The 57671-nt window shown below is 42.0% G+C and carries 53 protein-coding genes, 1 other RNA gene, 2 pseudogenes and 1 other annotated feature (1 of these 57 running past the window's edge); of the genes and pseudogenes, 43 read left to right on the forward strand and 13 right to left on the reverse strand.

Features of this window, described 5'->3' with window-relative positions; genetic code table 11:
- From ACFVS1_RS03765 to yajC, 10 genes and pseudogenes are all read left to right on the forward strand, one after another.
- Positions 1-643 (forward strand): annotated as a pseudogene (locus tag ACFVS1_RS03765) (hypothetical protein); the annotation flags it as partial.
- On the forward strand, positions 633-1580 hold the full coding sequence (locus ACFVS1_RS03770; RefSeq protein WP_352919513.1) for a phosphotransferase: 948 nt from the start codon (positions 633-635) through the stop codon (positions 1578-1580). The pseudogene ACFVS1_RS03765 and the gene ACFVS1_RS03770, both read left to right, overlap by 11 nt.
- Positions 1581-1682: 102 nt before the next feature.
- A complete protein-coding gene (locus tag ACFVS1_RS03775) occupies positions 1683-2282 on the forward strand; it encodes a YhcN/YlaJ family sporulation lipoprotein (protein ID WP_387545173.1) in 600 nt (199 codons plus the stop codon).
- A 100-nt stretch (positions 2283-2382) separates the two neighbouring features.
- Complete coding sequence (locus tag ACFVS1_RS03780) at positions 2383-2892, forward strand: BofC C-terminal domain-containing protein (RefSeq protein WP_387545174.1); 510 nt, start codon at positions 2383-2385, stop codon at positions 2890-2892.
- 323 nt (positions 2893-3215) lie between these two features.
- Positions 3216-3830, forward strand: coding sequence for a Holliday junction branch migration protein RuvA (gene ruvA, locus ACFVS1_RS03785; protein WP_352919520.1), 615 nt, complete (start codon positions 3216-3218; stop codon positions 3828-3830).
- Positions 3831-3841: 11 nt separating this feature from the next.
- Entirely contained in the window at positions 3842-4840 is a 999-nt protein-coding gene (gene ruvB, locus ACFVS1_RS03790) for a Holliday junction branch migration DNA helicase RuvB (RefSeq protein WP_241593365.1), read from the forward strand.
- Entirely contained in the window at positions 4837-5043 is a 207-nt protein-coding gene (locus tag ACFVS1_RS03795; RefSeq protein WP_241593364.1) for a DUF2905 domain-containing protein, read from the forward strand. The genes ruvB and ACFVS1_RS03795 overlap by 4 nt, the downstream gene beginning before the upstream one ends.
- A gap of 38 nt (positions 5044-5081) precedes the next feature.
- Positions 5082-6110 (forward strand): tRNA preQ1(34) S-adenosylmethionine ribosyltransferase-isomerase QueA, encoded by a 1029-nt coding sequence (queA, locus tag ACFVS1_RS03800; RefSeq protein ID WP_352919524.1) that lies wholly within the window; start codon positions 5082-5084, stop codon positions 6108-6110.
- A 36-nt stretch (positions 6111-6146) separates the two neighbouring features.
- Positions 6147-7286: a tRNA guanosine(34) transglycosylase Tgt gene (tgt, locus tag ACFVS1_RS03805; protein ID WP_241593360.1), complete on the forward strand. Its 1140-nt coding sequence runs from the start codon at positions 6147-6149 to the stop codon at positions 7284-7286.
- A gap of 42 nt (positions 7287-7328) precedes the next feature.
- Positions 7329-7613 carry a preprotein translocase subunit YajC gene (gene yajC / locus ACFVS1_RS03810; protein ID WP_133349436.1) on the forward strand — a complete coding sequence of 95 codons (285 nt, stop codon included), beginning with the start codon at positions 7329-7331 and terminating at the stop codon, positions 7611-7613.
- A 46-nt stretch (positions 7614-7659) separates the two neighbouring features.
- On the opposite strand, the gene ACFVS1_RS03815 is transcribed toward yajC, so the two are convergent.
- Positions 7660-8031 carry a TIGR04086 family membrane protein gene (locus ACFVS1_RS03815; RefSeq protein WP_174524159.1) on the reverse strand — a complete coding sequence of 124 codons (372 nt, stop codon included), beginning with the start codon at positions 8029-8031 and terminating at the stop codon, positions 7660-7662.
- A 169-nt stretch (positions 8032-8200) separates the two neighbouring features.
- On the opposite strand from ACFVS1_RS03815, the gene ACFVS1_RS03820 reads away from it, so the two are divergent.
- Positions 8201-8881 carry a DUF421 domain-containing protein gene (locus tag ACFVS1_RS03820; RefSeq protein WP_387545177.1) on the forward strand — a complete coding sequence of 227 codons (681 nt, stop codon included), beginning with the start codon at positions 8201-8203 and terminating at the stop codon, positions 8879-8881.
- A gap of 28 nt (positions 8882-8909) precedes the next feature.
- On the opposite strand, the gene spoVB is transcribed toward ACFVS1_RS03820, so the two are convergent.
- Positions 8910-10472, reverse strand: coding sequence for a stage V sporulation protein B (gene spoVB / locus ACFVS1_RS03825; protein WP_352919531.1), 1563 nt, complete (start codon positions 10470-10472; stop codon positions 8910-8912).
- A 169-nt stretch (positions 10473-10641) separates the two neighbouring features.
- Here spoVB and ACFVS1_RS03830 point away from each other — a divergent pair, with 169 nt between their 5' ends.
- From ACFVS1_RS03830 to dtd, 6 genes are all read left to right on the forward strand, one after another.
- Positions 10642-10947, forward strand: coding sequence for a post-transcriptional regulator (locus ACFVS1_RS03830; RefSeq protein WP_137020410.1), 306 nt, complete (start codon positions 10642-10644; stop codon positions 10945-10947).
- 195 nt (positions 10948-11142) lie between these two features.
- A complete protein-coding gene (gene secDF, locus ACFVS1_RS03835) occupies positions 11143-13404 on the forward strand; it encodes a protein translocase subunit SecDF (protein WP_387545179.1) in 2262 nt (753 codons plus the stop codon).
- A gap of 143 nt (positions 13405-13547) precedes the next feature.
- On the forward strand, positions 13548-15923 hold the full coding sequence (gene recJ, locus ACFVS1_RS03840) for a single-stranded-DNA-specific exonuclease RecJ (RefSeq protein WP_387545181.1): 2376 nt from the start codon (positions 13548-13550) through the stop codon (positions 15921-15923).
- Positions 15914-16426, forward strand: coding sequence for an adenine phosphoribosyltransferase (locus ACFVS1_RS03845; protein ID WP_352919539.1), 513 nt, complete (start codon positions 15914-15916; stop codon positions 16424-16426). The genes recJ and ACFVS1_RS03845 overlap by 10 nt, the downstream gene beginning before the upstream one ends.
- Positions 16427-16744: 318 nt before the next feature.
- The gene (locus ACFVS1_RS03850) at positions 16745-18943 is read left to right on the forward strand and encodes a RelA/SpoT family protein (protein ID WP_387545183.1); all 2199 of its coding nucleotides are present in this window, start codon (positions 16745-16747) and stop codon (positions 18941-18943) included.
- Between the two features lie 15 nt (positions 18944-18958).
- Complete coding sequence (gene dtd / locus ACFVS1_RS03855; RefSeq protein ID WP_241593340.1) at positions 18959-19402, forward strand: D-aminoacyl-tRNA deacylase; 444 nt, start codon at positions 18959-18961, stop codon at positions 19400-19402.
- 65 nt (positions 19403-19467) lie between these two features.
- On the opposite strand, the gene ACFVS1_RS03860 is transcribed toward dtd, so the two are convergent.
- Positions 19468-21237 carry an N-acetylmuramoyl-L-alanine amidase family protein gene (locus tag ACFVS1_RS03860; RefSeq protein WP_387545185.1) on the reverse strand — a complete coding sequence of 590 codons (1770 nt, stop codon included), beginning with the start codon at positions 21235-21237 and terminating at the stop codon, positions 19468-19470.
- Positions 21238-21366: 129 nt separating this feature from the next.
- Here ACFVS1_RS03860 and ACFVS1_RS03865 point away from each other — a divergent pair, with 129 nt between their 5' ends.
- The 4 genes from ACFVS1_RS03865 (at position 21367) to ssrS (ending at position 25281) form a co-directional block, all read left to right on the forward strand.
- Positions 21367-21540 carry a hypothetical protein gene (locus tag ACFVS1_RS03865; RefSeq protein ID WP_034308777.1) on the forward strand — a complete coding sequence of 58 codons (174 nt, stop codon included), beginning with the start codon at positions 21367-21369 and terminating at the stop codon, positions 21538-21540.
- A gap of 78 nt (positions 21541-21618) precedes the next feature.
- Positions 21619-21856: a binding site (T-box leader), on the forward strand.
- A gap of 99 nt (positions 21857-21955) precedes the next feature.
- Positions 21956-23227 carry a histidine--tRNA ligase gene (hisS, locus tag ACFVS1_RS03870; protein ID WP_352919547.1) on the forward strand — a complete coding sequence of 424 codons (1272 nt, stop codon included), beginning with the start codon at positions 21956-21958 and terminating at the stop codon, positions 23225-23227.
- A 12-nt stretch (positions 23228-23239) separates the two neighbouring features.
- The gene (aspS, locus tag ACFVS1_RS03875) at positions 23240-25009 is read left to right on the forward strand and encodes an aspartate--tRNA ligase (RefSeq protein ID WP_387545186.1); all 1770 of its coding nucleotides are present in this window, start codon (positions 23240-23242) and stop codon (positions 25007-25009) included.
- An 86-nt stretch (positions 25010-25095) separates the two neighbouring features.
- Positions 25096-25281, forward strand: a non-coding RNA gene (gene ssrS, locus ACFVS1_RS03880) — 6S RNA.
- Between the two features lie 48 nt (positions 25282-25329).
- Here ssrS and ACFVS1_RS03885 read toward each other — a convergent pair.
- Complete coding sequence (locus ACFVS1_RS03885) at positions 25330-25773, reverse strand: hypothetical protein (protein WP_387545187.1); 444 nt, start codon at positions 25771-25773, stop codon at positions 25330-25332.
- A 225-nt stretch (positions 25774-25998) separates the two neighbouring features.
- On the opposite strand from ACFVS1_RS03885, the gene ACFVS1_RS03890 reads away from it, so the two are divergent.
- Positions 25999-26970: an NERD domain-containing protein gene (locus tag ACFVS1_RS03890; protein WP_387545188.1), complete on the forward strand. Its 972-nt coding sequence runs from the start codon at positions 25999-26001 to the stop codon at positions 26968-26970.
- Positions 26971-27086: 116 nt separating this feature from the next.
- Here the strand turns inward: ACFVS1_RS03890 and ACFVS1_RS03895 are convergent, their stop codons facing one another.
- On the reverse strand, positions 27087-27401 hold the full coding sequence (locus tag ACFVS1_RS03895) for a hypothetical protein (protein WP_387545189.1): 315 nt from the start codon (positions 27399-27401) through the stop codon (positions 27087-27089).
- 181 nt (positions 27402-27582) lie between these two features.
- Here ACFVS1_RS03895 and ACFVS1_RS03900 point away from each other — a divergent pair, with 181 nt between their 5' ends.
- The 13 genes from ACFVS1_RS03900 (at position 27583) to ACFVS1_RS03960 (ending at position 39670) form a co-directional block, all read left to right on the forward strand.
- A complete protein-coding gene (locus tag ACFVS1_RS03900) occupies positions 27583-28689 on the forward strand; it encodes a M20 family metallopeptidase (protein ID WP_387545190.1) in 1107 nt (368 codons plus the stop codon).
- Between the two features lie 111 nt (positions 28690-28800).
- Positions 28801-29562 (forward strand): tRNA threonylcarbamoyladenosine dehydratase, encoded by a 762-nt coding sequence (locus ACFVS1_RS03905; RefSeq protein WP_241593321.1) that lies wholly within the window; start codon positions 28801-28803, stop codon positions 29560-29562.
- Between the two features lie 188 nt (positions 29563-29750).
- On the forward strand, positions 29751-30941 hold the full coding sequence (locus tag ACFVS1_RS03910) for an ABC transporter substrate-binding protein (protein ID WP_137020398.1): 1191 nt from the start codon (positions 29751-29753) through the stop codon (positions 30939-30941).
- Positions 30942-31017: 76 nt separating this feature from the next.
- A complete protein-coding gene (locus ACFVS1_RS03915) occupies positions 31018-31896 on the forward strand; it encodes a branched-chain amino acid ABC transporter permease (protein WP_101222754.1) in 879 nt (292 codons plus the stop codon).
- A gap of 13 nt (positions 31897-31909) precedes the next feature.
- Positions 31910-32881 carry a branched-chain amino acid ABC transporter permease gene (locus tag ACFVS1_RS03920; protein ID WP_352919566.1) on the forward strand — a complete coding sequence of 324 codons (972 nt, stop codon included), beginning with the start codon at positions 31910-31912 and terminating at the stop codon, positions 32879-32881.
- Positions 32856-33635, forward strand: a complete 780-nt coding sequence (locus ACFVS1_RS03925) for an ABC transporter ATP-binding protein (protein WP_260358218.1) — start codon at positions 32856-32858, stop codon at positions 33633-33635. The genes ACFVS1_RS03920 and ACFVS1_RS03925 overlap by 26 nt, the downstream gene beginning before the upstream one ends.
- On the forward strand, positions 33635-34342 hold the full coding sequence (locus ACFVS1_RS03930) for an ABC transporter ATP-binding protein (RefSeq protein WP_387545191.1): 708 nt from the start codon (positions 33635-33637) through the stop codon (positions 34340-34342). The genes ACFVS1_RS03925 and ACFVS1_RS03930 overlap by 1 nt, the downstream gene beginning before the upstream one ends.
- Before the next feature lie 36 nt (positions 34343-34378).
- Entirely contained in the window at positions 34379-34546 is a 168-nt protein-coding gene (locus tag ACFVS1_RS03935; protein ID WP_387545192.1) for a hypothetical protein, read from the forward strand.
- 463 nt (positions 34547-35009) lie between these two features.
- The gene (locus ACFVS1_RS03940) at positions 35010-36188 is read left to right on the forward strand and encodes an ABC transporter substrate-binding protein (RefSeq protein WP_350299583.1); all 1179 of its coding nucleotides are present in this window, start codon (positions 35010-35012) and stop codon (positions 36186-36188) included.
- Between the two features lie 163 nt (positions 36189-36351).
- Entirely contained in the window at positions 36352-37230 is an 879-nt protein-coding gene (locus ACFVS1_RS03945; RefSeq protein WP_101222749.1) for a branched-chain amino acid ABC transporter permease, read from the forward strand.
- A 13-nt stretch (positions 37231-37243) separates the two neighbouring features.
- Complete coding sequence (locus ACFVS1_RS03950) at positions 37244-38209, forward strand: branched-chain amino acid ABC transporter permease (protein WP_101222748.1); 966 nt, start codon at positions 37244-37246, stop codon at positions 38207-38209.
- On the forward strand, positions 38181-38963 hold the full coding sequence (locus ACFVS1_RS03955; RefSeq protein ID WP_101222747.1) for an ABC transporter ATP-binding protein: 783 nt from the start codon (positions 38181-38183) through the stop codon (positions 38961-38963). The genes ACFVS1_RS03950 and ACFVS1_RS03955 overlap by 29 nt, the downstream gene beginning before the upstream one ends.
- Complete coding sequence (locus ACFVS1_RS03960; RefSeq protein ID WP_072273306.1) at positions 38963-39670, forward strand: ABC transporter ATP-binding protein; 708 nt, start codon at positions 38963-38965, stop codon at positions 39668-39670. Before ACFVS1_RS03955 ends, ACFVS1_RS03960 begins: the two co-directional genes overlap by 1 nt.
- A gap of 65 nt (positions 39671-39735) precedes the next feature.
- On the opposite strand, the gene ACFVS1_RS03965 is transcribed toward ACFVS1_RS03960, so the two are convergent.
- A complete protein-coding gene (locus ACFVS1_RS03965) occupies positions 39736-39870 on the reverse strand; it encodes a hypothetical protein (protein ID WP_387545193.1) in 135 nt (44 codons plus the stop codon).
- Positions 39871-40622: 752 nt separating this feature from the next.
- On the opposite strand from ACFVS1_RS03965, the gene ACFVS1_RS03970 reads away from it, so the two are divergent.
- The gene (locus ACFVS1_RS03970; RefSeq protein ID WP_387545194.1) at positions 40623-42506 is read left to right on the forward strand and encodes a S8 family serine peptidase; all 1884 of its coding nucleotides are present in this window, start codon (positions 40623-40625) and stop codon (positions 42504-42506) included.
- A gap of 48 nt (positions 42507-42554) precedes the next feature.
- Here ACFVS1_RS03970 and ACFVS1_RS03975 read toward each other — a convergent pair whose 3' ends face one another.
- Entirely contained in the window at positions 42555-43028 is a 474-nt protein-coding gene (locus ACFVS1_RS03975; protein ID WP_387545195.1) for a VOC family protein, read from the reverse strand.
- A gap of 1052 nt (positions 43029-44080) precedes the next feature.
- Here ACFVS1_RS03975 and ACFVS1_RS03980 point away from each other — a divergent pair.
- Complete coding sequence (locus ACFVS1_RS03980) at positions 44081-46099, forward strand: CDP-glycerol glycerophosphotransferase family protein (protein WP_387545197.1); 2019 nt, start codon at positions 44081-44083, stop codon at positions 46097-46099.
- A 205-nt stretch (positions 46100-46304) separates the two neighbouring features.
- On the opposite strand, the gene ACFVS1_RS03985 is transcribed toward ACFVS1_RS03980, so the two are convergent.
- Together ACFVS1_RS03985 and ACFVS1_RS03990 are read right to left on the reverse strand one after the other, a co-directional pair.
- On the reverse strand, positions 46305-46496 hold the full coding sequence (locus ACFVS1_RS03985) for a hypothetical protein (protein WP_352919586.1): 192 nt from the start codon (positions 46494-46496) through the stop codon (positions 46305-46307).
- Positions 46497-46929: 433 nt separating this feature from the next.
- Positions 46930-48108, reverse strand: a complete 1179-nt coding sequence (locus tag ACFVS1_RS03990; RefSeq protein ID WP_387545198.1) for an MFS transporter — start codon at positions 48106-48108, stop codon at positions 46930-46932.
- A gap of 442 nt (positions 48109-48550) precedes the next feature.
- Here ACFVS1_RS03990 and ACFVS1_RS03995 point away from each other — a divergent pair, with 442 nt between their 5' ends.
- Positions 48551-48781 carry a hypothetical protein gene (locus ACFVS1_RS03995; RefSeq protein ID WP_352919592.1) on the forward strand — a complete coding sequence of 77 codons (231 nt, stop codon included), beginning with the start codon at positions 48551-48553 and terminating at the stop codon, positions 48779-48781.
- A 462-nt stretch (positions 48782-49243) separates the two neighbouring features.
- Here ACFVS1_RS03995 and ACFVS1_RS04000 read toward each other — a convergent pair whose 3' ends face one another.
- The 3 genes and pseudogenes from ACFVS1_RS04000 to ACFVS1_RS04010 all read right to left on the reverse strand — a co-directional run.
- Positions 49244-49435, reverse strand: a complete 192-nt coding sequence (locus tag ACFVS1_RS04000) for a hypothetical protein (RefSeq protein WP_048681418.1) — start codon at positions 49433-49435, stop codon at positions 49244-49246.
- A gap of 158 nt (positions 49436-49593) precedes the next feature.
- On the reverse strand, positions 49594-50019 hold the full coding sequence (locus tag ACFVS1_RS04005) for an MFS transporter (protein WP_387545199.1): 426 nt from the start codon (positions 50017-50019) through the stop codon (positions 49594-49596).
- A 25-nt stretch (positions 50020-50044) separates the two neighbouring features.
- A pseudogene (locus ACFVS1_RS04010) lies at positions 50045-50140 on the reverse strand (transcriptional regulator); the annotation flags it as partial.
- A gap of 1188 nt (positions 50141-51328) precedes the next feature.
- Here ACFVS1_RS04010 and ACFVS1_RS04015 point away from each other — a divergent pair.
- Together ACFVS1_RS04015 and ACFVS1_RS04020 are read left to right on the forward strand one after the other, a co-directional pair.
- Positions 51329-52918, forward strand: a complete 1590-nt coding sequence (locus ACFVS1_RS04015) for a hypothetical protein (protein WP_387545200.1) — start codon at positions 51329-51331, stop codon at positions 52916-52918.
- Positions 52919-53045: 127 nt separating this feature from the next.
- The gene (locus ACFVS1_RS04020) at positions 53046-54218 is read left to right on the forward strand and encodes an acyltransferase family protein (protein WP_387545202.1); all 1173 of its coding nucleotides are present in this window, start codon (positions 53046-53048) and stop codon (positions 54216-54218) included.
- Between the two features lie 728 nt (positions 54219-54946).
- Here the strand turns inward: ACFVS1_RS04020 and ACFVS1_RS04025 are convergent.
- Positions 54947-55273, reverse strand: a complete 327-nt coding sequence (locus tag ACFVS1_RS04025) for a helix-turn-helix domain-containing protein (protein WP_387545204.1) — start codon at positions 55271-55273, stop codon at positions 54947-54949.
- Between the two features lie 478 nt (positions 55274-55751).
- Here ACFVS1_RS04025 and ACFVS1_RS04030 point away from each other — a divergent pair, with 478 nt between their 5' ends.
- From ACFVS1_RS04030 to ACFVS1_RS04040, 3 genes are all read left to right on the forward strand, one after another.
- Positions 55752-56441 (forward strand): YveK family protein, encoded by a 690-nt coding sequence (locus ACFVS1_RS04030; RefSeq protein WP_387545205.1) that lies wholly within the window; start codon positions 55752-55754, stop codon positions 56439-56441.
- Positions 56442-56476: 35 nt separating this feature from the next.
- Positions 56477-57154, forward strand: coding sequence for a CpsD/CapB family tyrosine-protein kinase (locus ACFVS1_RS04035; RefSeq protein WP_387545206.1), 678 nt, complete (start codon positions 56477-56479; stop codon positions 57152-57154).
- A gap of 138 nt (positions 57155-57292) precedes the next feature.
- Positions 57293-57671 carry the 5' end (the start) of a tyrosine-protein phosphatase gene (locus ACFVS1_RS04040; protein WP_387545207.1) on the forward strand. It continues 386 nt past the right edge of the window, so only the first 379 of its 765 coding nucleotides appear in the window; its start codon is at positions 57293-57295; its stop codon lies off the right edge, out of view.

A 57671-nucleotide genomic window follows, 5' to 3' on the forward strand; every position in this document is an offset into this window, starting at 1 on the left:
CGGCCATAGCGGAAGCCAGCCAGGCATGATGGGCGGCCATAGCGGAAGCCAGCCAGGCATGATGGGCGGCCATAGCGGAAGCCAGCCAGGCATGATGATGGGCAGCCATAGCGGAAGCCAGCCAGGGATGATGATGGGCGGCCATAGCGGAAGCCAGCCAGGGATGATGATGGGCGGCCATAGCGGAAGCCAGCCAGGCATGATGATGGGCGGCCATAGCGGAAGCCAGCCAGGTATGATGATGGGCGACCATAGCGGAAGCCAGCCAGGCATGATGGGCGGCCATAGCGGAAGCCAGCCAGGCATGATGGGCGGCCAAAACGGAGGCCAGCCAGGTATGATGATGGGCGGCCAAAACGGAGGCCAACCAGGTATGATGGGCGGTCAAACCGGAGGTCCGCCGTGGATGGGCCGTCAAAATGGAAGTCAGCCGTGGATGATGGGCGATCAAAATGGAGGCCAGCCGGGAATGATGCCAAGACAATTTGGGGGTCAACCGGACATGATGCGCGGTCAGCTAGGGGGGCAACCTGAAGCTATGTTACCTGGACAAATGGGTGGCCAGCCAGGCCAATTCGGGGGAGTTCGTGCGCCTGAAACATTTGGGATTCCGACATATGTAGATGAAAGCGATGACTACTAATTATCAAGGAGACAGTGTTTTTAACACTCGTCTCCTCTCTTATTTAAATCGTAAGCCAAGGAATGTCCACCATATTCAAAGCAGTGTCTATTTAATAACTTTTGAAAAGGGTCATTCAATGATCCTTAAAGGATTCGACAGCTTTGAAAAGTGGGATCGGCAAAGGGAATTGACTTCTTTGTTAAAACAAAAGGGTTTTCATCAAACGTATTATATTCATCAGAATTTAATGCCCTTTGAATTTAAAGGGAAATGGTATGGGAGTATGGACTATTTTCCGCCGAGTAAGAAAAAATTCAAATATTCCAATCATAAGGACCGTTTAGAGGGAATTAAGTTACTGGAAAGCTTCCATGATGTGACGGAACATCTCTCCATTAATGCGCCTGTGTTCAATCAATCAAAAAAGTGGAAAGAACGTTTATCACTTTTTAAAACGAACTTTTCTTATGTTCGCCAATACGTTTCCGAAGATATTATCAAGGAATGGATTAGATGGGGTGAGTGGGCGTTAGAGGGGTTTGATAAAAATCAGTCTTTATGGAATAAGGAAAAGAAAGTAATCATTCATGGTGATTGTGCCCACCATAATTTCTTGCGCAGAGCGGATGGCACTTTGACTTTAATCGATTTTGACCTAATGGCAAATGCCCCGAGGTGCATTGATTATTTACAGTATGCAAACCGAATATCGCATCATTTGGAAGATGCGGCCACCGAGCTGTGGGAAGTGCCGCAATTGCAAAGGTATCAGTCAGACCCGGCCTTTTTATATGCTTTAACTTATCCTACCGATATTTTCCGTGAATGGAATCGTCTTAATAAAAGTTCTTCCCAGCTTCATTCGGTCTGGAAAATGTCCGTGGAAGGTTTTTCGGAGCGGATGGCGATGAATGAAAAGTTGGCAAAAAGGATTTCTTCCCTTAATAGGAAATAATATGGGTTTTTGGCCGTATCTTACAGAGTACATTTCCCGTTCGACACCCATGCTAATTATGAGCGGAATTTAGCTCATTCAATTGCAATGGGAGGGTTATTTGTGCAGAAAATAAAATGGGCACAGCCGCTTTGTACGGTATTGGCCGCCGTCAGTTTGGTTGGATGTGCTAATAATGATACAGCGGAAAATGAAAATATCACGAATGATACAGGATACCATGAAAAAGATACATTGGTACGCAACATCAATTATGAGAATATGGTGCAAGGTTTATACAATAAAGATGATGCGTACAGTAAAAGTGACCGTAACTACCATGGGCATGAGAGTAAACCGCTTAAGGCGCGATCATCTTATTATAATTCCTATGAAGGCGCTTTAGCCGACAAAGTCAATGGTGCCGCCAATAAAGTGGAGCCGGTCATAGATGCCAGGACAATCATCATGAAAGACGAAATGCTGGTGGCCTTGCAGCTTGATGACTACAGCCAGGCAAAAGATGTTAAAGAAAGAATCAAGAAGGAAATCGAACCGCTTACCAATGGCCGTACCCTATATGTCACCACCGATGAAGGTGTCTATTTCAGGACGATGACACTTGATAACAATCTTCGTGATGGCGATACGAGGGAAATGGTCATTTTGGATGCCAATGACATGTTCGATAACCTTAACATTCACGAAAATCACTTGAAATAATTAGTGGGCTGACCCGACATGGAGTCAGCTCTTTTTGATATTTTTCTGGTTAATAATCCTTTTTTGGGTCAAACTACATAAAAAGTAAACGCCTTAAGAGGTGAGTAAATTGATTAATCAACTCAGAATCCAATTTTTCATGACACTTTTCATATTGCCATTTTGCTTAACCGTTTTTGCCGAAGAAACTGTTCAAAAGGAAAATGAACCAATTGAGAGGAAGGTCATTCTTCAGCGTATGTATCTGGATGGCGAGTTAAGTGAAGAGAAATTGACAGAGACCATTTGGTCGATGGAGGACTTTTGGTCAAAATACGAAGGATGGAAAGTAGTCGATCAAAATGAACAGCAGATTGTCATGAAGAAAATTGAAAATGACATATCGCCGCTTTTAAAAGCGAATGGTTACCTTGGGATGAGAGAAGATGGTACGCTATCCATTTTTATCGGAAGGCCTGAGCACGCCAAGATCATTCATACTTTCTACCAAATAGACATTGGTAAACTAGAAGCATACAAGCAGGAGGAACTGCAAAAAGGGATTCCGATCATGAATAAAGACCAATATAAACAGCTCATAAAAGAATACGAGCCATATTCGGTAAACTAGGGTGGGTTGACAACCCATCCTTCAGACTGTAGACAAACTCGATAAAAATGGAGTTTGTCTACAGTTTTTTTGTATTTATAATTTGATCGTTGCATTCCATTGCAGGCACTCGCTTTCTGCGGGCGGTCCGCCCTTGGCGCCTTTACGCATGTTGGGTCTCGCTTGGATGCGTATTTGCCGCAGGAGTCTCGCACACCCGTACCAATCAACTTTGTGATAGGGACAACGGAAGTCAATGTGCCGCAATGAAATAACTTTTAATGAACAACACCCCCTTTTTATGATAAAATGAGAGGTACAGCAAAATCAGGGAGAGAATTAATTTGTATGATTATATAAAAGGCAAGGTCGATTATATTGGGCCTGAATACATAGTTGTGGAAAATGGGGGAATCGGATATCAAGTGATGACGCCGAATCCTTTTATTTTTTCCGCTCAATACCATAAAGAAATTCAAGTTTTCTTGTATCATTATGTTCGTGAGGATATGGCCGCATTATACGGATTCCAGACTCGTCAAGAAAAGGCGTTATTCACAAAATTATTGAATGTAACCGGAATCGGACCGAAGGGTGCTCTAGCCATTTTGGCTTCTGGTCAGGTTGATCAGGTGGTGCAGGCGATCGAAAATGAAGATGAATCGTTTTTGGTGAAATTCCCGGGAGTCGGTAAGAAAACGGCACGGCAAATGATCCTCGATTTAAAAGGGAAACTTGAGAACATTATTCCGGATGCGTTTCCAAGCTTGTTTAACGAAGGCATCACGGCTGCACTCAGTCCAAATGGTTATACGGAGGAATTGGATGAGGCCGTTCTTGCATTGAAGGCTCTTGGTTATTCTGAAAAGGAAGTCCAAAAGGTTGCCAAGAAATTGCAGGCAGAAGATATGACGACCGAGCAATATATTAAGAAAGCATTGCAAATGATGTTAAGATAAGGAGTGGCGCAATGGAGGAGAGAATATTCAATCAGGAAGCCGATTTGAACGAACTGTCCTTTGAACAAAGCTTGCGGCCGCAAAACTTAAAGCAATATATCGGACAGGATAAAGTGAAAGCGAATTTAAGTGTATACATCGAAGCGGCAAGGATGCGTGAAGAAACGCTCGATCATGTACTTTTATATGGACCGCCTGGCCTTGGAAAGACGACGCTTGCCGTCATCATCGCCAATGAAATGGGTGTGAATATCCGCACGACTTCCGGTCCCGCCATTGAGCGGCCGGGAGATCTGGCGGCCATTTTGAGTGCACTTGAACCGGGTGATGTATTGTTCATTGATGAGATTCACCGTCTTCCCCGTGTCGTCGAAGAAGTGCTATACCCTGCCATGGAGGACTTCTGTCTGGATATTGTGGTCGGTAAGGGACCGGAAGCCCGTTCGATCAGGATCGACTTGCCGCCGTTTACCCTCGTAGGGGCCACGACACGTGCAGGCTCACTGTCTGCACCGCTCAGGGACCGTTTTGGCGTTTTGAGCCGTCTTGAATATTATACGGAAAACCATTTGACTGATATCATCATCCGTACGGCAAGAATCATGGATACGGAAATGGTTGATCAAGCAGCGGCAGAGCTTGCAAGAAGATCAAGGGGCACACCGAGAATTGCGAATCGGCTTTTACGGAGGGTCAGGGATTTCGCCCAGGTACGCGGTGATGGTACGATAACGGCCGAGCTTGCCGATTATGCGCTTGAATTAATGCAGGTCGACCGTTTAGGACTCGATCATATTGACCATAAATTACTTAAAGGGATCATTGAAAAATTCCGTGGCGGCCCCGTGGGTCTGGAAACGATAGCTGCAACGATCGGAGAAGAGGCACATACGATCGAAGATGTGTATGAACCATATCTGTTACAAGTCGGTTTTCTTCAGCGTACCCCAAGAGGCCGGGTGGCAACACAGCTTGTTTATGAGCATTTCGGAATGGAGATGCCTGAATGATGAATATACCAAAGATGGTTATGATTCTGGGTGTGATTATATTCGTGATTGGTTTTGCGATGAAATATATCAGTCTCGGCAGGCTGCCGGGAGATATTTTTCTGAAAAAGGGGAATACGACGTTTTATTTTCCCATCGTTACATCAATAATCGTCAGCGTTATATTGTCCGCGATTTTTTATTTGATAGGCCGTTTTAAATAAGGATTACAGCTTGATAGACATGTAAGGAAGTGGAACAGATGAAATTGGATATGTTTGATTTTCATTTACCGGAGGAACTAATTGCCCAAGTTCCTTTGGAGGATAGGGAAGCAAGTAGATTGATGGTGCTGGACAAAGAAACCGGCAAGCTTCAGCATGATGTATTCAGCCATATCACGGAATATATCAAACCGGGAGATTGCCTGGTGTTGAATGATACGAAGGTGCTTCCGGCCCGGCTATACGGCAGTAAAGAAGGAACGGGTGCAAAAGTCGAAGTCTTGCTGCTTAAGCAAGAGCATGATGATGTATGGGAAACACTTGTGAAGCCGGCCAAACGGATTAAAGAAGGCACGACAATCGTTTTTGGCGATGGTAAGCTGAGTGCCGTGTGTACAGGTGTACTTGAGCATGGCGGCCGAATCCTTGAATTTAAATATGAAGGCATATTTTATGAAATACTGGAGAAGCTTGGCGAAATGCCGTTACCTCCATACATCAAGGAACAACTCGACGACCAGGACCGCTATCAAACGGTTTATGCGCGTGAACGGGGATCTGCAGCCGCACCTACCGCCGGCCTCCATTTTACGGAGGGTTTGCTTGGGAAACTTAAAGAGATGGGTGTACACATCGCATTCATCACTCTGCATGTCGGGCTTGGTACATTCCGTCCAGTAAGTGTCGACGACATTGATAGCCACGAAATGCATTCCGAATTTTATCAAATGACGGAAGGAACTGCCAGATTACTGAATGATGTGAAAGAGAAGGGCGGGAAAATCATTACGGTCGGCACTACGTCGACAAGGACACTGGAAACGATTGCGTCCCGCAATGATGGGGTTTTCAAGGAAGAGAATGGCTGGACGAGCATCTTCATTTATCCTGGTTATGAGTTCAAAGGGATCGATGCGATGATAACGAACTTCCATTTGCCCAAATCGACTTTAATCATGCTAATTTCTGCACTTGCGGGCAGGGAGCATGTCCTTCATGCCTATGAAACGGCTGTGGAAGAAAAATACAGGTTCTTTAGTTTTGGAGATGCAATGTTAATTAAGTAATATAAGAGTGCGAAGCTCTTGAAGGGAGTTATTGCGTTGACTGCAATACGATATGAGTTAATCAAAACATGTAAACAGACAGGGGCACGGTTAGGCCGGGTCCATACGCCTCATGGTTCTTTTGAAACGCCTGCATTTATGCCGGTTGGAACGATGGCTACTGTCAAAACGATGTCCCCAGAGGATTTGAAACAAATGGGGGCAGGCATCATCCTGAGCAATACGTACCACCTATGGCTGCGTCCGGGGCATGAAATCATCAAGGAAGCTGGCGGATTGCATAAGTTCATGAACTGGGATCGGGCAATTTTGACCGACTCAGGCGGCTTTCAAGTCTTCAGTTTGAGCGAGTTCCGCAAAATTGAAGAAGAGGGCGTGCATTTCAGGAACCATCTGAATGGCGATAAATTATTCTTATCCCCGGAAAAAGCGATGGAAATACAAAATGCGCTTGGCTCCGATATTATGATGGCATTTGATGAATGTCCGCCATTTCCGGCGACTGAAGAGTATATGAAGAAGTCGGTTGAACGGACATCGCGCTGGGCGGAACGCTGTTTGAATGCACATGAGCGTCCGAATGACCAAGGGCTGTTCGGGATCGTTCAAGGCGGGGAGTTTGAAAACCTTCGCAAACAAAGTGCAAAAGACCTTGTCTCCCTTGACTTCCCGGGTTATGCTATTGGAGGGTTATCCGTAGGGGAACCGAAGGATATCATGAACCGCGTCCTTGAGTTTACAAGTCCGCTGCTGCCAAGTGACAAACCTCGTTACCTGATGGGAGTCGGTTCGCCGGACTCATTGATCGATGGTGCACTGCGCGGTATCGATATGTTTGACTGTGTACTTCCGACGCGAATTGCGCGTAATGGTACGCTCATGACGAGCAATGGGCGGCTGGTTGTGAAAAATGCGAAGTATGCACGCGATTTCGGTCCAATCGATGAAAATTGCGATTGCCATGTTTGCAAGAATTATAGCCGGGCATATATCCGCCATTTGATTAAGTGTGAAGAAACCTTTGGGATTCGTCTTACGACTTACCATAATCTTCATTTTCTGTTAAACTTGATGGAACAGGTCAGACAAGCTATTCGAGAAGATCGCCTTGGAGACTTTAGGGAAGAGTTTTTTGAGCAGTATGGTTTCAATGAACCAAATGCGAGAAACTTCTAATTCCATACATATTTTAATGAACGAAAGGAGTGAATATATAAAATGGGTAATTTAACACAAATACTTCCGTTGATTTTAATGTTCGTATTGTTCTATTTCTTATTGATCCGCCCGCAGCAAAAACGCCAAAAGACTACGCAAAACATGCAAAGTAGTTTGAAAAAAGGTGATAAAGTTGCTACTATCGGCGGCATGCACGGAACAATCGATGCAATCGATGACCTGAAAATCGTCATTAAATCACCAGACGGCACAAAACTAACTTTTGACCGTGCAGCAATCCGTGAAATTACAGAAAGCGCACCGAATAAAGAAGTATCCGTATAAGACAAACAAAAACCGGGCCATGTGCCCGGTTTTTTTGCTGTGTTTTTTAATCGGTGCGGGAGTCGGAACTCATGTTGACCCCAAGCACGCCTCCCATCATGGCCGTAATCACAAAACAGCCATAGTATATCCATTGCTTGATGGTGAAAAGTGCATCGTGACCTAAATATTGAAAAAGGAACACGACCAACAGATAAAGCAGCCCAGTGCTCCCGCCCAAGAATAGTCCTTGCTTTTTCCCTTTGCCTCCTGAAATGAATCCACCAATGAACAGCGATAAAAAGGACACGATCATGATCACGTATGTCAGGGATGATTCCGTCAGAGAAGTAAAACGAAGAAGGATGGAAACGATTAAACTAGCAATCATCGCTATGGCAAAGATGGAGCCTACGCCATAAATTACGGCGACACTCATTTTTTTAGTTTCGATGGGTATTCCTCCTTTTTAAAAGGCTGATACGTATAGCCTGTTTATGTGTTTGTACAAGCATATTCCCCATATCGACCCTTTAGACCAGGTTTAAGAAGCTTCCCGTAAAATTAGAAAAGATTATAGAGTAATTTTTCAATCCCCAAGCCATGCTATGGATGAAGGATGTGGTATTGAAGTGGATATCCTGGCTATTATTTTTAGGACAACAGTGATCTATCTAGTCATCTTAATCCTTTTTCGAATGATGGGTAAGCGGGAAGTTGGGGAATTGAGCATTCTTGATTTAGTGGTATCCATCATGATCGGGGACATTGCCGTTCTATCCTTTGAAGATTTGGATAAACCATTTTTCAGGCAAATCATTCCGATGTTCGTTCTTGCTTTCATCCAAATAATATTGGCTTTCATTTCATTGAAAAGCATTAGATTTCGAAACATCGTGGATGGTACGCCGCAGATCATCATCAATCAAGGGAAAATAGATGAAAAAGCGATGCGTAAGCAACGATATACTTTTGATGATTTATTGACCCAACTGCGTGAACAGGGGATTAGTGATTTAAATGAAGTACAATTCGCAATCCTCGAATCTACCGGGAAGCTTTCGATCATCAAGAATACCAAAGGCAAAAGGTCTAAAACCAAGGAAACACCTTATCCCCTTATAATCGATGGGGAGATACAGGAGAGAAATCTCGATAGAATTGGCAAAAATCATTTTTGGCTCCGGCACCAGTTGAAAAAACTGGGAGAAACGAAGATAAAAGAGATTTCGATTTGCGGGTACATAGATGGCCAATTTTACATCGATAAAAATGAAACGAAGAAATGACCGAAGCCTTTTAATGCTTCGGTTCATTTTATTTCCAAGCGAATTTTGATAAAAAGCCGCCCACTACAGGAATCCTGATCAGATCTGCCTTTTTTATGCTGCCGGTCATGAGCAGGAAAAATGTAAACAGCAGGATGACGACCGTCACGGAAAGCAAAAGCCGTAAGCCAAGCGGCTGTGAGGAGAGCGGGAATTGATAAAGGTAATAACCGCCCCATCCGGAAATTAAAGCAAGGACCAAAGCTGATATATAGCTGCGGAAATGAAGCGTGAAAGGGACGACCTTCAGCACGGTTGAAAAATGCAGGAAGGTAACAAGCATCGTACCGACCGCTATCCCGATTGCGGCACCCATGATTCCGAAACTTTCCTTTGATGCCAGCAGCCAGATCACACCGATTTTAAGGATGTTGCCAGCCAGGCTGTTGAACATCGCGGCCTTTGCAAGGTCCAATGCTTGCAGCATGGATTGCAGCGGATATTGAAAGTAATAAAGGATGAAAAAGGGTGCCAGGAATTTAATGAAAACGGCAGCATGTGAAGAGCCGTACATGACTTGTAAAATCGGTTCGGCAAAGATGAATAGAATGACTATAGCTAAACAGCCGGTGATAAAGGTGATTTTCAGTGCCTGCTGAAGCCTGTGTTCAACGAGTAAAAAGTTTCCGGTCGTACGGGCTTCGCTCACTGCCGGGACAAGTGCCGTCGCCAATGATGATGTAACGAAGGAAGGAAGCATGAGTAAAGGCAGTGCGTACCCTGTCAGCTCCCCGTATTGACTTGTGGCTGCGGCCGCGGTGACTCCGGCAAGTGCCAAACTCTGGGCGACCACTATCGGTTCGAAAAACCACGAAACCGATCCGATCATCCTGCTCCCGGTGGAAGGAAGGGCAATCCCCATCAATTCGGTGAATGTTCCTTTTCCGGATTTGACATTCTTGAAAAAGCCCTTTCTGAACTTGAAATGTTTCTTTAATTTAAAGCTGGTCAATAAGTAGATGAGAGATACAAGTTCACCGATAATCGATGCGAACATCGCCCCGGCTGCAGCATATTCGATTCCATATGGCAAAAAAGCCTTCGTCAGGACGGCTATGAAAGTGATTCGGGCCACCTGTTCGATAACTTGAGAAAAAGCGAATGGCTTCATATTTTGCTTGCCTTGGAAATAACCGCGCAATACGGAAGATATGGCGATGATCGGTACGATAGGGGCAATCGCCATAAGCGGCCATAACGTCCGTTCGTCAGTGAATAGGTATTCTGAGAGAGCCGGCGCGAAAAGCAGCATTGCAGGAGTGAAAATCATCGATAGAGTAAAGGTGCAGGCCAAAGAGACGACAAGGATTTTCTTGATTTTCCGTTCATCACCTCTGGCATTGGCCTCAGCCACGTATTTCGAAATGGCGATAGGCAGGCCTAACTGGGTTATGTTCACGACGAGAAAGAGGGTCGGTAAAGCCATCATATATAAACCAACGCCTTCTTCGCCGATGAAGCGGGCGATGACAATGCGGTTAATGAAACCAAGAACCCTTGTAATCAGGCTTGCGATTAATAAAATCAGCGTCCCTTTTAAAAATTTGGACATTGAACTCCCTCCCTGCCTTCTCAAAAAAGCGGTTATGCTATACAATTATCTATATGCTTGTACTTGGACAAAGCATGACAAAAGTGTTTGTTTGCGTTCTAACAAATGATAAGAAACCCTTCTAAGAAATGCGCAATCATTTGAGAATCATTTTACTGGAGGCAAAGTGATGGCAAAAAAGAATCATCCCTATCAAAGGTATTATCTAAAGGTGCGTCCATTCTTGAAGAGCAAGCGTGAGGAATTCCAAATGGTCGGATTGAATGCCGTAACAGAGGAAGACATATGGGGAACCTTAACCAAAAATAAATGGAAGCGTCCGCAGGAAAACATTCACATACATGAACTTGTCGCAGATATCGTGACATTTTCGAGCAACCAGTTCATGACTTTCCAAATGGTCGAAGCTTATAAATCACCAAACCTATTTGAGCCGCTTTCTGAAGAGGAACTGAAGGAACTTTTGAAAGAATGACACAAAGATATACTTAAATTGACAGCTGTTTGTATTTGACTCATAATAGATATGGTTATGCTTTTTTTGGAAAAGCATGGAAAGCTGTGTCTTTTTTCTCAAGAAGAAAAGGGAATGCAGTTATCAGTTAAACAAAAAATGACAGTTTTTTTAACTTCAGGAACAGGCGTATTATAGAAAGGGGCCTACTACATAATGGTAAAAAGAAGCAGGATCGTTGCGTTTTTTCTAATCGCACTTTTGATTTTCGCAGCGATGGGGACGACTTCAAAAGGAATCCTAAAGGATATCAAGCTGGGTCTTGATCTTCAAGGCGGTTTTGAAGTGTTATATGAAGTAAAACCGCTGTCTGGGGAGAAGATCACCCCGGATGTTTTACGGGCTACAGTAAGCTCGCTTGAGCGGCGTGTCAATGTTTTGGGGGTTAGCGAGCCTAACATTCAAATCGAAGGGAAAGACCGGATCCGCGTTCAATTGGCTGGGGTAAAAGACCAAAACAACGCTCGGGAAATCCTCTCGACACAAGCTAAATTATCCTTCCGTGACTACAACGATAAGGAAATGATGACCGGGGCCGACCTGAAAGAAGGCGGCGCGAAACAAACGTTCCAAGATAATCAACCGGTTGTTGAAGTCACATTGAAAGATGTGGATAAATTTAAGGACATCACTCAAAAAATATCCACGATGGAAAGACCTACTAATGTACTTGCAATCTGGCTGGATTTCGAGGAAGGAAAAGATTCCATTAAAGATACCTCTTCACAAGACAATATGATTTCAGCTCCAGCTGTCAGTGAAGTTTTTAATACGAAGAAGGTGTTTATTACCGGTCAATTCACGGTGGAAGAAGCGAAAGAGCTTGCAGCCCTTCTTAATGCCGGTGCTTTGCCTGTAGATTTAAAAGAAAAGTATTCGACTTCTGTAGGTGCCCAGTTCGGTGCAGGTGCACTGCATGATACTATTTTTGCAGGAATCATCGGAATTGCACTTGTTTTTATCTTCATGCTTGTGTATTACCGCTTCCCGGGATTCATTGCAGTCGTCACTTTAAGCATATACCTTTTCTTGACGCTTTTAGTGTTTGATTGGATGAATGCGGTCCTTACGCTGCCTGGTATTGCAGCATTGGTACTCGGGGTCGGGATGGCCGTCGACGCCAATATCATAACGTATGAGCGAATCAGGGATGAATTGAAACTTGGCAGATCGGTTAAAGCGGCTTATAAAGAAGGTACCAAGAATTCACTTGCTACAATCACGGATGCCAACTTAACGACCCTGCTGGCTGCGGCTGTACTGTTCTATTATGGAACAAGCTCGGTTAAAGGGTTTGCCACCACTTTGATCATTTCGATTTTAATGAGTTTCATTACAGCCGTCTATGGTACACGTCTCTTCATGAGCCTTTGGGTGAATAGCGGGTTCCTGGATAAACGTGCATCATGGTTTGGCGTGAAGAAGAAATACATTCACGATTTATCCGAGAAAATGAATTTAATGTCATTGCCAACACGCTTTGATAAAATCGATTTTGTCAAACATCGGAAAGTTTTTTATGGCATTTCAATCGGTGTCACCATTATCGGGATCATATTCCTTCTCGTCTTTAGATTGAATCTCGGGATTGACTTCACGAGCGGCACCCGAATCGAGATTGCTTCCAAAGACGTCTTGACGACACAGCAAGTCAAAACCGAAATGGATAAGGTCGGTATTGACGAAGAGGATATCAAGGATGTCAGGCTCGCTGGACAAGACAATAAAAATGCTGTCGTTCGGACAGTCGGTGTCCTCGATAAACAAGAGATTGCTGAATTGAAGGACCATTTCAAGAAGGATTACGGAGCAGAACCGAATGTCAGCACTGTATCGCCGACTGTAGGGAAAGAGCTTGCGAAAAATGCCATGTTTGCGTTAGCGATTGCATCAATCGGAATCATATTGTATGTATCGATACGATTTGAATGGCGAATGGCTGTACCTGCAGTTGTCGCCCTTATCCATGATGCATTCTTCATCATCACGATTTTTAGCTTACTCCGGCTCGAAGTGGATATCACCTTCATTGCTGCGGTTCTGACGATTGTCGGTTATTCGATCAATGATACGATCGTTACCTTTGACCGTATTCGTGAAAACCTACGCTTCAGCCGTAAAATCAAAACCGCCGAAGAGCTTGAGAACATTGTTAACATCAGTATCAGGCAAACTTTGACGAGATCCATTAACACGGTTCTGACCGTTCTCATTACGGTCATCGCATTGATGATCTTTGGCAGTGAAGCTATCCGTAACTTCTCCATTGCCCTGTTTATCGGTTTGATATGCGGCGTTTATTCATCACTATTGATCGCTTCCCAATTCTGGCTTGATTTGAAAATCAGGGAATTGAAGAAGAAAGGTCCGCTGAATACCGCAAAAGAAAAGAAACAAAGCCTTGAAGGTCAAGTTTAATAGGTGGGGGGCTGGCATGATGCCAGCCTTCTTTTTGTTGAACTAAGTTTATTGGATAGGGAATTACAGCCATTTATGAGTTTAAAATAAAATTGAAACTGGTATATTCGTTTTGTATAATGAGTAGGTTGAGGGGTGAATAAATGTTAAAGCCAAAAACACGGTGGAACTTGCAATCTGCCGATGAAAACAAAGTTGCTGTACTAGCTGAAGAGCTTCATATCACACCTTTGGTTGCAGCCCTGCTTGTGAATCGAGGCCTGGATACAATTGAAAGTGCCCGATCGTTTTTATTTGTAAAAAATCAAACTTTTCATGATCCATTTTTATTGAAGGATATGGATAAGGCAGTATATAGAATAAGAGAAGCCATTCAAAATGGGGAAAAAATACGTATATTCGGTGATTATGATGCGGATGGCGTGACATCGACCACAGTGATGATGACGGCGCTGTTGAAATTGGGGGCCAATGTTGATTTTTATATCCCGAATCGATTTACAGAGGGATATGGTCCGAATCCGATGGCGTTCCGCCTTGCAGCTGAGCAAGGGGTGAAGGTATTAATAACCGTCGATACCGGAATTTCTGCAATCGATGAAGCGAAACTTGCCGGCGAGCTTGGAATGGATTATATATTGACCGACCATCACGAACCGGGGCCGGAACTGCCTGAGGCATTGGTAATCATCCATCCTAAACTTGAGAACAGTTCCTATCCATTTAAAGACCTTGCCGGAGTAGGGGTTGCATTTAAGCTTGCACACGCCTTGCTTGGGGATTTGCCTGAGGATCTGCTTGAAATAGCGGCAATCGGCACGATAGCGGATTTAGTGCCTTTGCAAGGGGAAAACCGCCTCATTGCTGCGAAAGGCATCGAGCAGTTACGTTTGACTCGCCGCCCGGGACTTGTTGCGTTAATGAAAGTGGCGAATGTTCAGCAGGAAGCATTGAATGAAGAATCGATCGGCTTTGCGATGGCACCGAGGATCAATGCTGTCGGGCGCCTTGGAGATGCCGATCCCGCTGTCGATTTATTGATGTCACAAAGCCTGGAAGAAGCGGTGGAACTTGCGAATGAAATCAATGATATCAATAAAGAGCGGCAGGAAATGGTTGCAGCAATGGCGGCGGAAGCGATTGCTGAGGTCGAGGAAAACTTCCCGCCGGAGTCCAATGGCGTGCTCATCATCGGAAGGGAAGGCTGGAACGCAGGAGTCGTGGGGATTGTGGCCTCAAAACTTGTTGAACGCTTTTACCGGCCCACGATTGTATTGAGCTATGACCGGGAAAAGGGATATGCGAAAGGTTCCGCTCGGAGCATCGCCGGTTTCGATCTTTTTCAAAGTCTTTCCACCTGCCGTGAACTGCTGCCTCATTTCGGTGGACATCCGATGGCTGCTGGAATGACATTGAAAATTGAAGATGTCCAGGAGCTCAGGGACCGCATGAATTTGATAGCGAAGGAACAACTTAACGAAGAGGACTTTACACCGATTACAAACTTGGACGGGGCTACGACTTTAGCTGACGTTTCCATTCAAACGATTCAGGAAATGAGCTTGCTGTCGCCATTTGGGGTAACGAATCCCAAGCCGAAGATATTGATAGATTCCGTACAGCTTTCAAGTGTCCGCAAAATAGGTGCAAACCAAAATCACCTGAAGGTCCAGCTGGAAGATGGTGAAAATCACAAACTTGACGGTGTGGGCTTCGGTCTTGGTCATTTTGTCGATGAAATAGCTCCGCACGCTGAGGTCTCGGTTATTGGTGAGCTTTCCATCAATGAGTGGAATAATATGAAAAAGCCCCAGATCTTTGTCCAGGATGTCTCGGTAAACCATTGGCAGTTATTCGATTACCGCGGCAAGGGACAGGCAGAGAAGTGGCTTGCCGACATTCCTGCACAAAACCGGAAGATCGTCATTTTCTCGGAAGATATTTATAGCAGATATCCATTTTTACAAAACCATGCGGATCTCGTTCTTATCAACAATGAACTGGATGCAGAGCAGCTCGACTGCTTCGAAGGTCATTTGGTATTCATGGACATGCCGACGTCAAGGGATTATTTGAAACGGGTGATTGCCGATAAGCAGCCTTCACGTATCTACGCTCACTTTTCCCATGAACAGGACCATTTCCTAAGTACGATGCCAACAAGAGATCATTTTAAATGGTTTTATGCCTTCCTTGCAAAAAAGGGTCCGCTTGATGTGAAAAGATATGGTGATGACCTAGCCAAATATCGCGGCTGGTCAAGAGATACGGTGGATTTCATTTCTAAGGTGTTTTTTGAGCTTGATTTTGTTACAATAGAGAATGGGTTAATTATGCTCACAACCAATGCGAAAAAACGCGATCTCAGTGAATCTGAATCGTATACAAGAAAGAAAGAGCAATTTGAGCTTGAACAAGAGCTTGTTTATTCTTCCTATCAGCAATTATTCGATTGGTTCAATCATTATTTAGTTCATGAGGCAACAGACCTTGAGGAGGAAACAAAGCAATGGATTTAAAGCAATATGTAACAATTGTGCAAGACTGGCCAAAACCGGGTATTGTCTTCAAAGATATTACAACATTAATGGATAACGGTGCAGCTTATAAATACGCAACAGACCAAATCGTCGAGTACGCTCGCGATAAGAATATCGACTTGGTGGTCGGGCCGGAAGCGCGCGGATTCATTATCGGATGTCCAGTCGCATACTCATTGGAAGTGGGCTTTGCGCCAGTGAGAAAAGAAGGAAAACTTCCACGTGAAACGATAAAAGTCGAATATGGATTAGAATATGGCAAGGATGTATTGACAATCCATAAAGATGCCATTAAACCGGGACAGCGTGTACTGATTACGGACGATTTACTTGCTACCGGGGGAACAATCGAAGCGACAATCAAATTGGTTGAAGAGCTTGGCGGAATTGTAGCCGGGATTGCATTCCTTATTGAATTGACTGACTTGGATGGAAAAGATAAATTAGACGGCTATGATGTCTTGACATTAATGAGCTTTTAATAAAGAAGAGCACTCTGACCAGGGTGCTCTTTCTGTTTTTACCCGTTTTTTTCTGGATTTTGTCGAATTTCCAGTGAAAAAATTCAGTATTCTTTATAAAATACACGTTTAACTCTTTACATCCTTGCCTTTTTTTTCGATAATAGTAATAATAAAGAGTTTTTCTGCTAATAAGTTTATTTGCACTTTTATCCGTTTAAGCGGATTTATTTTTTTTCGCAAAAATTGTCACGTTTTGCAGAATAAAGGGAAGTGCTACCAATCATACTCAATCCGGATCATATCCGGTGGCAGTTAAAGTGGGGTTAAGGTGATTAAATGGCTAATGATCAAATATTGACTGCCGAGCAGGTTGTAGAACAGGCCAGCTTATATCTTCAGCCGGAAGAAGCTGAATTTATTCATAGAGCGTTTAAGTATGCAGAGTATGCTCACCGAGAACAATTCCGTAAATCGGGAGAGCCGTATATTATTCATCCGATTCAAGTGGCGGGTATTCTGGCTGAACTTGAAATGGACCCTGCAACCATTGCGGCAGGTTTTTTACATGATGTTGTTGAAGACACGGAGATCACTCTGAAGGATATTGAAGAAAATTTCAGTCCTGAAGTCGCCATGCTTGTGGATGGCGTGACAAAGTTAGGGAAAATCAAGTATAAATCACAGCAGGAGCAACAGGCGGAAAATCATCGGAAAATGTTCGTGGCGATGGCCCAGGATATACGGGTCATCTTGATCAAGCTTGCGGACAGACTTCATAATATGCGGACATTGAAGCATCTGCCGCAGGAAAAGCAGAGAAGGATATCGAACGAGACGTTGGAAATTTTCGCACCGCTTGCTCATCGTCTTGGTATCAGTACAATTAAATGGGAACTTGAAGATACTGCACTAAGGTATTTGAATCCTCAGCAGTATTACCGAATCGTCAACCTGATGAAGAAAAAGCGTGCAGAACGTGAACAGTATCTGGAAGAAGTCATTGATGAAGTGCGTAAAAACGTTGAGGAAGTCAATATTAAGGCTGACCTTTCCGGGAGACCGAAACATATTTACAGCATTTATCGTAAAATGGCTTTGCAGAATAAGCAGTTCAGCGAAATTTACGATTTGCTTGCGGTTCGGATCGTCGTCAATAGCATAAAGGATTGCTATGCCGTCTTAGGGATCATCCATACATGCTGGAAGCCGATGCCTGGCCGATTCAAAGATTATATTGCGATGCCGAAGCCGAATATGTATCAATCGCTCCATACTACGGTGATTGGACCGAAAGGCGACCCGCTGGAAGTGCAGATCCGTACTTCCGATATGCATCGCATTGCCGAGTTCGGGGTTGCCGCGCACTGGGCTTATAAAGAAGGAAAAGATGTCGGGGAACAGCCTTCACTGGAAGAAAAATTGACATGGTTCCGGGAAATTCTTGAATTCCAGGATGATGCGACTAATGCAGAGGAATTCATGGAATCCCTTAAGATAGATCTTTTTTCTGATATGGTATTCATTTTCACACCAAAAGGCGATGTCATCGAACTGCCGTCAGGATCCAACCCGATTGATTTCGCTTACCGGATTCACTCGGAAATCGGAAACAAAACGATTGGTGCCAAGGTGAATGGGAAAATGGTACCGCTGGATTATAAACTGAAAACTGGCGACATCATAGAAATCTTAACTTCTAAGCATTCATATGGTCCAAGTCAGGATTGGCTTAAACTAACCCAAACATCTCAGGCGAAAAACAAGATCCGCCAATTTTTCAAGAAGCAGCGCCGGGAAGAAAATATCGAAAAAGGCAAAGAGCTTGTTGAAAAGGAAATCAAGGATATGGAGTTCGACCTGAAGGAAATCCTGACGGCCGAGAATATCAGGCGTGTTGCAGATAAATTCAACTTCCTAAATGAAGAAGATATGTATGCAGCAGTCGGATATAATGGAATCACTGCCCTTCAGGTAGCTAACCGCCTTACCGAAAAATGGCGTAAACAGAAAATGGTCGAGCAAGAAGCGGATATTTCTGAAGCGGTAGCCGACCTGAAAACCTTCTCCAATACAACTAAAAAACGTGACTCAGGTGTACAGGTACCGGGGATTGATAACCTGCTTATCCGTTTATCACGCTGTTGCAACCCAGTGCCAGGGGACGAAATCGTTGGGTATATAACCAAAGGCCGTGGAGTTTCAGTTCATAGACAGGACTGTCCGAACCTGGATAGCGGAGATTCCGATCATCGCCTTGTACCGGTTGAATGGGAAAGTACGATTAATGAACGCAAGGAATACATCGTTGAAATTGAAATCAGCGGCTATGACCGTCGCGGCTTATTAAATGAAGTACTGCAGGCCGTCAATGAAACCAAGACCAACATTTCGGCAGTCTCGGGTAAATCAGACAGGAACAAGGTGGCGACCATTCACATGTCCATCTATATCCATAACATTGCCCATTTACAAAAGGTCGTCGACCGTATCAAACAAATTTCAGATGTTTATTCCGTTAGAAGGATCATGAACTAAGGAGTTTTTATTGCCATGCGTGTTGTTTTACAACGTTCCAAAGCGGCAAAAGTCGTTGTCGCAGACCAAATCATCGGGCAAATCGACAGCGGGCTCGTCCTGTTGGTTGGCGTCACCCATGGGGATACCATCGATGACGCCGCCTATTTGGCCGATAAGATTGTAAATCTCAGAATATTTGAAGATGAAAATGAAAAGATGAACCATTCACTATTGGATGTGGGAGGTTCGATTTTATCCGTTTCACAATTCACCTTATACGGCGATAGCCGCAAAGGCCGTCGACCGAATTTCATGGACGCCGCCCGTCCTGAAGAGGCGAATGAAATATATGAAGCATTTAACGAGGAACTCCGCAAGAAAGGCGTCCATACGGAAACCGGTCAATTTGGTGCCATGATGGATGTTCAGCTTACTAATGACGGTCCCGTTACACTTATACTTGAAAGCAAAAAATAACCTGCTGCGGCAGGTTATTTTTTGTAGAAAAGCCAGCTTCGATGCGAAGCTGGCTTTTCTGATTCTTATTTAAAATACCGCGCCAATCCATTATAGATGGCAGATGTGATTTTTTCTTGATACTCATTCGATGTTAACGTCAATTCTTCCACTGGATTGCTTAAATAACCTAGTTCAATAAGTGTGGCTACCCGTTTATTTTCGCGGGTAACGTGAAAATTCCCGTAACGTGATCCGCGGTTGGGCACCTGCATGGTTGAACCGAGTGAATTGGCCAGAGTAGCCGCCAATGCATGCTGGTAATCATGATAGTAGTATGTGGTGATCCCGCTGGTGATCTGGTCCTTGGTGCTATCATAATGGAGGCTGATGAAAGCATCCGCGTTATGTATATGAGAAGTGCTGACCCGGGAAGGGAGTGGAACATAGGTATTTCCGCTTCTGGTCAGGATCACTTTAGCTCCTGCCGCCTGAAGTTTGTCCCGCAGCAGCTCTGCCGTACGAATCGTCAAGTTTTTCTCCAGTGTTCCACCGACGCCTATTGTACCGCTATCCCTGCCGCCATGGCCGGGATCGATCACAATGATTTTATCCTTTAAGTATTTTTCAACTCCAGGTCGTTGGATCTGCTCGGAATTCCCTTCAATCGTCACGATCCATCCGGCCACATAAGCCGTTTTTCCGCTCTTCAGTTTTATGGAATACCAGTCGCCTTCCATACCTGATGCGGAGAACGTTTCACCTGCATTGGCCTGCTCGACTATCTTCGAGTTGCCATCAGGCTCGCTTCTAAGGATCGTACCATCATGAATGATGGTAATCTTGTTTCCTTTTACATCAACCTTTTTTTCCTTCACCGTTTGTTCAACATTCTCTTTTTCCAGATACCAACTCACGACCCAGCCCTTTTTCGAATCGGAGAGCTTGATCTGTGTCATATTTCCCTTTGTTTGCAGTACGGCGTACGTTTCATCTTTGTTCACCGAGCCGATGACCTTGCTTGAGAGAGAGGCTTCTTTCCTGATATTTAAACCCGTAGCGGTCACCCTTGCAGTGGCGCCTGCCGGATCATTTTTCCTGTCTTCTTTCCCTTCGCTTACTTGTATGTAAGATTCAGCTACCCAACCGCGGACTCCTTGGAAATCAATTTCAGCCCATTCATTTTCAACCCGGTAAACGTTCACTGCCGTATTTTTGTTCAGCTTTCCGAGCGTGGCACTTTTTTTCGACGGTTCAGAGCGGACATTGAGCCGGTCCACCAAAGTTACTCCGTTTTTTACGGATTGTTTCGTTTCTTTTTTCTTAGTTGAATCTTTCTTCGCAGCATTTCCAGATGCGGCGGGGAGATTAAGGTAGTCAGAAGAGACCCACCCTTCGATATCCGCCGTCTTGATCTTTATCCAATTTTCATTTTTTTCAATGATGTCAACAGCTGTACCTTTACTCAAGGACCCAACCGTTTGAAATGTAGTGCCTGGACCTGTACGGACGCGGACCGAACTGCCTGATATCACACCTTGTCCGGATTCCTTTTTGACCTGATTGGTATCAGACCCCGTTTGTCTCTCCACTAGCCAATTGGCAACCCAACCCGTTTTGCCGGCGCCAATCTGGATTTCGATCCAGTCGCCATCTTCATTCAGGATGGGATATGATTCCCCTTTTTCCAGTTTTTTTACGATTGGGAAACTGAGACCTGCACCTTCACGGACATTGACCACTTGGGTCGTCACGATATTTTCCCCTTCATCTTTTGCAAAAGCGTGATTGATGGGAAAAATCGCTGAGAATATCAGCATAAGTGTCAGGCCGAATAAACCCGATTTCTTCTTCATAAGTTGTCTCTCCCTTTTAATGTCTATATGTATGTATTCTCGTTCAATGAAAATTTCCCTCTATCCCTGTGCAAAAAACATTTTTTTTAGGAAAGAATAGAGCTTATATAACTCTAGGAGGGAAACCATATGAAATTCAGCGAAAAAGATCAAACGAGCTTAAGCGGAGGCAATCAAGTATTGGGTGTCGATTTTCACGATTTCATCCAAAAGGAACAAAGCGCAAACCTTGTTGAATTGGCATCTGAATTCGGAGTCAATGTCCGGACCATCAAAAATCTGAAAAAACGTTTGAACCAATAAAATGCGACAAAATCCTCAGTCTGCCTTGACATTTGATGTTAACGTCCGTATGATTATAAAATATCAGACTTATTACTGCAAGAACCAATGATGGAGAAGAGTAATTAAGAAACACATGAAAAGAGAGGAAATGCCGAGGCTGAAAGCATTCCACATGATGACTTAATGAAAGAACCCTCCGTAGGCTTCACTCCGAACGGATTTACTTAATAGGAGATGAACGTAAAACAGGCGTTAACTGTTTTTTGAGCGGGGGCACTTTTTTTGTGCTTCAACTAGGGTGGCACCACGGGATATCCAAACTCTCGTCCCTTGTAACATATTAGTTACAAGGGGCGGGAGTTTTTTGTTTGGAAAAAATCAGTATAGCGTGCCGTATTAGAAAGGGCGCTTTGCTTTAAAGGAGGAAACACAAATGTCTATTCAGATTCCTAGAGGTACCCAGGATTTATTGCCTGGCCAAACGGAAATTTGGCAGTATATCGAAAACACGGCGCGTGAGATTTGTCACCGTTATCAATATAAAGAAATCCGCACTCCCATTTTTGAGCACACGGAATTATTTTTACGTGGTGTGGGGGATACAACCGATATCGTTCAAAAAGAGATGTATTCATTTCAAGATCGCGGTGAAAGGAACTTAACCCTTCGTCCGGAAGGCACCGCTTCTGTTGTACGGTCATATATCGAGAACAAAATGTTCGGGTGGGCCAATCAACCGGTCAAGCTTTATTATATCGGGCCGATGTTCCGATACGAACGTCCGCAAGCAGGCCGATTCCGCCAGTTCGTTCAATTCGGCATCGAAGCTTTAGGAAGTAAGGATCCAGGAATCGATGCAGAGGTTCTGTCACTTGCGATGAACCTCTACAAGGAACTTGGTTTGAAAAAGCTGAAACTTGTGATCAACAGTCTTGGTGATAAAGAAAGCCGGACAGCGCATCGCAATGCGTTAATCAAACATTTCGAACCCCGCATCGGCGAGTTTTGCGGCGATTGTCAAAACCGTCTCGAAAAGAATCCTTTGCGTATCCTGGATTGCAAAAAGGATCACGGTCACGAATTGATGAGCACGGCTCCATCCATCATTGAATATTTAAATGATGAATCCCGTATTTACTTTGAAAAGGTGAAACAGCATTTAACCGATTTGGAAATCGATTTCGTCGAAGATCCGACTCTAGTGCGCGGCTTGGATTACTATAATCATACAGCCTTTGAAATCATGAGTGATGCAGAAGGCTTTGGCGCCATCACTACACTTTGCGGAGGCGGCCGTTATAACGGGCTTGCTGAAGAACTTGGCGGACCGGAAACACCTGGAATCGGCTTTGCACTTAGCATTGAACGCCTGATTGCAGCCCTCCAAGCAGAAAACATCGAGCTTCCGATCAAAAAGGGAATTGACTGCTATCTTGTTTCATTAGGTGAAACGGCCAAGGATTATACCGTCAAACTTGCCCATCAATTGCGGAATGCCGGTTTTACCGTCGAAAAAGACTATCAAGACCGTAAAGTGAAAGCACAATTCAAGTCAGCCGACCGCCTCGAAGCAAGATATGTGGCGACACTCGGGGATGATGAATTGGCAAATAATAAAATCAATGTGAAGTACATGGAAACCGGTGAACAAGTCCAGATGGATCTTGCTACATTCGTTGAACAATTCAAAAAGCTACAGGCTTAAGGGGGAAATACCATGTTTGGCAGAACATACTTCAATGGTGAAGTGACAGAAGCAGCTATTGGTGAAAAAGTAACATTAAAAGGATGGGTACAAAAACGCCGGGATTTGGGCGGTGTCATCTTTATCGACCTACGTGACAGAAGCGGAGTCGTCCAAGTCGTTTTCAATCCGGACATCTCGGCAGACGCGCTGGCTACAGCCGAAAAAATCCGTAATGAATACGTCCTTGACATCCAAGGGACAGTCATCAAACGTGATGAAGCCAACTTCAACCCGAACGTAACAACAGGGACCGTCGAAGTTCAAGCCGAAAACGTTACGATTTTAAACGAAGCAAAGACCCCTCCATTCAGCATTGATGAAAGAACGGATGTATCAGAAGACATCCGCTTGAAATATCGTTATTTGGATCTGCGTCGTCCGGCGATGTTCGAAACGTTGAAAATGCGTAACCAAACAACAAAAGCGATTCGTGATTACTTGGACGGTGAAGGCTTCCTTGATATCGAAACACCTATCTTAACAAAGAGTACACCTGAAGGAGCACGTGATTATTTAGTGCCTAGCCGTGTACACGAAGGGGAGTTCTATGCACTTCCGCAGTCACCGCAAATCTTCAAGCAGCTATTGATGGTATCAGGTTTCGAACGTTATTATCAAATTGCCCGCTGTTTCCGTGATGAAGACTTACGTGCTGACAGACAGCCTGAATTCACGCAAATCGATATCGAAACAAGCTTCATGAGCCAAGAAGATATCATTAACACTGCCGAAAACATGATGGCTAAAGTGATGAAAGACGTTAAAGGACTGGACGTAACACTGCCATTCCCTAGAATGACCTACAATGAAGCGATGAGCCTTTACGGATCCGATAAACCGGATACACGCTTCGGAATGGAACTTAAAGATGTTTCCGAAATCGTCAAAGACAGTGACTTCAAAGTGTTCACCGGCGCTGTTGCAAACGGCGGACAAGTTAAGGCGATCGTCGTTAAGGACGGAAATGCGGATTATTCCCGTAAAGATATTGATGCATTGGCTGAATTCGCAGCGATTTACGGTGCAAAAGGCCTTGCATGGCTGAAAGTTGAAGAAGACGGCGTAAAAGGGCCAATCGCCAAATTCTTCGCAGAAGATCAAGAGCAATTAGTATCTGCATTGGAAGCTGAAGTGGGTGATTTAATCTTATTCGTCGCAGATAAGAAAGGCATAGTCGCCGATGCACTTGGAGCACTTCGCAACAAGCTTGGTAAAGAAAGAGGCTTGATCGATCAAAGCAAATTCAACTTCCTATGGGTGACCGACTGGCCATTATTTGAATATGACGAAGAAGAAGGACGCTACTATGCAGCACACCATCCATTCACCATGCCATTCCGTGAAGACATGGACAAACTGGAATCAGACCCAGCAAGCGTCCGTGCACAAGCATATGACCTTGTACTGAACGGCTACGAACTTGGCGGTGGATCACTGCGGATATTCGAACGCGACGTTCAGGAAAAAATGTTCAAAGTACTTGGATTCTCAGAAGAAGAAGCAAACGCACAATTCGGCTTCCTAATGGATGCATTCGAATACGGAACGCCTCCACACGGCGGAATCGCCCTAGGACTGGATCGCATGGTCATGCTGCTCGCAGGCCGCACGAACCTTCGCGACACCATCGCGTTCCCGAAAACAGCAAGCGCAAGCGACCTGCTCGTTGACGCACCAAGTACTGTAAGTGACAAGCAATTGGCCGAACTTAACCTAAGACTTGCAGCACTTAAAAAATAATTCATTTGGAAAAAATATGAAAAAATACCTAGGTGTTTTTTCTTGAAACAGTGTTAAGCATTATGATATGATATCTTCAATAAGTAAGAGTCCTGATGTGTTCGTTCTTTAACCTATAAGTTTTGACCGAACACTTATAGTTACCGGGAGCACTAGTTTCCTGGCCGCGTAAAAGCCTCCCTCGAAGAGGACTTACAAACGCGAGGAACCGAGCACCCACCTGCGGAGAGCGGGTTCAAAACAAAGGCGTAAACGGCACAATTGGGACTCTTACACCTTACAAAGCAACTCATGTTACATAACATGGGTTTTTTTGTGCGTTAAAATTGTAAACTTACGAGAGAATGCGTGTATTGGTGCGAATTCACGAGTAAATAGTTTGAACTCACGAGTAAAAGGAGGAAATTCACGAGTAAATAGGTTGAACTCACGAGTAAATGGTGTGAATTCACGAGTAAAAGGCGCAAACTCACGAGTAAATGGAGGAAATTCACGAGTAAAAGGCGCGAACTCACGAGTAATGGAGAAAATTCACGAGTAAAAGGCGAAAACTCACGAGTAAAAGGCGCGAACTCACGAGTAAATGGAGGAAACTCACGAATAAATGGCGAAAACTCACGAGTAAATGATGCTAACTCATGAGTAAAACGTAAATTCACGAGTAAAAGGCGCGAATTCACGAGTAAAAGGCGGGAATTCACGAGTAAAAGGCGCGAACTCACGAGTAAATGGAGGAAACTCACGAGTAAAAGGCGAAAACTCACGAGTAATGGATGAAATTCACGAGTAAAAGGCGCGAACTCACGAGTAAATGGAGGAAACTCACGAGTAAATGGTGAAAATTCACGAGTAAAAGGCGCGAACTTCCGACTGAGCTACAAATCTCAAGAATTAAACCGAGCAAACTCACGGTAAAAAGCCTGATTTCAGTAATTTAGCAGGAAAAATGGCCATTAACAAAGAAGCAAAAGGAGAAGGAGTTGATATATATGCTAAAACCGTGTGAAAGGCCTATGAAAATGCTCAAACTGGAGGCATTAACCAGGAGGCTCTCAGCAAATCATCCAAAACAGGAAAGAATAAGGAACGATTTCCGGAAAATCCGTACAGGATTTAACGGAGAGCGGAGTATCGGAAAAGAACTGAAAAATCTTCCGAAAGACTATCGAGTATTTCATGATTTGAGGTTAGGCTACGACGGGAGCCGTTATTTTCAAATGGATTTCCTAATAATCACCCGGAATTACGGCATCATCATCGAAGTAAAAAACTTTGCGGGAACGCTCTATTTTGACCGCACCTATCCCCAATTGATTCGGACAAAAGATGGACAGGAACAAGCTTATCTAGATCCGCTGATCCAGGTTGACGTGCAAAAATCCCGATTTAATGATTGGCTTTCTTTTCACAAATTCCCCGCGCTGCCAATTGAAACGCTCATTGCCAATGCAAACCCGAATACCATCATCAGGACTACGCCGGGTTTTACCCCCATTTTCAAAAAAATCACGGGAAAAGAAACCCTCATCTCCAAAATTCATACCCTCGATGAAAAGTATTCTTCTAAGCAATTAACCCAAAGGCAGAGCAATAGACTTACGAATACGATTCTGCAAAAAAACACTCCGCATAATCCTGATATCCTCGATTTGTATCAAATCGATGAGCAAGATCTGCTCAAAAGCGTTCAATGTCCTGAATGCTCTGCTCTACATATGCAATATCACTGGGGCAAATGGTCTTGCAGTCACTGTTCTTACGCCTCAAAAGATGCCCACATTAAAACACTTCGTGATTTTGCTCTCCTCATAAAACCCAATATTACGAATAAACAAGCACGGCTCTTTTTACAAATAGATTCTATTGATATCATGCAGCGGATGCTGTCTGCACTGGAATTGCCTTATTCGGGGCAATTTAAAAATAGAGCTTATAGACTTGATGGACTAATTCACGAGTAAATGGGGCAAACTCACGAGTAAATGACCCAAATTCACGAGTAAATGGCGCAAACTCACGAGTAAACGAGCCAAACTCACGAGTAAATGGGGCAAACTCACGAGTAAACGAGCCAAATTCACGAGTAATGGCGCAAATTCACGAGTAAATGGGGCAAACTCACGAGTAAACGACCCAAATTCACGAGTAATGGCGCAAACTTACGAGTAAATGGCGCAAATTCACGAGTAATGGCGCAATTCATGAGTAAACGAGCCAAACTCACGAGTAAACGAACCAAACTCACGAGTAAATGACCCAAATTCACGAGTAAATGGCGCAAACTCACGAGTAAATGACCCAAATTCACGAGTAAATGGGGCAAACTCACGAGTAAACGAGCCAAACTCACGAGTAAACGAACCAAACTCACGAGTAAGCGACCCAAACTCACGAGTAATCACCCCAATCTACCGAATAAAACCAAAAAACCCTCGAATAAACTTCAAATCTTCCCATTTAAGTAACATTCGGCAATATAGATTCGTAAATTATAGTAAGGTTGAGCAATATTCAGCCAAGGATAGAAAGTAGTGAGGGCTTTGAAAGATTTATTGTATGCAAAGAGGAAGGAAATGCTTCAATTAGTGGAGCGGCTAGTGAATATAGATAGTGGTTCTCATACGAAAAAGGGTATTGATGAAATTGGTTCGATTTTAAAAACGAAATTTGAAAGTCTGGATTTTATTGTGAATACCGTTGAGCAGCAGAATTATGGCAACCAGCTGGTCATCCAGCATCGTGAGGCGAATCAACCGCATATTTTGATCGTTGCCCATATGGATACGGTGTTTCCGGAGGGGACAGCGCAAAAACGTCCTTTTAAGGTGAAAGGAAATCGGGCATACGGCCCTGGTGTGGCGGATATGAAGTCTAGTTTGGTTGAGCTATTTTATGCGATCCATTGCTTGAAACAGACGGGGCAGACAGGCTATAGGCATATCCAAATCATCCTTAATAGTGATGAAGAGATCGGGTCACCGTCGTCCGCTTCACTCATATCGGAAAAAGCGGCCAATAAGAAGTTCGCGTTAATTCTTGAGCCGGCAAGGACGGACGGTTCGCTTGTCACGGCAAGAAGGGGCTGCGGTCAGTTTAAAGTCGATATTATGGGGGTGGCCGCCCATTCAGGGATTGAACCGGAAAAGGGACGAAGTGCAATTGAAGAATTGGCCCATAAGATCATCGCCTTACACCGATTGAATGATCAAAAGAAAGGAATCAGCGTTAATGTCGGCAAAATTGAAGGAGGCTCCGCTGTCAATATGATCGCTTCCCATGCGGCTGCCTTCGTCGATGTGCGGATTTCGGAAAAAAAGCAGGAGGGCATCGTTCTCAAGCAGCTTAAAAAAATCTGTGCCGAAACCTATATTCCCGGAACGAAAACGACACTAAGCGGGAAAATGGACCGGTCACCCATGGAAAAGAATGAGAAATCGAACTTGCTTTTAGAGACGATCCGTCAGGCTGGGAAGGAAATCGGCATCGAAATCACGGATACGGCCACGGGTGGAGGCTCGGATGCTTCCATCACTTCTGAATTGGGAATCGCGACAGTGGATGGACTCGGGCCCATTGGAGGAAATGCCCATAGTGAAGAGGAGTATTTGGAAATTCCGAGCCTGACGGAAAGGACGCTCCTTTTGGCTACCGTTCTTCAAAAATTATCAAAAATGACCTAGTGCACCAATTCCGATTAGACTGCTCATATTCCGCTTGTCATAAATGATGTTTATGATATATTGTTAATTGGGAAGCTAAATAAGAACAGAATTTATTGGAGTTGAATATATATGCTGCATCAGTTTTCACGAAATGAATTGGCAATTGGCAAGGAAGGAATCGATATTCTGAAAAACACGACGGTTGCTGTCCTGGGTGTAGGAGGCGTTGGTTCATTTTCAGCCGAAGCATTGGCACGTACGGGGGTAGGCCGTATTATTCTTGTGGATAAAGACGATGTCGACATCACAAATGTAAACAGGCAGATCCATGCTCTATTATCAACAGTCGGTCAACCGAAAGCGGAATTGATGAAAAATCGCATTCAAGACATCAATCCCGACTGCGAAGTGATCGCTCTTAAAATGTTCTATACAGAAGAAACGTTTGAGGAATTCTTCAGTTATGGCCTGGACTATGTCATTGATGCATCAGATACAGTCATCTATAAAATGCATGTGATGAAGGAATGCCTGAAACGGAATATCAAGGTGATTTCAAGCATGGGTGCGGCTAATAAGATGGACCCGACGCGTTTTCAAATTGCCGATATCTCCAAAACGCATACCGATCCGCTTGCCAAGGTCATTCGTACTAGATTGCGTAAAGAGGGCATAACCAAGGGAATCCCGGTTGTTTTCTCCGATGAGAGCCCTATTGTCATTCGTGAGGATGTCCGAAAAGAAGTCGGCAATGATGAGGCAAAAATCCGTAAAGCGCAAATGCCGCCATCTTCGAATGCTTTCGTACCATCCGTAGCGGGCCTAATTGCAGCGAGCTGGGTGATCAATGATATATTAAAAAACATTGAAGTTCGCCGTGTAAACGATTGATAAGAAGTTAACTGACTCTATAAAGGGTCAGTTTTTTTGTGTCGAATAGTAGATATTCCCTTTTAATAACTTTTTTATCCATATCATATAGACGGGGTCGAAAGAATGAGATAAACTATTTTCAGAATATTATTTTTATTCAGATATTCTATTCGATTAAAAGAACAAACAAAATAAGGGGGTTTCAAATGAAAAAGAAAAAGCTAGCAGGAGTGTTTCTATCACTTTCATTGGTTGCAGGGGCGCTGGCAGGCTGTAGTGGCGGCGACTCGAAAACTAGCAGTTCAGGCGGGGGTTCATCAAACTCGGGTGACACAATCAAAATTGGGGCCAACCTTGAATTGTCCGGAGGTACGGCATCATTCGGCCAATCGGCTGCCGATGGTTTGCAACTGGCCATCGATGAGATTAATAAAGAGGGCATCGACGGTAAAAAGTTGGAAATCGTTAAGGTTGATAATAAATCAGATGCAGCAGAAGCTACAAGCGGTTCGATCAAGCTGGTCAGCCAGGACAAGGTTGTGGCTGTAGTCGGATCTGCGACAAGCACTAATACATTGGCGCAAGTTCAGGTCGCACAGGATAATCAAGTTCCTCTACTCACACCAACTGCAACAAATCCCGACATCACCAACAAAGCTGGAAAATTAAATGATTATGTGTTCAGGACTTGCTTTATCGATCCATTCCAAGGGACGGTGGCAGCCAATTTCGCAACTGACGAAATTGGGGCAAAGACGGCTGCGATCTATGTGGATAGCGCAAGTGATTATTCAAAAGGACTGGCCGCAGCCTTTAAAGAAGCATTCACTGCCAAGGGCGGTAAAATCGTGGCGGAAGAAGCTTATGTAACGAAAGATACTGATTTCCGCTCTACATTAACACGTATCAAATCCGCAAAACCGGAGTTCGTTTTCCTTCCTGGTTATTATGAAGAAGTCGGATTGATCTTAAAACAGGCTCGTGAAGACGGCATAGACCTTCCATTCATGGGCGGAGACGGCTGGGATTCACCGAAGGTCGTTGAAATTGCCGGAGCTGAGGCTTTGAAAAATACCTATATCACGAATCACTATTCTCCGGAAGATGAAGATGCAAAAATCCAGGATTTCGTTGCAGCCTTCAAAAAGGAATACAATAAAACACCGGATGCCTTTGCCGCACTTGGCTATGATACTGGCTACTACCTAGCTGATGCCATCAAGAGATCTGGTGATGCTTCTCCAGAAAAAATCAGACAAGCGTTGGAAGATGTCAAAGATCTTCAATTAGTTTCCGGAACGCTGAACCTAGATGAAAACCATGATCCGATCAAATCGGCGACCATCTTGGAATATGTGGATGGCAAACAAACATTCAAAACAAAAATCAATCCATAATAGCTTACATGGATAGGGGGCAAGTCCCCCCTATTCTATATTCACTTAAAAAACACCTTTACGGGGAGAGTGCAATATGGAACTGATTCAGCAATTGGTAAATGGCATTTCACTCGGAAGCATTTATGCGTTGATCGCACTTGGTTATACGATGGTATATGGAATCGTCAAGCTCATAAACTTCGCCCATGGCGACGTATTCATGGTCGGTTCATTTGTCGGGTTTTACGCCATTACCGTAATGGACTTATCCTTCATTCCAGCTTTATTGATTTCGATGGTCTCATGTGCCATCTTTGGCGTTTTAATTGAACGCATTGCTTATAAACCCCTTCGTAATGCAACACGGATTGCGGCCTTGATAACGGCCATCGGTGTTTCCCTTCTGATAGAAAACGGGCTGATTTACATCCGGGGCGCCCAGCCGGAAGCCTATCCAAATAACGTCCTTCCGATGGATAAACTCGATATATTGGGAGTTTCCATCAGCAGTCAATCGATATTGATCTTATCTGTTTCCATCATATTAATGATCATCCTACAATTCGTTGTCCATAAAACCAAAATCGGCAAAGCGATGCGAGCCGTTTCATTCGATTCCGAAGCGGCTAAGCTGATGGGAATCAATGTGAATAATACGATTTCGGCTACGTTCGCCATAGGTTCTGCGCTTGCAGGGGCTGCTGGTGTCATTTTTGGAATCTACTATATTAAAATCGAGCCGTTGATGGGTGTCCTTCCTGGCCTTAAAGCATTTGTTGCAGCAGTCTTGGGCGGCATCGGCATCATTCCGGGAGCGATGGTCGGCGGTCTGCTGCTTGGAGTGATCGAGGCTTTGGTCAGTGCTGCCGGTTATTCATTATGGCGTGATGGTGTGGCTTTCGTCGTACTTATCTTGATTTTGATTTTCTTGCCGCAGGGTCTGTTCGGTAAAAATAAAAGAGAAAAAGTATAAGGGAGACATGGCGATGACTACTTTAAAGAATTCAAAGGGTTTTTGGCTCTCGATCGTGCTCGCACTTATTTTTTTCGGAATCATGCAGTACACCATTTCAAACGGTATGCTCAACCCATTTTATATCAACACGCTCATGTTCATCGGCATCAATATCATGCTGGCGACGAGCCTGCATTTAATCATTGGAATAACCGGGCAGTTCTCGATTGGTCATGCAGGTTTTTTAGCGGTAGGGGCCTATGCTTCGGCCGTCATGACAATGAAGCTGGAACTTCCTTTCATCATAGCTGTATTGGCTGGGGGCGTAATAGCCGCTGTTGCGGGCATGGTAATCGGGGTACCGAGCTTGCGTCTGAAGGGGGATTACCTGGCGATAGCTACGCTTGGATTTGGGGAAATTGTCCGGATCGTCCTTTTGAATATTGATTATGTAGGAGGGGCAAGCGGGATGCAGGTATCCCACCTGACTACTTGGCCATGGGTTTTTGCCTGTGTGATGATCACCGTCTTAGTCATCCGGAATTTCACCAATTCGACTCACGGACGGGCATGCATATCCGTAAGGGAAGATGAAACGGCGGCTGATGCGATGGGAATCAATACGACCTATTATAAAGTGGCGGCTTTCGTCATCGGAGCTTTTTTTGCCGGGATCGCCGGATCGCTTTATGCCCATAATTTCTATATTATCCAGCCATCGAATTTCGGTTTCCTAAAATCCTTCGATATTCTGATTTTCGTCGTACTTGGCGGTCTTGGAAGTCTATCAGGTTCGGTTTTGGCCGCAATTTTACTGACGATCGTAACGACATTCCTTCAGGATTATCCCGAAACGAGGATGATCATCTACAGCCTTGTCCTGATCCTGATGATGATTTTCCGCCCGCAGGGTTTAATGGGAACAAGAGAAATCACCTCATTGTTCACACATAAAAAAACGAAAGGGGGCCCAAAGGATGGAAGCCACAATACCGTTGCTTAAAGTAGATTCGGTGGGTATCCGTTTTGGCGGGTTGAAAGCTGTGTCCGATGTGAATGTGGAATTATTTCCGGGGGAACTTGTAGGCCTGATCGGCCCGAATGGAGCTGGGAAAACGACCTTCTTCAATTTATTGACGGGTGTGTATGTCCCTACTGAAGGAACGATTGCCTTGAATGGGGAAAACCTGAATAAGCAGCCGCCTTATAAAATTACCCGAAAAGGGATCTCGAGGACCTTTCAAAACATTCGCCTCTTCAGTGAGTTATCCGTGATCGATAACGTGAAGGTTGCTTACCACTCGCTTGCCAAGCATGGAATTCCAAGCTCGATATTCCGGCTGCCTGGACATTTTTCCGGGGAAAAGGAAATGGATGAAAAGGCATTGGAATTCTTGAGGATTTTCAACCTGGACCATTTTAAGGATGAAAAAGCGAAGAATCTTCCATACGGCCAGCAAAGGCGGCTGGAAATCGCGCGTGCTCTTGCCGCCAACCCGAAACTTCTTTTACTGGACGAACCCGCAGCCGGAATGAACCCGCATGAAACGAAAGAATTAATGAACCTCATTGCATTTATCCGGAAGGAATTCAACCTTACCGTGTTGCTCATCGAGCATGATATGTCACTTGTCATGGGGGTATGCGAACGGATTTACGTTCTTGATCATGGACAGCTTATCGCTCACGGAAAGCCGGAACAAATCCGCAACGATCCAAAGGTCATCGAGGCATATCTAGGGGAGGAGGTTTCCTGATGCTGAAAATAGAGGACATCAATGTTTATTATGGTAATATCCAAGCGTTAAAAGGGGTTTCCATGGAGATTAATGAGGGCGAGATCGTGACCTTGATCGGGGCGAACGGAGCGGGAAAAAGCACGTTGCTCAAAACGATATCCGGACTGTTAAAACCAAAGCAAGGAAAGGTTTTGTTCGAAGGCGATCCGATTGGGGGAAAAGCTGCCCAGTCCATCGTGAAAATGGGCATATCCCATGTACCTGAAGGACGCCGTGTCTTTGCCAACATGACGGTTGCCGAAAACCTGGAGCTTGGGGCATATTTACGGAAAGACAAAGATGGCATCAATAAAGATATGGAAAAGGTGTATGAGTTATTTCCGAGACTGCTGGAGAGAATCAAACAGCAGGCAGGCACGCTATCAGGCGGTGAACAGCAGATGCTTGCAATGGGCCGGGCCTTAATGGCCAAACCACGGTTATTGCTTCTCGATGAACCTTCGATGGGCCTTGCACCGCTTTTGGTGAAGCAAATATTCAACATCATCCAGGAAATCAGTGAGACCGGAACGACGATCCTTTTGGTCGAGCAAAACGCCAACCTTGCTCTATCCATTGCAGATCGGGCTTATGTCGTTGAAACGGGCCGAATCGTCCTCTCGGGCAATGCCGAGGAACTCACTTCAAGTGAAGAAATAAAAATGGCCTATTTAGGAGGACATTGAACCTCCGTTTGGCTGGGTGCCGGGGGCGGACCGCCCATGGAAAGCGAGTGCCTGCAGCGGAAATCAACGGTCGAATTATACAAAAATCAATTAGTATCGTGTTTCTCTACAGTCATGAACCGCCGTTTGGCGGTTTTTTTGTTTGATGATCGGGTTATGCAAAATATACAGAATGATAAAAAAACAGAGGAGCTTCATGCATGATTTTATACATCCAGTATAGTATTATTCAATTTTGATATAGGAATTAAGACTAAAAAAGAACCTAAAAACTGGGTTTAATTCCCTACCAATATACTTCTATTTTGGTAAAAATGTAATTAAAAGGATGAAAAAAATAAGGGAATGAATAAAATTTTTTGAGCAATAAATAAGGAATTTATAATATTAATATAATTAAATTATCAGTTTTTTCTGATTATATCGCCTATTTTCGCAATATTTAAAATATATAAAGATAAAAATGATAAAGCACTTCCTGTGAAAAATATCCTATTTGGCGAAATCTTCTCACAATTATTATATAGACGGAATGAAAATTATGCGGTAAACTATTTTTCGAAATATTAATTTAATTTTAAAAATTTCATCTAATCAACTTTTTCTGAGGCATCTTGAATAAATATTCATGCATCAGAGTGATGATTACAAAACGGGGGGATTATTTATGAAAAAGAAAAAACTAGCAGGTGCATTCCTTTCTCTAACACTTGCTGCAGGAGTGCTAGCCGGTTGTTCCAGCTCTGGTTCATCAGAAAAATCAAGCGGAGATGGAGATACGATAAAAATCGGTGTCAACCTTGAATTATCAGGCGGTGTTGCTTCATATGGACAATCGATTGCAGAAGGTCTGGAGCTTGCGACTGCAGAAATAAATAAAGAAGGCATTGACGGTAAAAAAATCAAACTTATAAAAGTCGATAATAAATCAGAAGCGTCAGAAGCGACAAGCGGAGCGATCAAGCTGACATCACAAGATCAGGTTGCAGCGATCGTTGGTGCAGCGACAAGCACGAACTCGATTGCTCAAGTACAGATTGCTCAAGATAATAAAGTGCCGGTCATCTCACCTTCCGGTACAAGCCCTGAAATCACTTTCAGCAAGGATAAATTGAACGATTACGTTTTCAGGACAAGCTTCATCGATCCGTTCCAAGGAACGGTAGCTGCGAACTTTGCCACTAAAGAAATCAAAGCGAAAAGTGCAGCGATCTATATTGACAGCGCAAGTGATTATTCAAAAGGATTAGCGGCTGCCTTTAAAGAACAATTCGAAAAAAATGGCGGAAAAATCGTTGCTGAGGAAGCTTACATCGCGAAGGATACTGATTTCCGTTCCACATTGACTCGTTTGAAATCGGCAAAACCTGATTTCATTTTCCTTCCTGGTTACTATGAGGAAGCTGGTCTTATCGTGAAGCAGGCACGTGAAACTGGACTTGACGTTCCGTTCATGGGCGGCGACGGCTGGGATTCTCCTAAGCTAGTTGAAATTGCCGGTGCAAAAGCTCTAAATAATACGTTCATCACGAACCATTATTCTTCAGGTGACCCTGATGAGAAAATTCAGAATTTTGTGTCTGCATTTAAAGCGAAGTACAAAGATAAATCCCCGGATGCATTTAACGCTCTAGGATATGACACAGGATACTTCCTTGCAGACGCAATTAAACGTGCTGGATCAGCGGATTCGGAAAAAATCAAAGAAGCGCTGGAAAAAACGGCGGATCTTGAGCTTGTAACGGGTACATTCACATTGGATGAGAAGCATAATCCAATCAAATCTGCTACCATCCTTGAGTTTAAAGAGGGAGAGCAAGTTTTCAACACAAAAATCAATCCTTAATTTCGGAGAACAACTCCAATCCTTTCGCCGGCCCTTCGTCAATAAGAAGGTGCTGGCGAATTCTCATTTTTCAAGCATGCCAGGTCGCTTTACTTCCCCTTAGCGGAATGAAAAGAGTCTGGACAAATCACTCATAAAATTAGATTTTCAAGGAGAGTCGAACATGGAATTGATACAACAGTTAATAAACGGGGTTTCACTAGGAAGTATTTATGCCCTTATCGCTCTCGGATATACGATGGTTTACGGGATTGTTAAATTGATAAACTTCGCACATGGGGATGTATTCATGGTCGGCTCATTCGTTGGGTTTTACTCGATAACGGTCCTGGATCTGTCATTCGTGCCCGCCCTATTAATCTCGATGACGGTCTGTGCGCTGTTTGGTGTATTGATCGAGCGTATTGCGTACAAGCCATTGCGTAACGCAACACGTATTGCGGCACTTATCACTGCCATCGGTGTTTCCCTATTGATCGAATACGGATTCATCTACGTCCGCGGTGCACAGCCGGAAGCTTATCCGAATGATGTATTGCCGGCGGACAAGTTCAATATTTTTGGAGTTTCCATCAATAGCCAATCGGTATTGATTTTTGGAGTGGCCGTAGTTCTAATGATCATCCTTCAAATCATCGTTCATAAATCAAAAATAGGAAAAGCGATGCGTGCCGTTTCCTTTGACGCGGATGCAGCCAAACTGATGGGGATAAATGTCGATAACACGATTTCTGCCACCTTTGCAATCGGTTCCGCATTGGCTGGGGCAGCGGGCGTCATTTTCGGTATTTACTATATCAAAATCGAGCCGCTAATGGGTGTGCTTCCGGGATTGAAGGCATTCGTTGCCGCCGTTCTCGGAGGGATCGGGATTATTCCGGGCGCGATGGTCGGTGGCCTATTGCTAGGTGTCATCGAAGCTTTGGTCAGTGCCGCCGGTTACTCATTATGGCGTGATGCTGTAGCCTTCGTCGTACTGATTCTTATCTTGATTTTCATGCCACAAGGCTTATTCGGTAAAAACAAAAAAGAAAAAGTATAGGGGAGACAAAGCAATGACTACAATTAAGCGAGCAAAAGGTTTTTGGCTCTCGATTTCACTATCATTGATCTTTTTCGCCGCAGTTCAAGTGTTAATCGGCGGCGGATCGCTAAATCCTTTTTATCAAAATACGCTCATGTTCATCGGGATCAATATCATTCTGGCAGCGAGCCTGCACTTGATCATCGGGATAACCGGGCAGTTCTCCATCGGACATGCCGGCTTCCTGGCAGTCGGTGCCTATGCTTCAGCCGTCATGACGATGAAGCTGGAAATGCCATTTTATGCGGCATTGATAGTCGGAGGTTTGGCATCAGCGCTGGCAGGCTTGATCATCGGAATTCCAAGCTTACGCTTAAAAGGTGACTACCTGGCGATTGCGACCCTCGGTTTTGGTGAAATCGTCCGGATCATGCTGCTGAATATCGATTATGTCGGCGGAGCGAGCGGCATGCAGGTTTCCCATTTGACCACTTGGCCGTGGGTATTCGCCTCCGTCATCGTAACGATCATCGTCATCCGGAACTTTACTAGCTCGACCCACGGAAGAGCCTGCATATCGATCCGCGAGGACGAAACGGCTGCCGATTCGATGGGAATCAACACGACGTATTATAAAGTTGTCGCGTTTGCGATCGGTGCTTTTTTTGCCGGTATCGCCGGGGGGCTTTACGCTCATAACTTCTATATCATCCAGCCATCGAACTTCGGATTCCTGAAATCATTCGATATTTTGATCCTCGTCGTGCTTGGAGGTCTTGGAAGTCTTTCCGGTGCGGTATTGGCCGCGATATTATTGACGGTTGTCACGACTTTCCTTCAGGACTATCCGGAAACACGAATGATCATCTACAGCCTTGTGCTGATCGTGATGATGCTCTATCGCCCACAAGGCTTAATGGGGACAAAAGAAATAACATCCATGTTCAAACGTAAAGGAGGAAGCAGCCATGAAAAAAATAAAAACACCGCTGCTTAAAGTCGATTCGGTCGGCATCCAGTTCGGGGGGCTTAAAGCCGTTTCTGATGTTAACGTCGAGCTATATCCAGGAGAACTGATTGGCTTGATCGGGCCGAACGGCGCTGGAAAAACGACTTTCTTTAACTTGCTGACAGGAGTTTACGTCCCGACAGAGGGCACGATTTCTTTGGAAGGTGAGAACTTAAGAAAACTGCCTCCATATAAAATCACGCAAAAAGGGATCAGCCGGACATTCCAGAACATTCGCTTATTCAGTGAATTATCCGTGATCGATAATGTAAAAGTAGCCTATCATTCGCTTTCGAAGCATAACATCTTAAGTTCAATCTTCCGCATGCCGATCCATTTTAAAGGCGAAAAGGAAATGGATGAAAAAGCGATTGAGTTCCTGAAGATTTTCAACCTTGATCAATATAAGGATGAAAAGGCGAAGAACCTGCCATATGGTAAACAAAGACGTTTGGAAATCGCCCGTGCACTTGCAGCCAACCCAAAACTGCTTTTGCTGGATGAACCGGCTGCGGGGATGAACCCTCAGGAAACCCATGAGCTCATGAACCTGATTGCCCTCATCCGTGAGAAATTTGATTTGACCGTATTATTGATAGAACATGATATGCCACTCGTCATGGGTGTTTGCGAACGCATATATGTACTCGATCACGGACAACTGATCGCTCAAGGAAAGCCAGAGGAAATCCGCAACAATCCAAAAGTCATCGAGGCCTATCTGGGCGAGGAGGTTTCATAATGTTAAAAATCGAGGACATCAACGTCTATTACGGAAACATTCAAGCCTTGAAAGGAATCTCGCTTTCTATTAACGAAGGCGAAATCGTAACCCTGATCGGGGCGAACGGAGCCGGAAAAAGCACGCTGCTGAAAAGCATTTCCGGCCTATTAAAACCAAAACAAGGGAAGATCGTATACGAAGGGCAATCCATCGGCGGAAAGGCGGCACAATCGATCGTGAAAATGGGCATCTCGCATGTTCCTGAAGGCCGGCGGGTATTTGCTAACATGACCGTCGAAGAAAACCTTCAGCTTGGTGCTTATTTACGTAAGGATAAGGCAGGCATCAAGCAGGATATGGAGAAAGTCTATGAATTATTCCCACGGTTGCTAGAGCGCCTGAAACAGCAATCCGGAACACTTTCCGGCGGGGAACAGCAAATGCTCGCAATGGGCAGGGCGCTTATGGCCAAACCCCGGCTTCTGTTATTGGACGAGCCATCCATGGGACTTGCACCATTATTGGTGAAGCAAATCTTTCATATCATTGAAGAAATCAACAAAACAGGTACAACGATTCTGCTGGTCGAACAAAATGCCAACTTAGCACTATCCATCGCGGACAGAGCCTATGTTGTCGAAACCGGCCGAATTGTCCTATCAGGCAAATCAGAGGAACTGACCGCAAGCGAAGAAATCAAGAATGCTTATCTAGGCGGACATTAAACCTCTTTATAGCGGTTTTAGACTGTAGGGAAGCTCGATGAAAAATCGGGTTTCCCTACAGTTTTTTATTGAAAAAAGTTCCAGTTGATTTCAGAAATCCGCTCCCTTTCCGCCGACTGCCTGCCAAGCCGCATCAAAGCAAGCGGCTGCGGTGTCTCGGCTAGCCAGTAATTCGGCAGGAGTGTCGCAAATTTCTTCATCTAGTGTTTCATCCATAAAAAAAGTAAAAAACATGAAGAATATACAAGTCTTCTTTTAAAAAAAAGGATTTGGGGTGAGATACTTTGACCCACTTTTTTAGACGAAAGTGTTCGATCTGAATAAGTTGATTGAACGGAAGGTTCGAGACTCCTGCGGGAAAAGCGAGTCCAGGGGAGACCCCACAGGCGCAGAAAGCGTCGAGGAGGCTCCCGGACCGCCCGCGGAAAGCGAGTGCCTGGAGTGGAAATCAAAATAAAAAGTAAAAAACATGAAGAATATACAAGTCTTCATTTAAAAAAAGAATTCGGGGTGAGGTGAGGTACTTTGACCCACTTTTTTAGACAAAAGTGTTCGATCCTGAATAAGTTGATTGGAACGGAAGGCACGAGACTCCTGCGGGAAAAGCGAGTCCAGGGGAGACCCCACAGGCGCAGAAAGCGTCGAGGAGGCTCCCGGACCGCCCGCGGAAAGCGAGTGCCAGGAGTGGAAATCAAAGTGCAAATTTTACAGTAAAATTATTACCTACAGTCAACCGCTTTGTTTTTAAATTTAGCTAGACCCCATTTTGTCGACAAACTAAAGCCGTTTTATAGCGGTTTTTTTATTGTGTAAATAAGTTAATTTAACTAGATAAAAAGGTTAGTAAATCCAAATCAGACGGTATACAATCTAGTTAGGAATAATAGTAGAATTGGTTCATGATTAAACCTCATCAAAAGCTATTCTTAATCATATTTTTTGGAGTGATTGTATGCACAAACTTATTCAGGTTTTACTGCCGGTTTTATTACTGCTTATGATTCTGCCAATCTACCAGCCAGATGCTGCATCTGCAGAAGAGACCCCGCAATCTGATGGTGTCATCGTCAAATATAAAGAGACGAACGATGAGCCGATACATGAGTTGATAGAAAAGGTGGAGGTTCCTAAAGGGGAAACGACCGACAACGTAATCGAGGAACTCGAAGAACAGAAGAATGTAGAATATGCAGAGCCAAACTATCTTTTCAAGAAGATGGAAAGCCCGAACGATCCAGCCTACATAGACCAATGGCACCATAAAAAGCTTGGTACGAATGCAGCGTGGACAAAATCAATGGGCTCGAAGGAATTGATCGTGGCCATCATTGACGACGGCATCGATCGTAACCACGAAGATTTAAAAGGAAGGATTGTCAATGCCTATGATACGATACGCAATCGGAAGCATATCGTCCCAAAAGGGGCGCACGGAACGCATATTGCAGGCATCATTGCCGGTTCTGCGAACAACGGCATAGGAGGAACCGGTGTTGCCCCAAATGTTAAACTAATGCCGATCAATGTCTTTGATGGAGAGTATGCCGATACGGCCGATATCATTGAGGCGATACATTATGCCGTTGCGCAAAAGGCAAACATCATCAATATGAGTTTAGGAGACACCAGCTATTCGGAGGCATTGAACAAGGCCGTCCAGGAAGCCTATAAAAATGGCGTATTGATCGTCGCGGCTGCCGGGAATGAAGGGGATATGGGGAAAAATGTCCAGCGTGTGTACCCAGCCGCATTCAGCCACGTCATTTCCGTTGCTGCCACTAACTCAAGTGACAAGCGTCCCAGTTATTCCAACTACCATTCAACAGTCGATATTGCGGCCCCTGGAGATGATATCCTTTCAACCCTGCCATATGGTAGATACGGCTGGATGAGCGGAACATCGATGGCCGCGCCGATGGTGGCCGGTGTAGCGGCATTGATTTGGTCCAATGAGCCGAAGCTTAACAAAACGGAGGTCGAATACCGCCTCTATGATTCAGCCGTGGACCTAGGTGCAAAAGGGAAAGACATCTACTATGGAAACGGGCGGGTCAATGCCAAAAAAGCACTCGAGATGAAGACGCTGACCAAACCGGCCGTGACCGCAATATCCGATAAGGACACCAAGATCAATGGGAAAATCCCGACCGATTTCAAAACGGGGACCGTCTCCATTTATACCGGTAATAAACAACTCGCCACAGTGAAAATCAACGGCGAAAAAACGTTTACAGCGACTATCGCAAAACAGACAGCCGGAACGACCATCTCTACTAGGGTGATCGATAAATCGGGAAATAAAAGTATACCCGTTTCATTTAAAGTGGCAGATAAAACGGCTCCTGCAAGACCGTCGGTAAATACGGTAGGTGACAATACCGTCAAAGTAACCGGCAAAGCGGAAGCGGGATCTTCCGTCACTGTCAAAACTAGCAGTACGGTTCTAGGCAAAGCAAATTCCAACAGCGCAGGGAATTTCACCGTAACGATGGCAAAAAAACAAAAAGCCGGAAAAGTCCTATCCGTTACAGCAACCGATAAAGCAGGAAATGTTAGCTCGATCAAAACCGTGACAGTTGCAGACAAAACAGCACCAAGTAAACCGACGGTCAACACAGTAACGACAAAAACGACAATAGTAACCGGCAAAGCAGAGGCCAACTCCACAGTGTCCATCAAAGCATCAAAAAAAGTGATCGGCTCTGCCACTGCAACGACTAAAGGCACATTCTCGGTTAGAATTCCTAAGCAAAAAGCAGGAAAGAACCTATACATTTATGCCAAAGACAAAGCGAAAAACGTAAGCGAATCAAGAAAAGTAACAGTAAAAAAGTAATAGAAAAACAAGAACAGCTCCCAATCTTCAAATTGGGGGCTGTTCTTGTCAATCTCTATTTCCATACATCATTTCCGTGCTTCGGCTGTAAAGCTCAATGATATTGCCGAAAGGATCCTCACAATAGATTAAATAATAGGGCTTGTTCTCCCAAGTATTCCATATATCACTTCTCCTTTTACCGCCAGAAGCAGCAATATCAGCAGCCAGCTTTTCGATATCATCCGCTATTAAACAAATATGAAAAAAGCCCTCATAACCGCGACTATCACCTTTAGGCATCCTCGGCTCCTCAAACTCAAAAAGCTCAATCCCTACTGAATTATCCGCCATCAAATGAGCATTTCGCATCTTTTTAACAGTATCACCAAGCAGATCATTCGTCATATTAGGTTCATTCTCCCCACTTGCATCGAACGAATAGGGACCCGCCAATAACCTGAATCCCAAAACCTGCTCATACCACTTAATCGCCGCATCCAAATCAGGTACAGCCAATCCAACATGAGTAATTGCTGTCATATGTATCCCCCCTGATCATCAAAATACCCGTTTAAGGTGAGGGGCAAACGGCACCGTTTTGGACAAAAAAAGAAGCAATAGCCAATGGTATAAACAAGATAAGTAGACGAGGAAAAATGAATTTAATGAAGCAGACGGTGCAGGAACAAGCGGGAGATATTTGTCATAAATCAGATCTTATCGAAATGGCTATCCTCATTTTAAAATTCAAATAAGGTGCTCCCATTACGGAGCACCTCAGCTTTTTTAAAATTTCTATTTGCCATACTATTTCCAAACAACTTATTCTTTCTTGGATTGTAACCAGTCTAAAAAGTCATCCCTGAAAACCCTCATGGACCTTTTTAAACGAATTAAAGGAAAATCGGTACTTCCCATGTATTCATCAGCAGTTCTTTCACTAACATTTAAAATAATCTGCCAAGTGGTCTACAGTTAATAATTCTGATAGTTGTGATATCACAACCGTTTCGTTCGTTATTATTTCCTCCCTTCTTTCATGATTTACGTAATTTATATGGCCTAGCCTTCTCCAATGCATACTGCTACTTTCTTAGAACATTTCGGGCACGTCAGTGTATCAACTTTATCTTCCATAACAGAAAGACGAGATACTACTCCAAACAGTGTTGAACAATTCTCACATAAATATGTATATACACCTTCCACTTTCAAACTTATCACTCCTTTGACTTATCATTTGTTAAACTAAAAAAATCTATAAGGATCCAATCTGATATGTGATAGGCTTAAACGCTTTTCACTAATCAAGCTTGTAGTAATTGTGTTACCCCCGAAGGTACTACTGCATTGTTAAAGCCCTTCTCTCTGCAAGTTTCGGAAGTTTCCTCTATTATGGCTACAATATCCTAAGGCTATTAGGATGAACCAACAAAAGATTGATGTTTTTTAAAATTATAATTACATTGAAGTGTTTTACTAGTATAATATCATAGGTATATTGTCTGTTTTTTAAAAATATAGGGCGTGACAAATGTACCTGCAAAATATGTCGCAGGGTTACAAGTTCCAGAAAACATGGGGGGAAAGAATTGAAACAAGAAACAGTTTATGGTCGTCTTGAAAATGGAAATCCTGTTTTATTGGATGGCTATTGCCTTTTCAATGGCACAAAGAGTATTGGTAAAAAAAGGAAATTCAATATAAAGTATTTCGTGTATAATCAAGAAACGAACAATACGGTTACTCTCTCAGAATATGAACCAATGACAATCTTACAAACAATCACTTTAAAGAAAGGCCATATTAATAAAGAAGGGAAATTTGAGAATGAAAGAATCATTTTCTTCGTAGATACAAACGGCAAACTTTCCTTCGTGAAAACAAATCAAAAAAATCTGCAGATAGACAAAACGCTGGATAAAATAGAGAAAAGCCCGTTTTTCAAAAGTTTAGTATTCCTTTTATTCTTTCGCTTCCTTTTTGTTGGGGTCATGCGTTTCAGAAATTATTCGTTCAAAGAAGCATATTTATCGTTCGGTTACGATAAAAGCATAAATTTTAAAGTGCATTTTCTCTTTCCAGTCAAAATAAGAGAGAAATTTGCATTGAAGACAGGAAAGATATCCGTACTCATTCATGCTTACTGGACTTTCGTGCCAATGAAAGAAATTTATCAACATTATGTAAATACTAGCGAGATAAATACGCCTGTTTTTATCCAACTCAGTCACGCTGATCATAATTATTGGTATAATTTTAAATCAGACTCTAAGCACAAATACGATAAAAATCACTATCTGTACAACACCCGTTCCTATCGTTTGGGGCAGATGAATAGTGAACTTTTTATTCGGAAGTCTATCACAGGTCAATACGTTATCGTATTGACAAGTATGATGAGCAAAAGCATTATAATAAAAGAAAGATTTGCTTATCTGATTAGCCTTTTTTCACAAAGTAAAAAAAAATACGATGTCTATTTTGAAAAGTTCAGTGCAGGGGCATCGGAATCCGCCTTTGAACTGTTTAAATATGCATTCAAGATGGGGGATTCCTGTGTTTATATATTAGAAAAAGGACACCCCGAATACCAAAATCTAAAGCAACAGTACGGCAGGTCGCTTGTTGGGAAAAATAGTTTTCTAGCTTTTTATCACATCTTTTTAGCCAGAAGCTTTCAATCTTCCGATCTGGTGGGACATATACAACGCCGATTGTACGATAACGATTATTTAATTAAGAAAAAGGTTCTTTCAACTGATAAAAAAATAATGTTACAGCATGGACCATGTATGGCGACCAATATTTTCGAACGTGGTTACTTTAACCGTAAAGTGCCGATTGCACCAGATTACATGCTCGTAAATTCCAATTTTGAGAAAAACTTATTCCTTAATAATACAGGTTATACGGAAAAAGAACTGATGGTAACAGGGCTGCCTAATATTGATTTATATGTCAAGGAACAACAAAGTGAAAAAAATCAAATTACATTTATGCTTACATGGCGACCGTGGGATCTTACAGGTAGCATTGAAGTTGGAAGCTATTTGGACCGGTATTTCTCATTCTTAGAATTGATTCGAAAAGAGGAGTTTTACAAAGATAAAAAAATTAATGTCATTCTCCATCCTAAATCAAGAATCATACTTCAAGAACAGTTCCCAGATATATATGATAAATACGAAGAATCGTTTTATATAGGGGACATAAAGGATGCTCTATTGAACAGTAAAGTTGTCATATCCGATTATTCTTCTATTACTTTTTATGCGTTTGCAGGTGGAAGTAATGTTATCTTCTATTGGGAAGACAAAGCCTTGGCAGAAGTGGAATATGGCGCGCCTAACATTCTCCAGAAAGAGATTGCTTTTGGCGGCATAGTAGAGACATTCAAGGATTTGCACGCCGAAATCGTTTACAGTTACAATAACCCACAATCTCCTTTCTATACTTCACAGTTTTCAAAATTAATGGAGTGCACAAGTGGTCATAATACTAAAAATACCTATGACTACATTCAAAACATACTTTTCGAAAGTGAACATAACCCTTTAGAGGAAGAGAGTGCATTTACTATTCCTGAAAAGCAATCTTCTGCTTCTTGATTGTTCTGAATGAAACGTTAATCAGGGACAAAGAGGGTATAAGGCCACCAATTGGTGGTCTTTTTTAATGTGTGTTAATTTACATCATACATTCAAATTAGAGAAAAATACCTTTGTTAGGGGCAAACGGCACCGTTTTGGACAAAAAAAGGAAGCAATAGCCAATATTGCTTCTTTTTTACATATATCGACCTTATGAAATTTTTTAAATCTCACCCTCTTCAAGCCTCCTACTATACTCAACTTTACTTATTAACCCTTTTGCATTACAGGTAAGACAATCTGTATAAATATCGTAGGCACCTGTACCTGCACAAACATGGCATTTAACATGAGTTTCCGGTATATCCTTATGCATGAATGAAAAAACTTTTCCAATATACTGCAGAATAATCATTCCCAAAACTCCTTTTTTTTCTATCATACAACGAAAAAGAGAGAAGGGAACTGGAAATACAATAACATTACTTAAAACAAATAAAACCATAACATAGTTTACATGGGGTTAAAAAAGTGCTGTAACAAATGCGATAAACTGTTCTACAAAAATTACTTCTGTTTTCAATAGGCTGTTTTCGAATACTTTGTTGCCATTTACCTAGTAATGCGGTGTGGTTGATTTCCCCTCCAGATGCTCGCTTTCCGTGGGGCGGGCGGTGAGCCTCCACGGCGTAAACGCCTTTTGGGTCTCACCTGTCACGCTGCTCCCACAGGAGTCTCGCACTTCCGTTCCAATCAACCTTAAATCGTTTCGTTTTAATAACAAAAATCTTTACTAAAAGAGCCTTTCAAAAAAAAGAACATCCAAAAAGATGTCCTTTAATGTGTGATTACTTCATTTTTCTTAAAATCCATTGGTAAGCCAGGATTGAAATCCCGACAGAGACTGCTGCCATTATGTAAATGCTTATATACCCAAACAGATAGCCGATTTGTCCGAAAAGGATGGCACCTAAACCGATTCCAAGATCAAAGAAGGAATAGAAAGTGGCATTGGCCATGCCTTTTCGATTTCGGGCAGCGTGTTCAAGAGACCACGCTTGAAGAGCTGGTTGGACAGCACCGAATCCAATGCCATAAAAAATAGCTGCCATATACAGAATCATGTTACTTGGCATCCAGGCTAGCATTAGCATCGCCGCTACGATAAAAAGAGTGGACGGAATGAAGACAGCTTGATGTCCTTTTTGATCATAGATCTTTCCAGCGAACATACGTGTGAAAATAAGAGCTAAAGCGTAAAGAAAAAAGTATCCTTGAATACCTGTCAGACCTTTTTCGATTGTATAAAGCGGTAAGAAGGTAGCAGTCCCGCCAAAAGTTACCGTAATGAAAAAAACAAGAACGGACGGAGCAACGGCGCTTTTTTCATAAATGTCAAACCTTTTTGTTTTAACTGGGGCAGAAGCATGATCTACTTTTTTATACGTAATGGTTGAAGCCATGATCCAAGCTGCCAGGCTTAATACTCCGCAAAATAAAAACAAATGTTGAAAGGTTAGAACATCCGCTAAGAAAAGCCCGAATGAAGGACCAAAAGCCATCGCCAAATTACCCGATAAAGTGAAGTATCCCATTCCCTCACCCTGACGCCTTGCTGGGATAAGATCGGAGGCAATCGTACCTGATGCCGTGGTCGTATAGCCCCAGCCAATCCCTTGCACAATCCGCATAGCGCATAGATGGAAAATACTCACCATAAATCCGAACGAACCAATCGCTACAGCCAATAGGGCTAGACCGAACAAGAAAACAAAACGCCTGCCTTTTGTTTCCAAGGCCTGTCCAGCAAAAGGGCGGACAATCAGGGCGGAAAATAAAAACATGCCAGCAACTAACCCAATATACCGTTCATTGCCGCCAAGCTCTTTTACAAAAAGCGGAAGGGTAGGGGAAGTCATCTGAAAGGATAAAAAAACAAAAAAGTTAGCCAAGAAAATCATAATAAAATCACGCGACCAGATTTTATTAACAACCGGAAGTTCTTCTTTTAATAAGGGTATACCCATAATAGTTATTCTCCTTAATTGATAGTAATTATCATTCTCATTTTACTAAAACTATAGAGAACAATCTATAAAAATTAAGTGATCACTATAAATCTAAGTAATATTGACTAATAAGTTAGCCCGTTTTTAGAAACAAGAATTCGGTACGGAGGTCACTTTATATTCAGGAAACACAACACACAGGGTCTTATAGCGGATTTTCCATTAAATATGTTCCTGCCTATACAGAACCCTTATGTAGTGTGGAATTAACTTTGAGTGAAACAACCGTGAAGTTCCAATGGAAATTAGTTAATCGACAAGGTAATTATGGTAAAACTGTCGGATATTTGGGGGAGTTGTTAAGAAATCGTGTCATTATTATGAAATTTTAATTAAGGACCTTTTATTTCCCATTTATAAGGTATATTATTTGGGAAATGAGAGATTAAAGGAGTTAATTATGGGTAGATCAGAGACTGTAATGGAGAGAGTAGACGATTCTCTACATAGTAGTAGAAAGAAACCTATGGTTGTTAAACTAAATTCCGAACAACTTGATGATTTTATACAAAAATTCCCGGATGACGGAGAGTTTTTTGGTTTAAGCTATCACATTCATGACGATAAGACGGTCACTTTTAACTATAATTCAGATGGTAGACTTCTAGAAGTATTGAATTTGGTTAAATAATTGATACTTTGGAGTATCCAGCAGAAATGCTGGATTTTTTTATCTTAAATAATCTTAATGAGATATAGTGCGTATCAAAGTCGAATGATGTAGAGGATAAAACAGCGCCTGTGAAACCGACAGTAAAGAGGCGGTTACCATAAGACAAAAGTAAATGGCAAAGCGGAATCAGGCTATGCTGTTATTGTCACTATGAGAGCACTGCGTTCGGCAAAGCAAAGTCCAATAGCTCAGGGAAGTAAACTGTTACGATGACGAAAAAACAAAAGGCCGGTAAAGTCAATTTCATAAATGCAACCGACTCCCATGTATTCCATATATCGCTTTGCCTTTTCCGCCAATCATCATATTAAGCAAATATGATAAAAGCCCTCATAACCGAGACTCTTACTTTTTGAACAAAAAAAAGAAGCAATAGCCAATACTGCTTCTTTGATTACATATATCGACTCATGAAATTCATTAAATCTCACCCTCTTCAAGCCTCCTATTATACTCAACTTTACTTATTAACCCTTTTGCATTACAGGTAAGACAATCTGTATAAATATCGTAGGCACCTGTACCTGCACAAACATGGCATTTAACATGAGTTTCCGGTATATCCTTATGCATGAATGAAAAAACTTTTCCAATATACTGCAGAATAATCATTCCCAAAACTCCTTTTTTTTCTATCATACAACGAAAAAGAGAGAAGGAAACTGGAAATACAATAACATTACTTAAAACGAATAAAAATATAACATAGTTTAAAGGGGGTTGAAAAAAGTGCTGTAACAAATGCGATAAACTGTTAAATACTCTTGTTTTCAGAAAAAAAGAACATCCACAAAGATGTCCCTTAATTTAAAATACTTCATTTTTCTTAAAATCCATAGGTAAGGCAATATTGAAATCCCCACAGAGACTGCTGCCATCATGTAAATGCTTATATACCCGAAAAGATAGCCGATTTGTCCGAAGAGGATGGCGCTGAAACCGATTCCAAGATCAAAGAAGGAATAGAAAGTGGCATTGGCCATGCCTTTTCGATTTCGGGCAGCGTGTTCAAGAGACCACGCTTGAAGAGCCGTTTGGACAGCACCGAATACAATGCCATAAAAAATAGCTGCCATATACAGAATCATGTTACTTGGCATCCAGGCTAACAACAGCATCGCCACTACGATAAAAAGAGTGGACGGAATGAAGACAGCATGATGTCCTTTTTGATCATAGATCTTTCCAGCAAACATACTTGTGAAAATAAGCCTTTTTAAAAAGAATTCTAGCGAATATTTCCAAAAACAAAATAGTAGGGTTTGTTTTAAGATTTCTTTCCAGAGAGCTTATATAGGATTTGGCAACGCAGGATTTTACATCAGTGGATTAGATTGTGGACTAGTCGGAGATGAGAAATAAAAAAGAATATACAGTTCCAGCTAATATATAAGTCCTAATGCATCTTTTTTCTGAAGACGGATATAAACATTTAGAGCCTGTTAAAGACGAACGGATTACTTCTAGGACAACCTTTTAATAAATTAGAAAAAAAATCCAAGATGAACCGGAATTATCTATAACGTGATGTAGACTTGGTGAATCTGCGAAACGCTGGTTAAAGTGCCATTATTTCAAAGAAGATGAATCTAGATATGGATGTCCGAATTATACGCATTAAAGAAGAAGAGGATACAAAAGGCATTCAATGTGAATTGGGGCGTTACCTTTGGAAACTTTAGAAAATAGCTTCAAGTGTTATGACCAGGTTTTGTCAAACATCGCAAAGAAAAAGAATTTAAACAATGATGAAAAGTGAATTTGATTTTCTGAATGTAGCAGTTAAGGGAGCAACAGCTACTCTTAAAAAGTGCTCAGACTGAGTTGGATTTTAACAATGGAATCATTACAACATAGTCTTGAGGACGGCAGTACTGTTGAATGTAAAACGAATTCCAATAGATCACACAAGCTATACAAGATGCAGAATTTTTTTGATTGGTGATTTGCGACAAATGGAACAGCGATTGAAACAGAAGTACGTTCTGGAGTAAAACCAAAACCCTTAACGAACAATAGGTGATGATCTAGCACTGATTCCGAGGCGATAGTGGTGGCTACCTTGAAGTATAATGATGATAAAATTGTTGGAGTTACAACACAGTCTGTCGGAAAATGCGGTTAAATTTGAAATTATTATTGAGTCTCCTCGGAGTAGTTTTTGGATTGCTTCAAAAGGGTAACTCACGTACACATTTGCATGGGTTTCTTATATATTAGGATAAATATCTGTGTATGTAGGTTGTGTACCAATTACTAGATGCAAACTTTCTTGAAGTCAACCTAAGAATTTTACATTTTTATGTAACGAAAATGTGATACTTGCTGAAATTGAAGTAGTTGCGAGTTATAGATAAGTAGTTTCTTAGCTTTATCTAGAAGCTAGTCTTGAAGTATAGTTAATGAGAGGTGATTAATTTGGAACGAAGGAACTTTTTAGTGAACTTATTACTTTGGATACTAGCTTCCTTTTTTGGATACACGATCAAAAAGGAAGGCGAGAACTTGAATTTATCGAAAACAGATGCAAGGATGATTTTAGACCGAGATGGGAAGAACATCTCAGATAAAATTGGAAGTTTAAATAAAAAGGTTAGCTCAATATCTCTTGGTGTAGGGATAATACCTGAACAGTTTCCAAAGTTAACTGGAGAGGTTGATGAAACCCTAATGGTACAAAGAGCTATAGACAGCATTCCCGAAGGCGGTAAAATTACCCTTACAAAAATATATGACATAACCACTATTAATATTAAATCGAACATCAACATTGAGGGCAAAGGTCAAGAGGTTTCCGGGTTTAAATCTAAAGCAAATGTCATTGTAAATGTTTCAAATGGAAGTGTTAGGTGGAATTTATCAAACCTTGGAATTTGGGGAAGTGTTACAACAAGTATAGGAATCAATTTAGCCGGTGGTTCTAGAGGGATTGCTGACTTTTCTATCAGGAATCTATATATAAAAAACTGTCTTGTGGGAATGAAAACTTATTTCTCATGGGCTTTTACCGTAGATAGAGTACGTTTCCAAGATTGTATTAAAGGCATAGTTATGGAATCCCAATCAAATCAAGGTAATTTTTTGGCATGCAGTTTTAAAGTGCAATCTAAATTAGCTGATATTATAAATTGTAGTGCTATTAACTTCATAGGTTGTGAATTTGCAGGGAATAACCATGATGGTTCTATCCCGATATCACTTTACCAGTCCACTGCTATAAACTTTAACGGGAACTATGTAGAGTATTTTGCCCCTAACACCCCATTATTTGAGATTGGTACTGTTTCTTCAACCACTTGCAAGGCTATATCCATAACAGGTAATTATATATCACATGACACTACTGGGGAAATGATTAGGCTCTACACTGTAGGTGGCTTAAATATATCAAATAATTTCATTAGAAAATCTACTATCGGGTATTTAATAGAGGATAAGGTAGGGAATGCAAAAGGAATTGTCATGGAAGGGAACGATGGGTATGAGGTAGAACGTAATCTCACTAATTTTATACCGAACTATGGATTCTTTGCTTGGACAGGGGGAGAAGGTGCTTTTCCAGATGACATGGTAGCAACAAGCTCTAGTGTAACTGGCTCTCGAGGATCTGACGGGAGTTTACAAATAGTTACTACAGTCAATACACAAGGTTTCTCTTGTTTGGTAAATGAAAGTAATATAGCGTATGGGACAGTAGAAATTGAAGTAAAGTCATCTATAGATGTTGTAGTGTATATAGATTTTTTTGCTGATAGTGTATACTCTAACGTTGGCATACCTTTAAAGGCGGGAGTGTACACTAAGGTATCTTTAATTAAATACCTAAAAACAACTTCACTTACGGCCTTAAGGCTAAGGTTTAGTAAAATAGGAACATATAACATTAAAAGTATCAGGATGTATAGAGGGGTGGTTGATCTAGAAAGAGATAAGTCACCAGCCCTTATCTCCAGTAATAAACCTTCTCATGGAACGTTCAAGAGAGGTCAGATATCAACAAATCCTTCTCCGTCTGCTAACGGTTATCTAGGGTGGATATGCGTAGAAGATGGGACACCTGGAACGTGGAAAGGTCACGGGCTAATTGAGGCTTAAATAGACAGTAATAAAATAGCTAATGAATTCGTTTTAATAGAAGTAAAAAGTTTACTACTAGGTATTATTTAAGAGTTCCAATTAGTGATACAATATTAAAAAACATTAATTGGAACGGGGTAAAGAGATGAACGGTATTAGATATAATCAGTTAGATTCTTTAAGGGGGTTAGCAGCTATTTCGGTAGTTTTCCATCACTATTTGCTCATTTTTCCACAGTTTTTCGAGAAAACTATTAATAGTAATGGATACACCTTAGTTAATATTCTAAAATATACGCCTTTGCATATATTTTTTTCTGGTACTCAAGCAGTAACAATGTTTTTTGTTCTAAGTGGATTTGTACTATCATTACCCTATTTGAATAAAAGAAATAACCCTTATCATATTTATTTAACAAAAAGAATTACGAGAATATATATTCCATATATAGTATCAGTAATATTTGTCTTGGCAGCATTTAAATTATTTTCTGATGGGTCTTTAACTGGCTTTAGTTCTTGGGCAAATGGTAAATGGAGTGATTCCATTGATTATAAACTAATTTTCAATCATCTTCTTTTAATCGGAGACTTTAAAAATGGTGAATATAACCCAATATATTGGTCATTGGTACACGAAATGCGTATTTCAATAATTTTCCCTTTGATGATGATTGTTGTTTTAAAATACGCATGGAAATTTTCGCTTATGTGGAGCCTTCTTGTAAGTGGATTTGGGTTTGTCGGTACGTTTATTTTAGGAGAGGCAAATATAGAAACAGACTATTTGCTTAGTTTGTATTATGGACTCTCTTTTGTGATAGGGGCTTTATTAGCAAAACACAAAGATATACTAATAAATTTCTTGAAATTTAAATCAAAAGGAATGAAAATATTAATCACCATTTCAGCAATTTTGTTATATACATTTCCTTCTTGGATATTAAACATTCCATTTATTCCAGAACGTTTATTGGGTCCACCTAATACTGTAGCAGTAACTATAGCGGCGGCAATATTTATCATATTGGCACTAGCCAGTAACATAATAAAAAAAGTATTATTAATAAAACCGATACTGTTCTTGGGGGACATTTCTTATAGTTTATATTTATATCATTGTATCCCATTGTTAGTTCTCTTGCATCAATTTAGTGGTACAGTGCAAACTTGGATACTACTTATCATTAGTTTTATAATTTCAATAATTTTAGCTACTTTATCTTATTATTTTGTGGAAAAACCGTCTATTAAATTAGGAAAGAAAATATCTAAAAAGTTTAATGTTATAAAAATCAATGATAAACGTAGTGCATAGAAGGAACAAACTGTGCGGTAAGCAAAAAATTGGATAATCAATATGAAAATTCCAAGAGAGTTTTCTATAAGTACAGAATGCTCATCAAATTTTTAAAATCTACTATTAATAATAAAAACTAAATTATTTCCTATATTTTATAGTGGTATTAAAATCTTTGAATTCTTACACCAAGAAAATAGTGAATGTGAGAGCATCGATGAAGAAGAAAATTATTTTGGGAATAATGGTAATTATAGCTTTAACATAGTTATTTTTAGTTTTAAGTTTTTTAAAGATTATCAAGATTATAAATCATTGCGAGCCATACTGGATGAGGGCTATATTCCTCCGATGGAAGACTCAGGTGAGTAACTTGAAGAATATTAAATTTTTACCAATTAATTGGAGTTGAGTGTTAGGAAAGTTGTTCATAGGGCAGGCTTTTTATTTTGTTTAGGGTTGAATTTTTCTGGTTATATTCAAGTTTTCCTAGCAGGTCATCAAAACGAATAAATGGGCCTATATGAATAGCAAAGAAGAAATAGAGAAGAAGCTAAGGAAAAGAATATGGGATTGGCTGATTTACTGACGAATGATAATATTTATCCCAATGATCAAGGGCATTACATATGGTCCGAGGTGATGCAGGAATATTTTAAGTTAAAGTGTACATGTAAAAGGGGGAAAAGTGGCTATATCCACTTTTCCCCCTTTAATTTTACTCATTACTGCAAATGATAGCGGTATCAAAGTTGCTCAATCCTTAAAGACATCAATTTTCTATCTTGAATAAACTCGCGCATTTCCTCTTTGGATATTCCTGACCCCATGACATCCTGCATGATTTCCATCCACTCTTCATCCATGCTCTTGTCCGGTTGTTCATTCAAGAGAGCATCGACCTTAATACAAAGGATTCTGGATATTTTTTCCAAAACTAAAATAGTAGGGTTTTTTTGAAGGTTTCTTTCCAGTGAGCTTATATAGGATTTGGCAACGCCGGATTTTGCGGAGAGTTCACTTATTGACATTTTCCTTTCTTCCCTAAGCGACTTAACTCGGTAACCTATCATATAGACCACACCTAACCATTAATATGAAAATAATATACTAATTTAAACTATTACTTTCAGTTTACACATTTTCCGTTCATTTTTAATGATAACTAGGCACTAAAATACTTAACATTATTATAGGTATAAACGGATTTTTCCGTTTTGGTAGGCATTTAGATAGGTTATTCTCAAGAAAATATTGTAAATGTGATAAATCATATAAGAAAGATTGGGATTTAGTGTATACTTAGATTTATTGAAATTTTAAGACACAAATATTCTGGAAAACGGGGTATTTAGATGTGATTCTTGCAATAATTTAAAAAATAGAAATTATTTCCTTTGTATTACCATTTTCTTTTTTGTAAAATTACTTTTGCACTTGAAAAGTATTCTTTCATTGTAAGTTTCATGTAAATTTCCTTGAAAATACATAATACTAGGTAATATTATGGTATAATGCAATAGGTCATTTTTAACATATTAGGAGGATGAAATGGAAGAAACTATTAGTATTAAAGATATTTTTAAAACATTAAAGAAACGTTGGAAGCTAATCATTTTGTTAACATTAATTGCCACTTTGATTAGTGGAACAATTTCTTATTTCTTATTAACACCTGTTTACCAATCTTCAACACAGATTCTCGTTAATCAGAAACAATCGGAGAACCAATTGGACTCGACTCAAATACGTTCCAATATAGACATGATCAATACATACAGTGTGATTATAAAAAGCCCTGCCATTTTGGAGAAGGTCATTGATGAGCTTGAATTGGACCAAAGCGTAGAACAACTTAGTCAAAAAATCACGATTAACAGCCAAGAAAATTCGCAAGTCTTCTCATTAACGGTTCAAGATAGTAATCCGTCAAAGGCAGTAGAAATAGCAAACAAGGTTTCTGAAACTTTCCAAAAGGAAATCAAGGATATCATGAATGTCGATAATGTTAGTGTTCTTGCCAAGGCAGAAATTAAGGAATATCCTACACCTGTAAAACCTGATCCATTAATGAATATCGCTATAGCTGTGGTAGTTGGATTGATGGCTGGAATAGGCTTAGCATTCCTACTGGAGTATATGGACAATACGATTAAGGACGAGGATGATATTGAGAGACTTCTAGAATTACCTATACTTGGATCGATTCAAAAGATTACACAGGTACATAATAAAGGATAGTAGGATAAGATGCAGTATGAAAGGAAGCGAAATTTTTGAGAAGTAAAGATAAAAAACAGGTGAATTTGATTGCACAGACAAATCCTAAATCACCTATTACTGAACAATATCGATTGATTAGAACGAATATTCAATTTTCCTCAGTGGATAAAGACATCCAAACCATTGTGGTAACTTCAGCGGAGCCTAATGATGGGAAATCGACAACGGCTGCCAACCTTGCTATCGTTTTGGCACAGGAAGATAAAAGGGTTGTGCTTGTGGATGCAGACTTAAGGAAACCTTCGGTTCATTATGCTTTTAGTCTTAGTAATATAGAGGGACTTACGAGTGTGCTAACAAAGAAAATGAGCATCGAAAAAGCACTTTTGAAAACGAATGTGCCTAATCTGGAAATTTTAACGAGCGGACCAATTCCTCCTAACCCTTCGGAATTATTAAATTCCAAAGCGATAGAAGCAACGATTAATGAATTAAAAGAAATGTATGATTATATCATTTTTGATACACCGCCCGTTCTGGTAGTGCCGGATTCCCAGATTGTAGCCAATAAATGTGATGGCGTGATCATGGTAGTATCGAGCGGCAAGACAAACAAACAAAGCGCAGTAAAAGCAAAGGAGCTTTTAGTGAAAGCTAATACACCCTTGCTTGGAGTCGTATTGAATGGCGTTGAAACAGATAACAGCAATTATTATTACTATCAATCTTAATGAAATAAAACAATATTCGACAAAATAACACCCTGTTTGATGGCGTTTTAATATGCTACTATTAAACAGGGTAATAGTTCCTATTTTCAAAGATTAGGTCTTTTTTCCTATTTGTTTTATAAAGGAAGTGTATGAAATTTGATCGACATACATTGTCACATTCTTCCAGGAGTTGATGATGGTTCCGCGGATATGAAGGAAAGCTTGAATATGGCAAGAAAAGCGGCAGAGGCAGGAATCACTCATATTTTTGCCACGCCACATCACTTAAATGAGAAATATGTAAATATTAAAAGTGACATCATTGACCGTGCAGGGAGGTTAAATGAGAGTCTTCAACTAGAAAATATTCCTCTTACCATTCATCTCGGACAAGAAGTAAGAATACACCGGGACATATTTTCTTCACTTGAAAAGGAAGAAATCCTAACACTGGACGATAACGGTACGTTTTTACTGTTAGAGCTCCCGTCGGGAAGGGTTCCTACATACACACAAGAAGTGATATATGAGCTGC

Origin of the sequence: Peribacillus sp. NPDC058075, assembly GCF_042885195.1 — a bacterium.
Lineage (GTDB): Bacteria > Bacillota > Bacilli > Bacillales > DSM-1321 > Peribacillus.

Bases quoted from the DNA above. Each gene is read 5' to 3' on its own strand.
- ACFVS1_RS03935 (WP_387545192.1), top strand. From the start codon at position 34,379: ATGGAAAGCGAGTGCCTGCAGCGGAAATCAACGGTCGAATTATACAAA.
- ACFVS1_RS03910 (WP_137020398.1), top strand. From the start codon at position 29,751: ATGAAAAAGAAAAAGCTAGCAGGAGTGTTTCTATCACTTTCATTGGTT.
- ACFVS1_RS03820 (WP_387545177.1), top strand. From the start codon at position 8,201: ATGGATGAAGGATGTGGTATTGAAGTGGATATCCTGGCTATTATTTTT.
- ACFVS1_RS03920 (WP_352919566.1), top strand. From the start codon at position 31,910: ATGACTACTTTAAAGAATTCAAAGGGTTTTTGGCTCTCGATCGTGCTC.
- dtd (WP_241593340.1), top strand. From the start codon at position 18,959: ATGCGTGTTGTTTTACAACGTTCCAAAGCGGCAAAAGTCGTTGTCGCA.
- queA (WP_352919524.1), top strand. From the start codon at position 5,082: ATGAAATTGGATATGTTTGATTTTCATTTACCGGAGGAACTAATTGCC.
- ACFVS1_RS03860 (WP_387545185.1), bottom strand. From the start codon at position 21,237: ATGAAGAAGAAATCGGGTTTATTCGGCCTGACACTTATGCTGATATTC.
- ACFVS1_RS04000 (WP_048681418.1), bottom strand. From the start codon at position 49,435: ATGATTATTCTGCAGTATATTGGAAAAGTTTTTTCATTCATGCATAAG.
- ACFVS1_RS03770 (WP_352919513.1), top strand. From the start codon at position 633: ATGACTACTAATTATCAAGGAGACAGTGTTTTTAACACTCGTCTCCTC.
- ACFVS1_RS03940 (WP_350299583.1), top strand. From the start codon at position 35,010: ATGAAAAAGAAAAAACTAGCAGGTGCATTCCTTTCTCTAACACTTGCT.
- aspS (WP_387545186.1), top strand. From the start codon at position 23,240: ATGTTTGGCAGAACATACTTCAATGGTGAAGTGACAGAAGCAGCTATT.
- ACFVS1_RS03985 (WP_352919586.1), bottom strand. From the start codon at position 46,496: ATGATTATTCTGCAGTATATTGGAAAAGTTTTTTCATTCATGCATAAG.
- ACFVS1_RS03905 (WP_241593321.1), top strand. From the start codon at position 28,801: ATGCTGCATCAGTTTTCACGAAATGAATTGGCAATTGGCAAGGAAGGA.
- ACFVS1_RS03955 (WP_101222747.1), top strand. From the start codon at position 38,181: ATGAAAAAAATAAAAACACCGCTGCTTAAAGTCGATTCGGTCGGCATC.
- ACFVS1_RS03795 (WP_241593364.1), top strand. From the start codon at position 4,837: ATGATGAATATACCAAAGATGGTTATGATTCTGGGTGTGATTATATTC.
- secDF (WP_387545179.1), top strand. From the start codon at position 11,143: ATGGTAAAAAGAAGCAGGATCGTTGCGTTTTTTCTAATCGCACTTTTG.
- ACFVS1_RS03965 (WP_387545193.1), bottom strand. From the start codon at position 39,870: ATGAAGAAATTTGCGACACTCCTGCCGAATTACTGGCTAGCCGAGACA.
- recJ (WP_387545181.1), top strand. From the start codon at position 13,548: ATGTTAAAGCCAAAAACACGGTGGAACTTGCAATCTGCCGATGAAAAC.
- ACFVS1_RS03960 (WP_072273306.1), top strand. From the start codon at position 38,963: ATGTTAAAAATCGAGGACATCAACGTCTATTACGGAAACATTCAAGCC.
- spoVB (WP_352919531.1), bottom strand. From the start codon at position 10,472: ATGTCCAAATTTTTAAAAGGGACGCTGATTTTATTAATCGCAAGCCTG.
- ACFVS1_RS03995 (WP_352919592.1), top strand. From the start codon at position 48,551: ATGGGTAGATCAGAGACTGTAATGGAGAGAGTAGACGATTCTCTACAT.
- ACFVS1_RS03970 (WP_387545194.1), top strand. From the start codon at position 40,623: ATGCACAAACTTATTCAGGTTTTACTGCCGGTTTTATTACTGCTTATG.
- ruvB (WP_241593365.1), top strand. From the start codon at position 3,842: ATGGAGGAGAGAATATTCAATCAGGAAGCCGATTTGAACGAACTGTCC.
- ACFVS1_RS04030 (WP_387545205.1), top strand. From the start codon at position 55,752: ATGGAAGAAACTATTAGTATTAAAGATATTTTTAAAACATTAAAGAAA.
- ACFVS1_RS03865 (WP_034308777.1), top strand. From the start codon at position 21,367: ATGAAATTCAGCGAAAAAGATCAAACGAGCTTAAGCGGAGGCAATCAA.
- ACFVS1_RS03850 (WP_387545183.1), top strand. From the start codon at position 16,745: ATGGCTAATGATCAAATATTGACTGCCGAGCAGGTTGTAGAACAGGCC.
- ACFVS1_RS03915 (WP_101222754.1), top strand. From the start codon at position 31,018: ATGGAACTGATTCAGCAATTGGTAAATGGCATTTCACTCGGAAGCATT.
- ACFVS1_RS04020 (WP_387545202.1), top strand. From the start codon at position 53,046: ATGAACGGTATTAGATATAATCAGTTAGATTCTTTAAGGGGGTTAGCA.
- ACFVS1_RS03950 (WP_101222748.1), top strand. From the start codon at position 37,244: ATGACTACAATTAAGCGAGCAAAAGGTTTTTGGCTCTCGATTTCACTA.
- ACFVS1_RS04025 (WP_387545204.1), bottom strand. From the start codon at position 55,273: ATGATAGGTTACCGAGTTAAGTCGCTTAGGGAAGAAAGGAAAATGTCA.
- ACFVS1_RS03975 (WP_387545195.1), bottom strand. From the start codon at position 43,028: ATGACAGCAATTACTCATGTTGGATTGGCTGTACCTGATTTGGATGCG.
- ACFVS1_RS04005 (WP_387545199.1), bottom strand. From the start codon at position 50,019: ATGTTTGCTGGAAAGATCTATGATCAAAAAGGACATCATGCTGTCTTC.
- ACFVS1_RS03900 (WP_387545190.1), top strand. From the start codon at position 27,583: ATGCTTCAATTAGTGGAGCGGCTAGTGAATATAGATAGTGGTTCTCAT.
- yajC (WP_133349436.1), top strand. From the start codon at position 7,329: ATGGGTAATTTAACACAAATACTTCCGTTGATTTTAATGTTCGTATTG.
- ACFVS1_RS03945 (WP_101222749.1), top strand. From the start codon at position 36,352: ATGGAATTGATACAACAGTTAATAAACGGGGTTTCACTAGGAAGTATT.
- ACFVS1_RS03930 (WP_387545191.1), top strand. From the start codon at position 33,635: ATGCTGAAAATAGAGGACATCAATGTTTATTATGGTAATATCCAAGCG.
- ACFVS1_RS03925 (WP_260358218.1), top strand. From the start codon at position 32,856: ATGGAAGCCACAATACCGTTGCTTAAAGTAGATTCGGTGGGTATCCGT.
- ACFVS1_RS03845 (WP_352919539.1), top strand. From the start codon at position 15,914: ATGGATTTAAAGCAATATGTAACAATTGTGCAAGACTGGCCAAAACCG.
- ACFVS1_RS03890 (WP_387545188.1), top strand. From the start codon at position 25,999: ATGCTAAAACCGTGTGAAAGGCCTATGAAAATGCTCAAACTGGAGGCA.
- ACFVS1_RS03830 (WP_137020410.1), top strand. From the start codon at position 10,642: ATGGCAAAAAAGAATCATCCCTATCAAAGGTATTATCTAAAGGTGCGT.
- ACFVS1_RS03815 (WP_174524159.1), bottom strand. From the start codon at position 8,031: ATGAGTGTCGCCGTAATTTATGGCGTAGGCTCCATCTTTGCCATAGCG.
- hisS (WP_352919547.1), top strand. From the start codon at position 21,956: ATGTCTATTCAGATTCCTAGAGGTACCCAGGATTTATTGCCTGGCCAA.
- ACFVS1_RS03990 (WP_387545198.1), bottom strand. From the start codon at position 48,108: ATGGGTATACCCTTATTAAAAGAAGAACTTCCGGTTGTTAATAAAATC.